The following is a 56,414-nucleotide window of genomic DNA, read 5'->3' on the forward strand; positions in this document are numbered from 1 at the left end:
GCCGACGTCTGGGGCCCCGCCCTGGCCGCGCTGGCCGCCCTCACCATGACCGTCGGCAACGTCGGCGCCCTGCGCCAGCAGGCCACGCGCGCGTACAGCGCCGTACGCCTGCTCGCCTGGTCCTCCGTGGGGCAGGCCGGCTACCTCCTCGTACCGATCGCCGCCGCCGCGTACACCGACGACGCCGGGCACGCCGTCGGCTCCACCGTCGCGTACGCCCTCATGTACGCCGCCGTGAACCTCGGCGCCTTCGCGGTGGCCGCCCTGGTGGGCCGTACGAGCCCGCAGAACCGCCTCACGGACTACCGGGGCCTGCACGCCCGCCACCCGCTCTCCGCGCTCCTCCTGGCCTTCTTCCTGCTGTGCCTGGCCGGACTGCCGCCGGGCGTCGTCGGGCTCTTCGCGAAGGTCACCGTCTTCTCGGCGGCCGTCGACGCGGGCCTGGGCTGGCTCGCGGTCGTCATGGCCGTCAACGTCGTGATCGCCCTGTACTACTACCTCCGGTGGACGGCCCTGCTGTTCCGCGCCCCCGAGGGCGAGACCGAGGCCGCAACCGGGGACGCGCCCGTCAGGCACAAGCACCCCGTGCCCGCCCCCCTCACCGTCGCGATCACCCTCACCGCCGCCCTCGGCATCGTCCTGTCCGGAGCGCCCCAGCTGATCCTGCGCTTCACCGACACCGCCCTCTTCTGAGCGCCCCACGCTCCCCGCGCGCCCGCGTACGCGCCCACCGACGCGCGTACGCCCCGCCGTCACCCCGACGGCCCACACCCCTGCCCGTACGCACAAGGGAACTCGTGACTCCCACCTGGCGTTGACCAGTACGGGAGGGTCCACTGGACGTGACACCACGACTCCAGTGGGCACCGGAGAGACGGAACACCAGCAAGCAAAGGGTTCCCCTGCTGCACGATTTGGAGGGCGTACCGTGCACCGCCGGCACAACGGGCTCAGGACGGCAGTACTCCTCGGGGGACTGTCCGCGCTCATCATCGTCATCGGCAGCTTCTTCGGCCGCGCGGGACTCGTCGTCGCGGTCGTGATCGCCCTCGGGACGAACGCGTACGCGTACTGGAACAGCGACAAGCTGGCGCTACGCGCGATGCGCGCCCGGCCGGTCAGCGAGTTCGAGGCACCCGCCCTGTACCGGATGGTCCGGGACCTCTCCACCCAGGCCCGCCAGCCCATGCCCCGGCTGTACATCTCCCCGACCGAGGCGCCCAACGCCTTCGCCACCGGCCGCAACCCGCGCAACGCCGCCGTGTGCTGCACCGAGGGCATCCTGCGCCTCCTCGACGAGCGGGAGCTGCGCGGGGTCATCGGCCACGAGCTCAGCCACGTCTACAACCGCGACATCCTCATCTCCTCGGTGGCCGGCGCCCTCGCCTCCGTGATCATGTTCCTGGTCAACTTCGCCTGGCTGATCCCGATCGGCCGCTCCGACGACGACGACGGCCCCGGCCTCCTGGGCCTGCTGCTGATCATGATCCTCGGCCCACTCGCGGCCAGCCTCATCCAACTCGCCATCAGCCGCTCCCGGGAGTACGAGGCCGACGCCTCCGGGGCCCAGCTCACCGGCGATCCGCTTGCCCTCGCCGGCGCCCTGCGCAAACTGGAGATGGGCACCAAACAGCTTCCACTGCCCCCCGAGCCCCGGATCGAGACCGCGAGCCACATGATGATCGCGAACCCGTTCCGACCGGGCCAGGGCCTCTCCAAGATGTTCTCGACCCACCCGCCGATGGCGGAACGCATCGCCCGGCTCGAGAAAATGGCAGGTCGCCACCAGTGAAGACCATCCTGAACGTCATCTGGCTCGTCCTGAGCGGGTTCTGGCTGTTCCTCGCCTACCTCCTCGCGGGCCTGCTGCTCTGCATCACGATCATCGGCATACCCTTCGGCATCGCCGCCTTCCGTATCGGCGTCTACGCGCTCTGGCCCTTCGGCTACACCACGGTCGAACGGCGGGACGCGGGCGCGCCCTCCTGTGTCGGCAACGTGCTCTGGCTGGTCCTCGCCGGCTGGTGGCTGGCCCTCGGGCACATCGCCACCGGGATCGCCCTGTGCATCACGATCATCGGCATTCCGTTCGGCATCGCGAACTTCAAGATGATCCCGATCTCGCTGTTCCCGCTGGGCCGCGAGATCGTGCCCACGGACCAGCCGTTCGCCGGACGCTGACGCACCACGGGGCGGCCGGGGAAGCATGTGGAGCGGCTCACCGGCCGCCGAGCCGCCGGCGCGCCCCGTACGCGAGCGCGCCCGCCGCCAGCACGGCCGCTCCCGTCACCACGGACGTCACCGGCAGGGCGAACGCCAGGGTCACACAGCCGAGAAACCCCAGCGCGGGAAGCGCCCGCGCGGTCGGGGAGCCGTCCAGGGTCCAGGCCGAGGCGTTGGCCACCGCGTAGTAGGCGAGCACACCGAAGGAGGAGAAACCGATCGCGCCCCGCACGTCCACCGTGGCGGCCAGCACCGCCACCACCGCGCCGACGGCCAGTTCGGCCCGGTGGGGCACCTGGAAGCGCGGGTGAACGGCCGCCAGCGCGCCCGGCAGATGGCGGTCGCGTGCCATCGCCAGGGTGGTGCGTGAGACGCCCAGGATGAGCGCGAGCAGGGAACCCAGCGCGGCCACGGCCGCCCCGGCCCGCACCACCGGCACCATGCCCGGCACGCCCGCCGCCCGCACCGCGTCGGCCAGCGGTGCCTCCGCCCGCCCGAGGGCTCCGGCGCCCAGCACGGACAGCACGGCCACGGCCACGCACGCGTAGACGACCAGGGTGATGCCCAGCGCGAGGGGGATCGCGCGGGGGATGGTGCGCGCCGGATCCCGTACCTCTTCGCCGAGGGTCGCGATGCGCGCGTACCCGGCGAACGCGAAGAACAGCAGACCGGCGGCCTGGAGCACACCGCCCAGGCCCCCCGAGGTGCCGACGTCCAGACGCCCGGCGTCCGACGCGCCGGAGCCCAGACACACCACGACCACGGCGGCGAGGACCGCGAGGACCACCGACACGATCGCCCGCGTCAGCCAGGCCGACTTCTGGACGCCGCCGTAGTTGACGGCGGTCAGGGCGACCACGGCCGCGACCGCCACCGCGTGCGCCTGCCCCGGCCAGACGTACGCCCCGACCGTCAGCGCCATCGCCGCACAGGAGGCCGTCTTCCCGACCACGAACGACCAGCCGGCCAGGTAGCCCCAGAACTCCCCGAGGCGTTCACGCCCGTACACATAGGTGCCGCCGGAGGCCGGGTACAGGGCGGCGAGGCGGGCCGACGACATGGCGTTGCAGTAGGCGACCAGGGCGGCGAGGGCGAGTCCGAGCAGCAGTCCGGAGCCCGCGGCGTGCGCGGCGGGGGCGAGGGCGGCGAAGACGCCGGCGCCGATCATCGAGCCGAGGCCGATGACGACGGCGTCGCCGACGCCCAGGGTCCGCCGCAGTGCGGCGGGGGATCCGGACGGTGTCATGGGCCGCACCCTACTGACCGGCGGAACCACCGGATGGCGTGGGGACGTCGTCCCCGACAACACGAGACGAACCCGAGTGAAACGCGACACGGTCACCGGAGCGAGCGAGATCACAGTGCCCGGACGGCACGGGCACGGCGCGGAGGGGCAGGTTCAGGACATGAGCATCATCAGCTGGATCATCCTGGGACTGCTGGCCGGAGTCATCGCCAAGGTCCTGCTGCCGGGACGGGACCCGGGCGGGTTCATCGGAACGACCTTCATCGGCATCGCGGGCGCGTTCATCGGCGGCTGGATATCGGCCCGCTGGCTGGACCGCCCGATCACCAAGGACTTCTACGACGGGGCCACCTGGATGGCGGCGATCGGCGGATCGCTCGTGCTGCTGATCGTCTACCGGCTGCTGTTCGGCAACTCGCGCGACTGAGCGGACACCTGCCGGCGGGGCCGGTGGGCGAGAAGGGCGGGCACCGCGGGGTGCCCGCCCTTCGTCGTCACCGGGAGCGGCCGACCGGCGGCCGGCTACCGGTAGTTCACGAACTGCAGGGCGAAGTCGAAGTCCTGACCCTTCAGCAGGGCGATGACGGCCTGGAGGTCGTCACGGCTCTTGGAGCTGACGCGCAGTTCGTCACCCTGCACCTGGGCCTTGATGCCCTTGGGGCCCTCGTCGCGGATCAGCTTCGCGACCTTCTTCGCGTTGTCCTGGGAGATGCCCTCCTTGATCTCCGCGAAGAGCTTGTACTCCTTGCCGGAGAGCTGGGGCTCGCCCGCGTCCAGCGCCTTCAGCGAGATCCCGCGCTTGATCAGCTTCGACTGGAAGACGTCGAGGACGGCGTTCACCCGGTCCTCGGAGTTCGCCTCCATGAGGATCTTCTCGCCGGACCAGGAGATGGAGGCGCCCACGCCCTTGAAGTCGTAGCGCTGCGAGATCTCCTTGGCGGCCTGGTTGAGGGCGTTGTCGACCTCCTGCCGCTCGACCTTCGAGACGATGTCGAAACTGGAGTCGGCCATGTCCTGTGGCTCCTTGTATCGGGGTGCGTGTGAGCTGCGGATCGGCGTACGTGGGGCGGCCGCCGAGCCCGGTGTGATCCCGGGCCGCATCCGGACAAGCCTAGCCACCCGCGGTCGTCCGGGTGGAGATCAATCGGGTGGCGAAGCACCCCTCGGTATCGGGTATTGTTTACGTCGTTGCCAGGGAGCACCGCCGAAAAGCGGTTCGAACGGCAGCAAAACCCGGCGGTGTGCCCGAGCGGCCAAAGGGAGCAGACTGTAAATCTGCCGGCTCAGCCTTCCCAGGTTCGAATCCTGGCGCCGCCACGCTGAGAACGAAGGGCCCGTCACTTGCCAATACGGCAGGTGACGGGCCCTTCGTCGTTGTCGCGGTGCGGGGGAGCGGCTGCTGTCCGTTCGAGGGACGGTGTGGGGCAAACGGGTCATGCGTGGGCCAACTGCCCTGCCCCGAGGGGAGATCTTCCTCAGGCATCCCTCGGACCCGGAGGTCCTGCATGGCTCGGCTCCTCATGGCGGGCGTCGTCTCGGCGGCGCTGTTCACGCTGGGAGCGCCGGTGACCGCCGCGGTCGCCGCCCCTCCCACCTGTTTCGGTATCCCGGCGACCCTCACCGGCGCGGGCACGCTCACCGGTACGCCGGGCAGCGACGTCATCGTCGGCTCCGCGGGCGCGGACGTCGTCGACGGGCGCGGGGGCAACGACGTCGTCTGCGGCCTCGGCGGTGACGACCGGCTGATCGGCGGGCTCGGCAACGACCGGGTCGACGGCGGTGAGGGCGACGACATCATCCGCGGGGACGTGTCGGTCGAGAGCGGGGACGCCCGGGGCGGTGGCAACGACGTCCTGTACGGCGGCGACGGCGACGACGACCTGGTCGGTGACGCGCAGAGCGGCAGCGGGAACGCCGAGGGCGGCGGCAACGACACCCTCCACGGCGGCGACGGCTCCGACTTCCTGGTCGGCGACTCCGAGACCGACACCGACGGCGACGCCCGGGGCGGCGGCGACGACCGGCTCTACGGCGACGACGGCGACGACGTCCACATGACCGGCGACAGCGTCGCCCTCGGCGGGGACGCCGAAGGAGGGGGCGACGACACCCTCTACGGCGGCGACGGCGACGACGGACTGCTCGGGGACTCGGCCGCCCCCTTCCAGGGCTCCGCGACCGGCGCCGGTGACGACGTGCTCCGCTCCGGACCGGGTGTCGCCGCCGAGAGCGTCGTCGGGGACAGCGAGGGCATCGACGCGGTCCACGGGAACGGCGGCGACGACCTCATCGATCTCGGCGCCGACGGCGGCCTCTTCGCCATCGGGGACCACAACATCGGTGACCCCCAGGGAGGTCGGGCGACCGGGGCCGGCAACGACCGGATCATCGGCGGCACGGCGGACGACCTGCTCTTCGGCGACAGCTCCGTCGGTGACGCCTCCCGCACCGTCGCGGGCAACGACGTGATCGACGGCCGCGGCGGGGACGACCAACTCTTCGGCGACAACGTGAACTTCGACGGGGACGCGACTGTCGGCACGGCGGGCGGCCGGGACGTGCTGCGTGGCGGCGCCGATGACGACGCCCTCTACGCGGGCCCCGCCGACGACTTCCTGGACGGCGGCGCGCAGACCGACTCCTGCGACGGTCAGGCCGGCGACGCCGACCACGCGGTGCGCTGCGAGACCGTTACCGACGTTCCCTGACCCCCGGGATCCCCGAGAACACCGAGAACACCGAGAACACCGAGAAAGGAGCCCGTGACCTGCGGTGACAGCAGGTCGCGGGCTCTGTGGCGTGGGTGCGGAGATGCGGCCTGTGGGGCTGGAGTGCACGGTGGTGCGGGGGATGTCTCATGTGGAGATGCTGACACCGGCCGCGACCTCGCCGTGGACGGGCAGTTCGGGCCCGTCACCCAGCGGGCGACGCTGCGCTTCCAGCGCTGCGCCGGCATCGGCGTGGACGGGGTCGTCGCGGCCCAGACCTGGTCGTTCCTCGTCTTCTGGGGCAACTCGACAGCGTTCGTCTGCTGACAGCGCAGGTCAGGCGCCCGGTGACTTCGCCGCGCGCTTCACCTCCGCCTCCACATCGCTGCGCGGTCTCTCCTCGTCCTTGGCGTACGCCGTCACCGCGGCCTGGACGTCACGGGCGAGGTCGCGCCAGGCCCGCCAGGCGGTCTCGTACGTGTCGGTCTGCGTCTCCGACCAGGGGGTCGCCGTCGGCGGGCCGTAGGCGTCCCGCAGTTCCTCGACCCGTGCGTGGGTCTCGTCGGCCAGGCGCTGCATCGCCACGAGTTCCTCGAAGGTATGTGCCATATGTCCGGATGCTAGGGACGTGTCGGCCGATCCGCGCGGTGAGCGGGGCGTGTGCCGCGACCGGGTACCCGGGTGGCCCACTGCGGCACACTTGCCCCATGTCCAGCGGATCCAGCCGTCGCAGAGTCTGTCCCGAGTGCCGTCGCGAGATCGCCGTCGTCGCCGGACGGTTCGCCCGGCACGACCCGCCGGGCGCCCGCGGGAACGGGGAGCTCGTCTCCTGCCCCGGCTCCCGCAGCAGGGCGCAACTGGGTGCCGTACAGCCGTCGTTGGACGGGTACGCCCTGCCCGAGTTCCCGGGGCAGCTCCCGCTCTTCTGACCGGCCTCAGTTCCCGGCCACCGACTTCACCGCCACCGACACCGGTGCCGAGCCGCCGATCAGCTCCAGGGTGAGGCCGGCCGTGGCCGGGGTGTCCACGAGCTCCGCCAGGACGGCCGCCACGTCGTCGCGCGGGACGGCGCCGCGGCCCGTGCGGGCCTCCAGCCGGACCAGCCCGGTGCCGGGATCGTCGGTGAGCAGCCCGGGGCGCAGGATCGTCCAGTCGAGCGAGTCCAGACCCCGTACGTACGCGTCCGCCTCGCCCTTGGCGCGCTGATACACGTCGAAGACCTCCTGGCCCGGGTGGTCCGGGTCCGCGCCCATTGACGACACGACCACGAAACGCCGTACGCCCGCCCGGACCGCCGCGTCCGCGAACAGCACCGCCGCGCCCTTGTCCACCGTGTCCTTGCGGGCCACCCCGCTGCCCGGCCCGGCGCCCGCCGCGAACACCGCCGCGTCCGCGCCCCGCAGCAGCTCGGCGACCTCCTCGACCGACGCCGACTCCAGGTCCCGTACGACCGGTTCGGCGCCCGCCGCCCGCAGATCCTCCGCCTGCTCCGCCTTGCGGACGATCCCCGCGACCTCGTCACCACGCCCGGCGAGCAACCGCTCCAGCCGCAGCGCGATCCGACCATGACCACCAGCGATGACAATGCGCATGTTTCCGACCGTACGCCGGGGCGTCCCCGTCCGCCGCGCCGTACCCGCGCGAACGCCCCGGCGGGCCTACGACGACTCCCCGCGCCCCTGCCGCGGCAGCCCCCGCTCCACCGGTGCCGCCGGTGCCGCCGGGGCCGCGGGCGCCGCCGAGTCGCCGTACTCCCGGACCGCGCTCGTCCGGGCCACCACCCGGCCGCGGTGGATCACGACACGGCTGTAGCCGAGGGAGAGCACGCCCGCCAGCCCGTCGCCGCGGACGGCCAGCAGATCGGCGGGGAATCCGGCCTCGACCCGGATCTCGGGCAGCCCCAGGGCCGCCCGCGCGGAGCCGCTCACGGCGTCGTAGGCCTCCTCGGGGCGCAGACCGTGCCGGGAGACGAGGAGGTAGGCCGCCTCCAGCGGGTCCCCGCGCCCGACCGGGTTGGACAGGTCGCGCAGGGCCCCGCTGCCGGCCGCCACCCGCACCCCGGCCGCGCGCAACAGCCGTACGGGCGCCGTGCCGTGGTGCTCCGAGGCGCCGCAGCCGCCCTGCGGCAGGCACACCACCGTCACCCCGGCGGCGGCCAGCCGGTCGGCGGTGCGGGCGGCCGCGCCGGGGGAGAGTCGTCCGAGGCCGCCGCACGGGGCGAGGGCGACCCCGGGGCGCAGCCCGCCGGCCATCGCGGCGAGCCGGGCGAGGCGGACCGGGTCGCCCGCGTCGGTGTGCAGATCGACCGGGCAGCCGTGCTCGGAGGCGACCTCCAGGACGGCTTCCACGTACCCGGTCGGATCGGGGTCGAGGTCGGGACAGCCGCCCACCACCGAGGCGCCCATCTTCAGCGCGTCCCGCAGCATCGCGAGGCCGTCCGCCCCGGCCACCCCGGTCAGCAGCCGGGGCATCGCCACCGTCGTCAGCTCGGCGAGCCCGCTCAGCGCACGCCCGGCCCGCAGGACGGCGGTCAGCGCGCCGAGGCCCTGGACGTCGCCCACCCGCACCTGGGCGCGCAGCGCGGTCGCGCCGTGCCCGAGCTGGAGCAGGGCGGCCTCGACGGCGCGCCGCTGCACGTCCTCGGGGCCGTACGGGACGGGCCCGTCCAGGTCGGCCGTCAGGGCCGTGTCGACGTGGGCGTGCGGCTCGGCGGGGGCCGGGAGCAGGAGGTGGCCGGAGAGGTCGACCCGCGCGGTGCCGGTGCCCGGGCCGGAGCGGGCCGGGCCCGGTGTGAGGCTGCCGGCCGTGCCGACCGCCTCGATCCGCCCGCGGACCAGTCGTACGTCCACCGTCCGGCCGTCCGTCAGCCGCGCCCCGCACAGCAGCAGCGCGCCTCCGTCCGGGGGGCCGGACGGGGAGGACGAGGGCGGGGGTGGCTCGGGCCGGCTGTCGGGCATCGCGCTCCAGAGGGCTCGGGGTCCGGCGGCTCGGGTCCCGGGGCTCGCGGTTGGTGGTTCGGGGTTCGGGGTTCGCGATTCGTGGTTCGTGGTTCGGGTTTCGTGCTTCACGGCGGGGGCGAGGGTGACCCGGGACCGCGCGGGGGACGCAAGGTCACGGAGAGTGAGTAGAGCCTAGGGCGGCGCTCCGGTGCGGTCGGGGAGGAGCGCAATAGTCGTACCGATGGGGTTGCGGTGGTCGCGGTGGCGCGCGGACGGTTCCGGGGAGGCGCGCGGGGCTGCCGGGACCGGTGGCGGGACCGGTGGCCGGACCGGTGGTGGGCCGTCCGGTGGGCGCGTCCGCGGGTCCCTCCGGAGGGCCGCGAAACGGATTTGGGTGAACGGCTGCGGACCGTGTAATGTCTTCATCGCTCGCCCCAATAGCTCAGTCGGCAGAGCGTCTCCATGGTAAGGAGAAGGTCTACGGTTCGATTCCGTATTGGGGCTCTGGTGTGAGAGGTTCCCGTCGCGAGGCGGGAACGGATCACATCAAAGCGGTGTAGCTCAGTCGGTAGAGCAAGCGGCTCATAATCGCTGTGTCACCGGTTCAAGTCCGGTCACCGCTACACGCAGTAGCCGATTGCGGGGTCGGTCCTTCGATCGGCTACTCTTTCTTGCGTTAAACCAATCCCATCCGTTCGTCAAGGAGCACTCACGTGGCTGCCACCGACGTCCGCCCGAAGATCACGCTGGCCTGCGTGGAGTGCAAGGAGCGGAACTACATCACCAAGAAGAACCGGCGTAACAACCCGGACCGACTGGAGATGAAGAAGCACTGCCCGCGTTGCAACGCGCACACCGCGCACCGCGAAACGCGATAAATCAGGCTCGTATGCGAGGCCGTCCCCGAGTGATCGGGGGCGGCCTCGCGTCGTTGAACGACCCGTACCCGTCAGTATCGGTCAGCACAGCAAGCAGGAGGTGCCGAGCCATGGCGCTCGACCAGTCCTTCGTCGGGCGGACCTACCCCGCCACCGACCCCTACGAGGTCGGCCGCGAGAAGATCCGTGAGTTCGCCGAGGCCGTGGGGGACACCAACCCGGTGTACACCGACCCGGAGGCCGCCAAGGCGCTCGGGTACGCCGATGTGATCGCCCCGCCCACCTTCGTGTTCTCCATCACCTTCAAGGCCGCGGGAGAGGTCGTCCGGGACCCCCGGCTCGGCCTGGACTACAGCCGCGTGGTGCACGGCGACCAGAAGTTCGCCTACAAGCGCCCCGTGCGGGCCGGCGACCGGCTCACGGTCACCTCCACCATCGAGGCGATCAAGTCCATGGCGGGCAACGAGATCGTGGACATCCGCGGCGAGGTGCACGACGAGGCGGGCGAGCACGTCGTGACCGCCTGGACCAAGCTGGTCGCGCGCGCGGCCGAGGAGGCGTGAGGGTGATGACGGCGAAGATCGCCTACGCGGACGTCGAGGTCGGCACCGAACTGCCGGCGCAGACCTTCACGGTGGACCGGGCCACGCTCGTGCAGTACGCGGGGGCCTCCGGGGACTTCAACCCCATCCACTGGAACGAGAAGTTCGCCAAGGAGGTGGGACTGCCGGACGTCATCGCGCACGGCATGTTCACCATGGCCGAGGCGATCCGGGTCGTGACGGACTGGGTCGGGGACCCGGGAGCGGTCGTCGACTACGGGGTGCGGTTCACCAAGCCGGTCGTCGTGCCCAACGACGAGCGGGGCGCGGTGATCGAGGTCGCCGGCAAGGTGGCGGCCAAGCTGGACGACCACACCGTGCGCGTCGATCTGCTGGTCACCAGCGCAGGGCAGAAGGTGCTGGGGATGTCCCGGGCGGTCGTACGGCTCGGATAGGGCCCGGAGGGGCGTCCACGGGGGTCTCGTAGGCTTGGGCGCGTGCTGGAAACTTACGACGCCCCGCTTGCCCCGCTGACCACCTTCCGGCTCGGAGGGCCCGCCGCCCGGCTGGTGACCGCGGCCACCGACGCCGAGGTGATCGACGTCGTGCGGGCCGCCGACGCCGCGGGTACGCCACTGCTGGTGATCGGCGGCGGGTCCAACCTCGTCATCGGGGACAAGGGCTTCGAGGGCACCGCCCTGCGCATCGCCACGCGCGGGTTCGAGCTCGTCGGCACCACGCTGGAGCTGGCCGCGGGCGAGGTGTGGACCGACGCCGTCGCCCGGACCGTCGAGGCCGGCCTGGCCGGGATCGAATGCCTCGCCGGGATCCCCGGCTCGGCGGGCGCCACCCCGATCCAGAACGTGGGGGCGTACGGCCAGGAGGTCTCCACCACCCTCACCGAGGTCGTCGCCTACGACCGCCGGGCCGGCGAGACGGTCACCCTCACCAACGAGGAGTGCGTCTTCGCCTACCGGCACAGCCGCTTCAAGAGCGACCCCGAGCGGTACGTCGTCCTGCGGGTCCGTTTCGTCCTGGAGGACGCGGACGGGCTGTCGGCGCCGATCAAGTACGCCGAGACCGCGCGGGCGCTGGGCGTCGGGGCCGGGGACCGGGTGCCGCTGGGGCGGGCCCGGGAGACCGTGCTGAAGCTGCGGGCCGGGAAGGGCATGGTGCTCGACGCCGAGGACCACGACACCTGGTCCGCCGGATCGTTCTTCACCAACCCGATCCTCACCGACGCCGACTTCGCCGTCTTCCACGCGCGCGTGAAGGAGCGGCTGGGCGAGGACGCGGAGCCGCCCGCCTACCCGGCGGGCCCCGGGCACACCAAGACCTCCGCCGCCTGGCTGATCGACAAGGCCGGCTTCACCAAGGGGTACGGCGAAGGGCCCGCCCGTATCTCCACCAAGCACACCCTCGCCCTCACCAACCGCGGCACCGCCACCACGGAGGACCTGCTGACGCTGGCCCGCGAGGTCGTGGCCGGGGTACGGGGGGCGTTCGGGATCACGCTCGTCAACGAACCGGTGATGGTCGGCGCGGAGCTGTAGGGCCCCGGTTCCCCGGCAGATGAGTCGGGGGCGGCCGCGGGCCTCGGGCCTCCCCCGATCCGTAGCCCGGGCCACCGCGGGCGCCCCCACCTCGATGGTGACCGCTTTCCTTACCACCCAGGGGGCTCAAGTGCGGTTGTTTCCCGGTCGGTTCGGCTGAAATACGGCCGAAAGCGCCGCGCGGGCGCACCGGCGCCGCCAGTATGTGGGGCGACGGGGATCCGGGGAGGCACGCGTGACGGTCGGCGGGACGCAGGGAAACACCGGAGCGGAAGAGGACGCGGGGGAGCGGCCCGGGCCGGGCAGCGCGGGGCCCGTGACCGACCGCCGGGCACTCCTCGACCAGGCGACCGCACTCAGCCGCCAGTGGGCCACCCTGGACCAGGCGACGAGAGAGCGCCGATCCGGGCAACGAGCCACGGGGGAGCCGGACACCGGGGCACCAGGCACCGGGGGGCGTGCTGTCGGGGAGCCTGGGACGGGGGCGCTAGGCACCGGGGGGCGGGGTGGCGGGGAGCGAGGCGCCGTAGCTGAAGAGGGCTTCGGCTCCTTATCCGGTCCGGGTGCCACCTCCACCCGCGGTGCCGCGCCCGGTCCTGGTGCCGAGTTGGACCCCGGTGCCGCGCCTGCCCCCGGGGTCACCGAGTGTGTTCTGCGGGAGCTTGTTCGGGCTGAGCGGGAGGTGGGGGAGGGGGAGCGGTGGGAGGTGCGTAGGGCCCGGGGGGTGTTGCTGGCCGTGCGGTGTCTTGCCGGGGGTGCGGTGGATCCCGAGGGGGAGCGGGGCGAGGCGATCGGGCTGCTGCGGGAGGCGCGGGCGGCGGTGCCCGTGACCGAGCGGGAGGTGCGGGCCCGGGAGAGCGTGGTCCGGTTGCTGATCCGGCTGCTGATGCCGAGGCTTCCGGAGCTGGAGGGCCGGGGCGAGCGGGACTTCACCGAGATGATGAAGGTCGGCGCCGCCTATCTGACGCCCGGCGGCCCGGGGGCCCTGGAGGACTTCGCCGAGGTGGCGGACCTGCTGGAGGAACTGGCCGAGACGGCCGATCCGGCCGACCGCCCGGACCTGGAACGCTGGATCGCCTCCCTGCGGACGCTCTCCGGCATGACGAACGACCGGGCCTCCCTCCTCGACGTGGCCGCCCGGGCCAACGCCCTGGGCACCATGCCGCCCCACCTCGGCCTCGCCATGAACGCGGTCACGGAACTGCTCAGGGCGATGCCCGACACGGCCCCGGAGACGGGGCAGGGTCCCGCCGGAGCCTTCCCGCCCGCGCCCGAGGAGCTCGCCCGCCTCATGCAGGAGTGGCTGCCCGCGATGGAGATGATGTCGCCGGGGCTGCTGAAGCCGGAGGAGTTCGAGCGCGCGGTCGAGGCGCTGCCGCTGGGCACCTGGCAGGAGCAGATGACCGCCGGTCTGGTCCGGATGGCACAGGGGATGCGCGAGGGCCGGGCGGAGCGGCTGGTCGAGGCGGGCGAACCGCTCCTGGAGGCCTCCCGCAGCCAGGACGCCCCCGCCGGACTGTCCCCGATCCTGCTGGCCGGACTGCTGTCGAGCGCCTCCATGCAGGGCGGCAACCTCCTCGACGCGGCGACCGCGCACCGGCTGCTCACCGACGCCTACGGCCGCCAGGGCACCGAAGGGGACGCGCTGCCGGGGCCCGCCGGCAAGGAACTCTCCACCACCGGCCGTGCCCTGCTGCTGCACCAGCGCATCGCCGCCGCGGCCGACGACGACCTCGACGAGCTGGACGACATCGCCGAGGTGCTGCTGGACCTGCGCCAGGACCTCGCCGACGACGACAGCGCGTCCTCCCTCGTCCTGTTCAACCTCGGCACCCTGCAACTGCGCCGGGCCATGGCGATCGGCACCGCGGGCGGCACGGTGGGCCCGCCGCTCAGACGGGCGCTGATGTATCTGCGCGAGGCGCAGGAGCACCCCGCGATGCCGATGGCGCTGCGCGGGATCATGCCCTCGATGGGCGCGATCACCAGCGCGCTGGAGCAGTACGTCGACCCCTCCTCCCGAGCCGTCCTGGAGGAGGTCGCACGGGCCCGCGCCGCGCTCGGCGGCCCCCAGGTCGTCGCCGACCAGGACATCCGGGCCCGGCTCGGCATCGCCCTCGCCCTCAACGTCCAGCACGAGCGCCATGGCGACCGGACCGCCCTCGACACCGCGCTCGGCGAACTGGAGACCGCGCGCGCCGAGATCGACGAGAACACCGGCTGCGGCACCGCGCAGGAGGTGTACAAGGAGCTGGCCGGGCTGTACCGGCGGCGCGCCGCGCCCGGGGACACGGCGCGGGCGCTGGAGGCGACCGAACGGCAGCTGGAGAAGGTCGCCGAGGACGTGCTGCTCCAGATCGGCGCCGAGCACGGGCTCGCCGCCGCCCGCGCGGCCGCCGACCGGGGGGTCGCGGCGGCGGGCTGGGCGGCGGAGACGGGCGACGCGGCCACCGCGCTGCGCGTCCTGGAGGCGGGCCGCGCGCTCGTGCTGCGGGCGGTCGCGGCCTCCACCGGCGTACCGGAGCAGCTGGAGGCGTACGGCGAGCACGCCCTGGCCGCCCAGTGGCGCGAGGCCGCCCGCGCGGGCGACGGCGCCGACAGCCTCCGGCGTACACCCTTCGGCGCACCCGGCGCACCCGGCGCACCCGGCGCACCCGGCGCACCCGGCGCACCCGGCGCACCCGGCGCACCCGGCGCACCCGGCGCCGCCGGTACTCCCAGCGCACCCGGTACTCCCAGCACTCCTGGCACCATCGGCACCGCGGACACCCTCATCCCCAGTACCCTGCGCCGCCGCGCGCTGGGCGCTCTGCGGGCCCGTGCCGCGGGGGGCGAGTCACCGGCGGGACCCGGCTGGCAGGAGGTGGCCGACGCCGCTCAGCGCGGCGGGGTGGACGCCGTCGTCCATCTGCTGGTGGGGCAGGGCGAGCGGCCGGGGTGGGCGCTGGTCGTACGGCCCGGTGCGGCGCCGCTGCCGCTGGAGCTGAGCGGGCTGGGACGGGCGCGGCGGGGACCGCTGGAGCGGTATCTGGACGCCGCGCGCGACCGGTCGGTGTTCACCGCGCCCGGGGTGCCGTACGGCGAGCCCGGCCGGGCGGAGGCGCTCGCCGCGTGGGAGGCGGCGCTGGAGGGGCTGTGCGACTGGGCGGGACCCGCCGTGATGGGGCCGGTCCTGGACGTCGTACGGCCCGGACGGCCCGCGCGGCCGGACGACCCGGTGCGGCTGGTGCTGCTGCCCGCCGGGAACCTCGGGTCCGTGCCCTGGCACGCGGCCCGGATCACGGCGGGGGAGAGCGGGGAACACGGTCGGCGGCCGGTGTACGCGCTCGATCTCGCGGTCCTCAGCCATGCCGCGTCCGGGGCCGAGTTCCTGCGGTCCGTCGGGAGGGCCCGGCTTCCCGTGGCCGACGCGCCCGTGCTCGTCGCGGATCCGCGCGCCTCACTGCCGTACGCCGAGCACGAGGTCGACGCCCTGCGGGAGTCCTTCTATCCGCACGCCCGCTGCTACGGCTACTTCGTGCGCAACGGGTGGGACCGCGACGGCACCCCCGAGGAGCTGCTGCCGCTGCTGCCCGGCGGGACGGCCGAGCGGCCCGCCACCCTGGTGGAGCTGAGCGTGCACGGCCGGGTCGGGGACCGGCCCACCGTGTCGCGGCTGCTGCTGCACCCGTCCCGGCCGAGCGCGGGCGACGGGGACGATCCGGGGGCGCTCACCGTACGGCAGCTGCTCGGGGCGCCCTCGGCGGACGGGCGGGCCGAGGCCGGGCCGCTGGTGGTGCTCAGCGCCTGCGAGACCGACCTCAGCGCCCGCGACCACGACGAGGCACTCACCCTCACCACCGCGTTCACCGCCCGGGGAGCCGCCGATGTGATCGGCTCCAAGTGGGGCCTGGACGACGCGAGTTCGGCCGTACTGATGTACGTCGTCCATCACCACCTCGCCCAGGGGGCGGACCCGGCGCAGGCGCTGCGGCTCACCCAGCAGTGGGCACTCGATCCCGCCCGCACCCCCGTTCCGGGGCTCCCCGGGCCGCTGGCCGCCCGGATCAGGGGCCGGGCCGCGCTGCCCGTGGCCGCCTGGGCCCCCTTCATCCACCAAGGCAATCCCGCACCGGCCACGACCGGGCCGACCCGGAGGGAACACGTTGGACACCGATGAGCTGCTGGCCCTGCTCGTCCGCCATCGCGAGGAACTCAGGCAGTGGCTGGACGACGAGCAGTACCAGCACTTCCTGGCCATGCTGGAACGGCTCCGCGAGGCCGGCGCGGACGCCGAGCGCGCCGCCATGGCCGTGATGGCGGTCATCCGCTCGCTGTGGCCGGTCCCCGACGAGGCCGGTGAACTCGCCCGGCTGCTGCACGTCTACGGCCGCGGCGCCTCCGCGACGGCCACCGTGCCGGAGGAGGACACGCTCCTCGCGGCACTGGAGGCGCTCTACGCGGCACCGGCGGCTCGGCCCGCGCCCGCGGAGCCCGAGGGGCCGTCCGTCGCCGACATCGTCGCCGCCGCCCGGCGCAGGCTGCTCGCCGCGCCCTCGCGGGAGGCCGCCCCGGCGCAGAGTCCGCCCGCCGATGTCATCGTGCTGGCCGATCCGCAGGCGGGGCGACGCAGTCCCGAGTTCCAGTTCGATCCGGAGACCGGGCGGCCTTGGGACGTCGTCGTCCGCATCAACCGCATCCTGCTCGCCGACCGCGATCCCTGGGGCGCCGCCGACTGGTGGCTGGGCGGCAACTCCTGGCTGGGCGGCCCGCCCGCCGCGCTGCTCGGGCAGGTGCCGGACGACCGGCTGGCCGACGCCGCGCTGGCCCTCGTCGAGGAGGGCGGCCGATGACCCGGCAGATCCCGCCCTCGGTCACGATGGCGCCCCTCACCACCGTGCTCCCCGCGGGCACCCGGCTGTGGCGCTGTCACCGCACCGACTACCCGGCGACCGGCTTCAAGGAGGCCGCGGCGCACACCCTGTTCGGCGGCAGCCGCTTCGACTGCACGGCCGAGGACCCCTACCCCTACCTCTACGCCACCCGGGAGCCGGCCACCGCGCTGGCCGAGGTGCTGCTGCGGTCCATGGACTTCGACCCGGTCCTCGGCGCGCGGCTGGTGCCCTGGGCGCAGGCCGCCCGGTACACGCTCGCCGAGCTCGTCACCACGGCCGAGCTGACCCTGGTGTCGCTGCGGGTGGAGGAGGACCTGGCGGCCGTCTGCCAGGACAGCTGGCTGCTGGACTCCGAGCCGGACGACTACCCGCGCACCCGCTTCTGGGCGCAGGAGCTGCGGCGGCAGGCGGAGAAGGCGCAGGGTCTGGTGTGGCAGTCCCGGCGGCACCGGCCGCGGGAGGCGCTGGTGCTGTTCGGGGACCGCTGCGGGGACGGCCCGTTCGCGGCCGAGCCGCTGGTCAGCCATGACCTGGGCACCTTCGACGGCGCCGACACGGCGAACCGGCTGCTCACCCCGCTGCGGGCCGCGATCGTGCCGCCGGCCCGCTGAGCGGCCCCTACGCGTCGGGCTCGACCAGCAGCACCGTGAAGGCGCAGTTGCGGCCGAGCCCGATGACGTCCCCGTCGCGCACGGGGGCACGGGTGCCCGGGGTGAGCCTCTCGTCGTTGACGTAGGTGCCGTTCAGCGTGCCGTGGGCGCACTCCGTCAGCCACATCGTGCCGTCGGGCGTCAGCTGGAGCTCCGCGTGGCGGCGGGAGACGCCCTTCCCTCGGTCGCCGGAGAGGGCGCCCGCCACGGCCGTCGCCCACACCGGATGCCGGCCGAGCCGCAGCGGGGGCCCTTCGCCGTGCCGCAGATCGATCGACGAGCCGGGGCCGAGCAGCCGCAGATACCGGGCCGACTCCTGGCACTCGGGGCAGGCGGACTCCCCGGCCGGCACGGCGGCGGCACAGGACCAGCAGGGGTGGGAGCGGGGCGGCCCTGGGGTGCGCGCCGCCGACGGTCCCCACGGGTCCGTCTCCGGGTCTGTCCCCTCGTCCGGCTCCCAGCCCGCCCCCGGGTCGGTCTCCCAGTAGGCCCCCGCGTTCGCCCGCGGGCCGGTCCTCGCGTTCGTCCCCGGGCGAGTCCCCCGATGGGTCTCGGGGTCCGTCCCCCGGTCCGTCCCCCAGCCCGTCCCCGCGTTCGTCTGCCGGTCCGTCCCCGGGTCCGTTCCCGGGTCCGTCTCCGGGTCCGTCCCCTCGTCCGGCTCCCAGCCCGCCGCCGCGTCGGTCTCCCAGTAGGCCCCCGCGTTCGCCCGCGGGCCGGTCCTCGCGTTCGTCCCCGGGTGGGTCTCCCGGTGGGTCTCCGGGGCCGTCTCCCGGTCCGTCCCACCGTTTGTCTCCCGATCGGTCTCCGGGGCCGTCCCCCAGCCCGTCCCCGGGGCCGTCCCCTCGTTTGGCTCCCGGGTCTCCGTCTCGTCTGGCTCCCGGGTCTTCGACCCGGTTGGTTCGGGGGAGTTCGGGAGTGGGACGTCGTCGTCGCCCTCGTCGCCGTAGTCCGGTAGGAGGTCGTCCTGGGCGAGGCTCTTGTCCACGTGCCGGCGCGGTCCCTCCGTCACCAGACCGGCGCCTTCCGCATCGAGACGTGCCCGTCGGCCGACGCGTCCACCGTCAGGTCGACCTCGCCGTCCGGGCGGCGGACGACCCGCGAGACGGTGACCAGCGAGCCGGGCTCCAGGGTGCCGAGGCGGAACACCTCGCGGGCGAGCGGGTTGATGAGATGGGTCTCCAGCTTCATGCCGATGCCCCGGCCGCCTTGGCGCAGGTCCTCGGTGCACAGGTCCGCCAGGACCTTCTCGGCCTCGGGCAGCACCCGCAGCCGCAGACCGCCCTGGCGTTCCATGTGGTCGACGATGTTGCGGAGCTGCCCGGCGAAGATGTTCCGGGCGACGGCCGCCTTGATGTACTGGAAGACGACGATGTTGCCGCCGAGCCGGTTCAGCAGCTCGGGCCGCTTCAGCGTGTGCTCGAAGTGGTGGCGGACGTTGCCGAGGATCCGCTGCTCGAACTCCGCGCGCTCCTGCGGGGTCTCGGGGATCCGCTCCCGGCCGGCGGAGGAGTCCAGCGGACGGCCGTCCTCGCCGGAGGGGCCGTGCACGCCCAGGTTGGACGTGAAGATCAGGACGCACTCGCTGAAGTACGTCGTCACGCCCTGGCCGTCCGTCAGCCGCCCGTCCTCCAGCACCTGGAGGAACTTGTCCAGAACGCCCTTGTCGGCCTTGTCGATCTCGTCGAACAGCACCACCCGGAACGGGTCCTCGCGCACCGCGCGGGTCAGCTCGCCGCCCGCCTCGTAGCCCACGTACCCGGGCGGCGCGCCGACCAGGCGGTCCGCAGAGTGGGGGGCGGAGAACTCGCTCATGTCGAAGCGCAGACAGGAGTCCTCCGAGCCGAACAGCGTGGTGGCGACCGCCTTCGCCAGCTCTGTCTTGCCGGTGCCGGTCGGCCCGGCGAAGAACAGCACCCCCCGGGGCCGGTGCACGGCCGGCGAGGAGGCCTGGGCGCCGGACAGGCCGAGCGCGGCCCGCTTGAGCACGTCCAGGGTCTGGGTCACCGCCTTCTCCTGGCCCTGCACCCGGCTACCGATGTACGTCTCGCCGTCCCGGATGCTGTCGGCGACCGCGCCGCCGGTCCACGGGTTGCGGCTGACGCCCAGTTCGTAGATCCGTACGGCCTGTTCCATCCGGTCGAAGCCGATCTTCGAGGCGCGGGCCAGCCGCATGCTCTCCCGCATCGCGCGCAGGGTCAGCCCGCTGGCCGCCCGCGCGAACCGCTCGACGTCCTCCTCGGTCGGATCCTCGCGCCGGTCCCGGTCCACCAGCGGGCCCACGTCCATCCGGGTGGCGGTGCCGGGTACGCCCGCCTGCCCGGCGAGCAGGGCGGCCATCCGGCGCCGCTGGCCGAGGTCGGGCGTCGGCACACCGATGCTGCGCACCCGTACGCCGCTGGTCACCAGCCAGGCCGGCAGGTCCCGTTCGCCGTCCGCCAGCCAGATCACCGGGTTGAACAGGGCACGGCCCGACTTCGCGCGGACGAACGGGCGCGCCTCCTCGGCGATCTTCAGACAGCGCAGGAAGAACGTGCGCTCCTCGTCGCTGAGCTGGTTGACCTGGGTAGGGATCCGGGAGGCGTAGTCGACGATCAGGGCGGCGTGCAGCGGCTGCTGGTAGTCCTCGTAGCGGGGGTCCTTCTGCGGCGGGCCGGGACGCTCGCCGACCCAGCCGTGCGCGAACGACTCCAGGACCCGGGCCACCTCGTCGGTGCCGGCGTCGTCCGGACGGCCCGGGACCCGGCGGGTGGCGCGCTCCAGCAGCGTGGTCGTCTCCGCCGCGACCGTGCTGTGCACGACCCGGAAGCCCGCCACCGGGTCGTACCGCAGCAGGCTCTTGTAGCCGGCCCGCTGGAGCGGTTCCCAGAGCATGTCCTCCAGGGACACCGCCCGGTAGACCCGCCGGCCGTCGGTCAGGTCGTCGGCGACCACGTAGTCGTCGCGGATGTTGCCGTGCAGGACGTACTGGGAGTGGACGCTGAGGGTGTGGACGAGTTCGGCGGCGAACGGCGGGTGGACCGTCCGGGCCACACGCGACTGCTCCGGGGGAGGGGTGCCGGTGGGGCTGGCGGGGCTGGTGGGGCTGGTCAAGGGGTCTCCACGGGTGCGGGAAGGGCGGGTGTCGTGGGGCGGGGTCAGCGGTGGTCGTCGTGGCGGCGCTGCCGGGGCTGCTGCCGCTGGGGCCGGCGGGCCGGGCGGGACCGGGCCGTGGCCGCGCCCCGGGCCGCCCGCGCGGCGGTCCCCTCGCGGAACGCGTCCGTGAGGCCCGGCGCGGGTTCGCCGGTGAGGACCTTGCTCTCGGTCCAGGTGAACTCCGCCCGGACGCCCTCCTCCTCGCTGAGCAGACCGAGCTCGTCGACGTAGGCGGCGCTCTCGGCACAGCGCCCGGCGTCCATGGCCTGCCAGCGGGCGACCGTGTGCGGGTCGGCCGCCTCGCGGGCGGTGAGCGCTCGGCGCATGGTGAAAACCCGGGCCTGCCCGGTCGCGGTGAGCCGGACCCGCAGCCAGTAGTGGCCGCCCCAGGCGGCCGGCGCGAAGTCCCAGTGCTCGGCGTCGGCCCGGGCGTGCACCGAACCGTCCCCCCACTGCTCGCTCGCCCGGCGCAGCGCCGCCACCAGATACGCCCGGTGCAGGGCGGCGGACCGGGCCGCGAGGGCCTGCTGGACGGTCCGCTCGTCCTCCTTCGAGGCCGGGACCCCGCTGCGCAGCACCCGCTCCAGGACGTCGATCGCGGCGGGTGACTCCGGCAGCGGGTCGACGCCCTCGGGCGCGGCGGCCCGCAGCACCTGCAGACGCAGCGCCGCGTCCTGGCGGGCGGTCTCGGCGCGCCCGGCCCGCTCGGACTCCTTGCGGGCGATGAGCGCGGCCTCGTCGAGGTAGCGCCGTACCGCCGTGGGCCGGCGTGCGACCGCCCGGCGGGCCTCCAGCAGACAGTCGTCGATCAGTTCCCGGCCCTCCGAGGTGAACGCCAGCGGCAGCCGGGCGAGCAGCTCGGCGCCCTCGCGCAGGACGTCCTCCTCGGTCAGCGCGGTCCTGTCGTCGGCACGGGGCCCGGGCGCCGGTCCGCCGGGCAGGTCAGCGCCCTCCGCGTACGCCTTGAGGGCGCTGTGGCGTTTGGCGCGCAGCCGGTCGTACCAGTCGGCGTGCTCCGGGTCCTCCCGGTGCTGGAAGGGCAGCCGGGCGGTGGCGCGGGCGGCCCGCTGGGCCTCGACCCGGCGCAGCGCCCGCTCGGTCGCGGCCAGCCGCTTCCACAGCATGTCGAGCGGGACGCCGACGGGCTGCACGGGCGCGGGCAGCGGCGGATCGCCGGGTCCGGCGGGGGCCAGGCCCAGCACGGTGATCCGGGCGTTGATCCCGGCCGCCGCCTCGGCCGCGCGCCGCCAGCACTCGCTGCCGTCCTCCAGCGACATCTGGCGCCTCGCCATGGCCTCCTGGTCCACGGCGACCTTGTTGTTGAACGCGGCCAGCGCCATGGTGCCGCGGAGCGCCAGCCGGGTGACGAGCAGCGCCCCGCTGAGGTCGGCGAGGCCGATCAGCGCGGGCACGATCATGTCGTGGAGCTGCTGGGCCGCCTCGTCCACGGCGTGGTCGACGGCGTGCCCGACGACATCGACATGGCCGGTCGCGGTGTGCGCGAGGTCGGAGACGCCGGTGTCCGGCAGATGCAGGCCGAGGTCGGGCTGGGCCATCGTCGGGTCGACCCCGGACGCCGAGACGTCCGGCATCACGGTGTACAGATCGGTACCGGCGTACGCACTGCTCACGCCATGCCTCCAGCACGGGAACCAGGGGTGGGGGACGGGGATGGGGTCGGGGGCTGGGTTGAGGGCTGGGTTGGGGGAGGGGCCTGGGTGCGGGAAGCGGCCGGGGACTGGGTTGAGGGAGGGGCCTGGGCGCCGGAAAGCGGCGGGGTCGAGGAAGGGGCCTCGGCGCGGGAAGCGGCCGGGCGCGGCGGCGCACCCGGGGTCGGGGACGGCGTCGACGGGGCCGGGGTCGCACCCGGGGGCGGCGGGGTCGGGGAGGTGGGTTCCGGGGGCCTGCGGGCGCCTGGCACGGTGCCGCGTGGACCGGCGGGGGGTGTGAGCGGGCCGCCGCTGCGGGCGTCCGCCTGGTAGTGGCGCCAGGCCCGGGCCCGCAGGACGGCCGAGACCAGCAGTGCCAGCACGGTCCCGGCCGGCCAGATCCACACCGCGAGGAAGAACGTCCCGGCGACCGTGCCCACCAGCGCGGCGGCGCCCACGGCCGCCCACAGGTAGCGCCTCAGGCCCCGCCGTCCGATCCGGCGGGTCAGCGGCAGCGCCCGGCGGGTCATCAGGCCCATCACCGAGAACCGGGGGTGGTACCAGGGGCCGACGTACCAGGCGGTCCAGCACTCGATGACCAGGAGCGCCGCCAGCGAGGGCACGCTCAGCAGCCAGGCGATCAGCACGGTGGACTGCGGCGCCCAGCCGTACACGTCGGCCAGGCCCACCAGGAAGGCGTGCGGGAAGAACAGCAGCAGCGCCCCGCCCGCGGCCCGGCCCAGCACCACCGGCAGCTCCAGCCGGCGCCGCACCAGCCGGGTGTGCTCCGCGCGCCGCCCGATGGCCGCGAGCTGCCGGCGCTCCTCCTGGGCCCGCCGGGTGTCCAGCGCCTGTGCCTCGGCGAGCGGCCGCAGCCGCAGGGCCAGCAGCAGCGGTACGGGTTCCACGGCCTCCTGAGCCAGCCGGGTGAACCAGGGCACCCGCGCGGGCAGGGCGCGCAGGGCGGTCCGCAGGTCGGAACGGAGCGCCAGGGTCACCGTGCGGGGGTCGGCGGCCAGCAGGAGCAGTTCGGCGGCGAGGACCGGGCCGTCGGCGGTCGCGGCGCGCAGGTCGTCCCGGTGGTCGCGCAGTTCGGGTATCTCCGACAGCCGGGAGGTGGCCCGCGTCCACTGGCCGTGGTGGTCCCGCCAGCGGTCGGCGACATACGTCAGTTCCTCGCCGCCGCGGCGCAGGGCCAGCCGGCGCAGCAGGTGCTGGCCGTGTGCGTACAGCTCGGTCATGACGGACACGCAGCCGCGGTCGCCGGCGGCGGCGCGCCGGGCGAAGGCCGTCAGATCGCCCATGCCCAGCGGGATGCCCCGGAGGCCGGGTTCCTGATGGGGCGCCATCCAGCCGATCAGATCGATCAGGGTCGCCGCGTCCGGTCCGCGCCGCGAGCCCCGCAGCCGGCCCAGCAGATCGTCGAGCGCCTCGGCCCGGCCCGTGTCCTGGTGCGGACGGAAGTGGGCGAGCCAGTCGGCCAGCTGCTCCCGCCCCCTGCTCCGGGACAGCCGGCGGATCATGGCGGGCCAGTCCGCGTCGAACACCTCGCCCAGCTCGGCGGTCGTGCCGAACGAGCGGCCCGCGTGCTCGAACAGGGGGGTCTCGGGGGCGGCGTCCTGCCTGCCGCCGGACCGGGACCGGGGCCCCTCGCGGGACACCCGGGGGGATTCGCGCCGGAGCCAGCGCCGTACCTCGTCCGCACCCCAGCGCCTTTCGTTGTCCCAGGTCAGCAGCCCTTCGCAGAGCAGCCGGACCCGGGGTGCGCGGATCCCGTCGAGGTCGATGTCACCGCGGTGGACGGCGTCCGCCACCGAGGCCGTCTCGTGGTGCGGGATGGGATGCCGGCCGAGCGCGGCCTCGGCCACGACCATCCCGAGCGCCCACCAGTCGTCCGCCGGCCGCATCATCCGCGTCGAGAGCTGCGCCTGCGGCGACGCGTACCTGTGGGTGCCGGCCCAGCCGCGGCGTGCGCGCGGGAAGGGCCCGGCGGCGGAGATGCCGAAGTCGATCAGGACCATGCTGCCGGCCAGGTCGTTCAGGTCGCCGCCGACGACCAGGTTGGACGGCTTGAGGTCGCCGTGCACCACCCCCGCCGTGTGCAGCGCGGTCAGCGCCCCGTGCAGCCGCGCCACGATCCGCTCGATCTCCGCCGCAGGCAGCGGGCCCGGGTGGTCGCGCAGCCGGGTCGCGAGATCCGTGGTGCCGTGCGAGGGCAGCACATGGAACGGCGCCCCCCGGTCGGCGCCCGCCTCCAGGACGTACGACAGTCCCTCGTGCAGCGGCCCCCGCGAGAGCACCGCGGTCACCTCGGGGTCCGGTACGGCGTCCGGGTGGTACCACTTGACGATCCGTTCGCCCCCGCCGTCCCGGCAGAGCACCCGGAACACGGCCGCCCGCAGCTCGGCGGAGCGTCCCTCCTCGGCGGCCCGGTGCACGGTCTGCTCCCCGCGCCGCGGCAGCTGCTCGCGCGACCGGAACCGGTCGGCCAGACAGGGCGGCAGCCCGATCGGGTCGCCCCGGGGGTCGGGCGCGGGTATGCCGCCGCCCTCCGGGAGCTCGACGAGCGTGGGCGGGGCCAGGTCGTCGTCACCGACAGGAAACGTCATGGAATTCACCTGCGCGCGGAAAGGACCCGGCGGTGGCCGGAGGCGGCGTACGGGAGGGTGTGTGAAGAAGCTGCGGAACGTTGTGCGGAACCCGGTGTGGAAACGGTGCGTGAATGTGTGCGGAATGGTGTGCCGGAAAGGGAATCCTGATGGACACGAGATACGGATCCGACGCGCCGCGCACCGAATTACGGGACCCGGGGACCGGCGCCCCGGCGCAGGAGGACACCTGGGCCGGAAGAGTAGCGAGACCGGGGTGCCGCGCACCGGGAAACGGGGAAATCCACCGACGGTACCGGGCGGATGCAGCGATCCGGAACGGACTGCCGGAAGCCGGGGCGGTCACGAGGGCCGCGCGGATATGTTGACCGCCATGAACCCTGATGGTCTGCCCGACCGTGCCGATCTGGTGCGGGAGTTGCGGCAGTTGCGCCGCGGGGGACTGCCCGCACTCCAGGCGCTGGTGCCCGAGGCGCTGCGCGCGGCCACCCTGCACGCCGGGTACGCCCGGGGCCCGGAGGACCTGGCCGACGGCGCGGAACGCCTTCTGCGCGCGGCGGCCGAGCGGCTCGGCACCGACGATCTGATAGGCCGCGCCGCCCAGTGCACCTTCGGTCTGCTGCCCGGCCGCCGCGGTGACCCGGCCGCGGACCGGCGCCGGGCGGCGGCCCTGGTCTACGGGGTGACCGGCGAGCGGTTCCGGCACAGCCAGGAGCGACAGGTCGTCGAGCAGCTCGCCGGGGCCGTGCTCGCCGAGGCCCGCGAACCCGGCGGGCGCCCGCCGCGGCCGGCCACGCCGGCTGGTGCCGGGGCCGCCCCGGCCGCCGCCGCTCGCATCGTCGTACCGCGCACCGGGCTGCCCGGCCGGGCCGGGTCCAGGCCGGTCACCGTGCATCTCGCGCCCATCGAACTGCTGCGGGACATCGACGTCCTGGTCTCCTCCGAGAACGTCCATCTGGAGATGTCGAAGTCGTTCCGGCCCACCGTCTCCGGGGCGCTGCGCCGGTCGGCCGTCGTGGGCTGCGCGGCGGACGGGCCGGTCGCCGACGTCCTCGCGGACGAGCTGGCCGCCTGGGTACGGGCCCGGCCGGGGGTGCTGCCGCTGCGGCCGGGCACGGTGGTGCCGACCGGTTCGGGCGCCCTCGCCGAGCGGGGGGTGCGGCGCGTCTACCACGCGGCCGTCGCGGTGCCGGACGGGCTGGCCTACCGCGTCGACCCGCAGCACATCGCCACCGCCGTCGCCGGCTGTTTCGCCCGGGCCCGCCAGGAGCGGACGGAGGCCGGGCTCGCGCTGCGCTCGATCTGCTTCCCGCTGCTGGGCGCGGGCCGGGGCGGTCTGGAGCGCGGGACCAGCGCGGAATGGCTGCGCTGGGCCATCGAGGACGCCCTCACCACCGACCCCGGCTGGTCCGTGCACGTCGTGACGCGCTACCCGGACGCGGCCCGCCTGTTCGGCGTGGAGGCGACGGAGAAAACGGAAGGGGGCTGAGAAGAGGTCGGACGCCCCGGTTCGAGGGGCGCCGGCAGGGGCGCATGCGACGCATTCGGGGGTACGTGAGGCTTGTAAGGGGGCGCGCGCGGCGCACTTCGGCGCACACCCCACGCGGCGCGTTCTCACGGCCGCCAGCTCGGGTCCGTCAGCCGCAGCCCACGCCCGGCCAGGCCCCGCTCCAGCCGCCGCAGCTCGCCGCGCGCCGGAACGCCGTACACGCGCGTGCCCGTCCCCGTGCCGTCCGCCCGCAGGCTCACCCGGGGCCCCGGCGGGTAGGCCCGGGCCAGATGGGGGCCGTAGCGGCGGACACCGAGGGGGGTGCGCGGGACGAGCCGCTGGTTGGCGGAGCCACGCCAGACCAGGTCCGTCGGCTCGGCGATCCGGAACCGGCCCGTCACGACCGCGTCCGCGCCCGCCAGCGCCTCCCACACCTCCCCCGGCACCTCGCCCGGCTCGTGACCTGTGTAGACGAGCAGGTCGGCGGTGCCTCCCGCGCGCTCGCGCAGCCGTCCGGCGCCCCGCAGCAGCGCGGCCAGCGCCACGGGCTGGGTGAGCGGCTCCCCACCGCTCACGGTCAGCCCCTCGGCCCCCCGCTCCAGGGCCGCCTCCCACAGGCGCAGCAGCTCACCGACGGTGGCGCCCCGGCCGCCCGCCGGATCCCAGGTGTGCCGGGACATACAGCCCGGACAGGCCAGCGCACAGCCCTGGAACCACAGGGCCAGCCGGCGGCCCGGACCGAGCGTCTCCACCGGGAAATACCCGTCGGCGACCCGCACCGCGATCTTCTCCGTCATTGATCCCCCCGCTACGGCATATGCCTGAAGCCGTATGCCGAAAACTCCACTCCCGCGGCGCCGCCCGTATTCGAAGATCTTTTCTCCGACTCCGGGCGCACCCCCGCCCAAGCGGAACGGAGCATATTCCGAGAGGCGCCGGAACGGCCCCGGTTTTCGGAAGTTTTCCAGCAACCCTCCGGTAACAGACCCGGTGCCCCGGTCGTTCGCCGGTCGATCTCCGGCTGATTTCCGGATGCGGGTAAATCCGGTGTCGTAAATCGCTCCCGCACGCCTTCGTTTATCCCCTAGGCTGCGCGCGAATCCCCGTGGGTGAACCGGGGAATCCGACGAGGGGGATGGAATGAGCGAGGTGAAGTCCGTCCCGGCGGACTACGGCCGCGCCCGCCTCACCACACGCACCCGCTGGCGGGCCACCCGCCGCGGGCGCCGGGACGGCAGGGCCGGCATAGGCACCGAGCATTACGCCCGGCAGCTGGAGCGCGGGACACGGATGGCACTGGACGACCTGATGGCCCGGTTCCTGAAGGACCGCGCGGCGGTCGTCGGCCGGGTGCACGAGGAGTCCGAGCGGGTCGTGACGGAGTACGACGCCCCGCGCGAGGACGGCCGGCGGCGCGAGGACGTCCCCGCGGCCCTGGCCCGCTTCGGCGGCTGGGTGGCGCAGTGGCGCACCGAGGTGACGGCCTGCCAGCAGCGCGGCCGGGCCCTGGCCGCCTGCGCCGACCAGGAACTGGCCCACTACGAGGCCGCGTACGCGCGCGCCGCCCGGCTGGAGGGGCTGCCGCCCGCCGGGAACCCCGGCACCGCGGCCCTCGACGGGCCGTGGACGGGGCCGCCCGACTGGCTGCTCGACGCCGTCGTGGTGAGCAGGGCGCTGCGGATTCTGGAGCAGAGGACCGGGCCGGCCGCCGCCGGGGCCGGTCGAGGAGAGCGGGGGAACAGATGAGAACGACCACCGACGGGGTGATCCGCCCGGCACGGATCGCCGCCGTACTGGGCGCGGCCGCGCTGCTGACGACGGCGTGCGGCCCGCTGGACGGGCCGCAGCGGCTCAAGGCCGACTGCGCGGTCGTCGTGGACGGCTCCGGATCCGGCGCCGACAGCGACGACGGCTTCCGGGCGAAGGAGAAACTGAAGACGACCCTGCCCCGCTTCCTCGACGACCACGGGTGCAAGTACCTCTCCTACGCGCCCATCACCTCCGCCTCGGAGGCCTCCTCCTGCCAGGTGCCGCGCATCGACATCGACCCCGACTCCGACAAGCGCTCCGAACGCGAGCCGCTGTGGACGCAGACCCGCGTCCTGGCCGAGGCCGGCGCCGAGAAGATGCTGGAGTGCGCCCGCGACCGCCAGCCCGGCTCCGACGTCCTCGGCGGGCTCACCCGGGCCGCCAACGTGCCCCGCGACGGCGACGGCACCTTCCAGGTCCTCGTGATCAGCGACTTCGAGCAGGCCGACCCCGGCTTCAAGCTCTCCAAGTACCAGCTGGCGACCCAGGCCGAGCGGGACACCGCCGTCGCCGCCATGGTCGACGGCCGCAATCTGCCCGACCTGCCCGACACCACCGTGTACCGGGTCGGTTTCGCCATGCGCGGCGGCAAGACCAGCCCCGAACACGTCGAACAGCTCGGCGCGTTCTGGAAGCAGCTGCTGGAGAAGGAGGTGAAGGTCGATGTCGACGACGGATACGGCGCCTGACGAGCCCCGCCGGCGGAGAATCCCCTTCCCCTTCCGCCGCTCCGAGGGCAGCGCCCCCGGCCTCGGCCGCACCGCCCCCGGAGCACCCCGCGGCCGGGTCCCGCTGTCCGAGACCCGTGAGGGCCGGCGCCTGCTGGACCAGGCCGAGAACGCCGGCCGCCGCGCCGCCACCGGCGGCACCCTCGACCCGTACGTCCTCGGCTCCGGGCGCCGACTGCCCTACTTCGGCCGGCTCCAGGGCATGCGCGACCACACCCGGGGCCGGGTGCTCGCCGAGCACCACGAGCGTGAGGAACGCGAGCTGCGCGCCTCCGCCGAGCTCTACGCCGACACCGCCGCCCGGGTCGCCGAGGCCCGCCGGGCCCGCGACAGCCAGGAGGAGGAGACCCGCCGCCGGCACGCGGCCGCCGCCCGGCTGGACCGCACGGCGACCCGGATCGCCGCCCGCGAGGACCGCCGCGACCGGCTGCTGCCCTGGATCGTGGCCCGCTCCGAGGGCCGCCGCCCGCACGGACCGGACCCGGACTCCCACCCCGAGCCCGGCACGGACGGCCCCGGCCACCCCGACCCCGCGTACCCGGCCGCCCCCGGCGAGGACGCCGGCCTGTACGCACCCGACGAACGGGACGGCGACCCCCTACGCAACCCGGCCCCCCGGGCCGCAGCCGCGGCCGAGGTGCCCTGGGAGGGACTGACCGAGACCTCGGCCATGGCCCGCTGGCCCCGGCGGTTCCTGACCCTGCTGCTGATCCTCGTCGAACTCCCCGTGTACCTCGGGGTGTTCCTGGCGATCCACGACGGCACACCGGAGGGCCGGGCCAGCGCGTTCCTGCTGACCGCGGCCGTCGGCGTCGCCATGACCCTCGGCCCCTTCCAGGCCGGCCGCCAGTGGCGCCGCCGGGGCGCGACCGCCGCCCTGTGGCTGGTCCTGCCGGTCGCGGCCGCGCTGGTCACCCTGTGGGGCTGGGCCGCCTGGTACCTGGGCGACCTGCGGGCCCGCATCGTCTTCCGGGACACCGACAGCCCCGCCCTCGCGGAGACCGCCCGGCAGCTCGGCGTCGACCTGCCGCCCGCGCCCACCCTGCTCGACCAGCTCCACCTGGACGAGCACACTGTCAGCGTCACCTTCATCGCCCTGCTGCTGCTCTCCGGCGGCATCGCCTTCCTGCTCGCCGTCTCCGAGGAGCACCCCTTCATCGCCGCCTACCGGCTGCACGGCGACCGGCTGGCGAAGGCCGAGGAGGAGCTGGCGCGGGCGGAGGCGGCGGTCGCCGCCGCCCAGCGCGAACAGGGCACCCTGGAGGAGCGGCGCACCGAACGCGCCCAGGCCCTCGCCGCCGAGCTCACGGCCGTGGACAACGTCTACGAGGCCGCGGCCCACGCCTACCTCGACGGCGTCCAGGCGGCCTCCCGGGACCCCGCGGTCACCGAGGGCGCGATGCGGCTGTCGACCCGCTACCCGCTCCTGCCGGAACTCCCGGTCCGGCGCTGAGCCCCGGCCGGCCTCCTGTGCGCACCCGCGCTCAGGAGGCCAGCCAGTCGTCCACCCCCGTCAGCAGCTTCGCCTTCACGCCCGCCGGGGCCGCCGAGCCCCGGACCGACTGCCGGGCCAGCTCCGCCAGCTCCTCGTCGGTGAAACCGTGGTGGTGCCGGGCGATCTCGTACTGCGCGGCCAGCCGCGCGCCGAACAGCAGCGGGTCGTCGGCGCCCAGCGCCATCGGCACCCCCGCCTCGAACAGCGTCCGCAGCGGTACGTCCTCGGGCTTCTCGTACACCCCCAGCGCCACGTTCGACGCCGGGCACACCTCGCAGGTCACGCCCCGCTCCGCGAGCCGCTTGAGCAGCCTCGGGTCCTCCGCCGCCCGGACGCCGTGCCCCACCCGGGTGGCGTGCAGATCGTCCAGGCAGTCCCGTACCGACGACGGACCGGTCAGCTCGCCGCCGTGCGGCGCAGACAGCAGTCCGCCGTCGCGCGCGATGGTGAAGGCCCGGTCGAAGTCGCGCGCCATGCCCCGCCGCTCGTCGTTCGACAGCCCGAAACCGACCACCCCCCGGTCCGCGTAGCGCACCGCCAGCCGGGCCAGCGTCCGGGCGTCCAGCGGATGCTTCATCCGGTTCGCCGCGACCAGCACCCGCATCCCGAGCCCGGTGTCCCGCGAGGCCGACTCCACCGCGTCCAGGATGATCTCCAGCGCCGGGATCAGCCCGCCCAGCCGCGGCGCGTACGAGGTCGGGTCGACCTGGATCTCCAGCCACCCGGAGCCGTCCCTGACGTCCTCCTCGGCCGCCTCCCGCACCAGGCGCTGTATGTCCTCGGGCCGGCGCAGACAGGACCGGGCCGCGTCGTACAGCCGCTGGAAACGGAACCAGCCCCGCTCGTCCGTGGCCCGCAGCCTCGGAGGCTCCCCGCTGGTCAGCGCCTCGGTCAGCGCCTCGGGCAGACGCACCCCGTACTTGTCGGCCAGCTCCAGCACGGTCGAGGGCCGCATCGAACCGGTGAAGTGCAGGTGCAGATGGGCCTTGGGCAGCTCAGAGACATCACGTACACGCTCCATCCGCCGATCCTGCCGTACGGCCGTGTCGTCCCGGTAGCCGATTGCCCGAACGTGGTCTTGCTCGCACACAACAACGAAGCCCGGCCCCGGATCCGGGACCAGGCTCCGTCGAAGCGGGACAGCCGTCAGTCCCGGGCCTCCGCCAGCAGCTTCTGGATGCGGCTCACGCCCTCGACGAGGTCCTCGTCGCCCAGCGCGTACGACAGCCGCAGATAGCCCGGCGTGCCGAAGGCCTCACCCGGGACGACCGCGACCTCGGCCTCGTCCAGGATGATCTCCGCCAGCTCGGTGCTGCTCTGCGGGCGCCTGCCGCGGATCTCCTTGCCGAGCAGCGCCTTCACCGACGGGTACGCGTAGAACGCGCCCTCGGGCTCCGGGCAGAGCACGCCGTCGATCTCGTTCAGCATCCGCACGATCGTCTTACGACGCCGGTCGAACGCCTCCTTCATCTTCTCCACCGCCGACAGGTCACCGGAGACGGCGGCGATCGCGGCGACCTGGGCCACATTCGAGACGTTGGAGGTGGCGTGGGACTGGAGGTTCGTCGCGGCCTTGACGACGTCCTTCGGGCCGATGATCCAGCCGACGCGCCAGCCGGTCATCGCGTACGTCTTCGCGACCCCGTTCACGACGACGCACTTGTCCCGCAGCTCGGGCAGGATCGCCGGCAGGGAGGTGAACACCGCGTCGCCGTAGACCAGGTGCTCGTAGATCTCGTCCGTCAGCACCCACAGGCCGTGCTCGACGGCCCAGCGGCCGATCGCCTCGGCCTCGGCGGCGCTGTACACCGCGCCGGTCGGGTTGGACGGGGAGACGAACAGCACGACCTTGGTCTTCTCGGTGCGCGCCGCCTCCAGCTGCTCGACCGAGACCCGGTAGCCGGTCGTCTCGTCGGCGACGACCTCCACCGGGACACCGCCGGCGAGACGGATCGACTCGGGGTACGTCGTCCAGTACGGCGCCGGGACGATGACCTCGTCGCCCGGGTCGAGGATCGCGGCGAAGGCGTTGTAGATCGCCTGCTTGCCGCCGTTGGTGACCAGGATCTGCGCGGCCTCGACCTCGTAGCCGGAGTCGCGCAGGGTCTTCGCGGCGATCGCGGCCTTCAGCTCGGGCAGGCCGCCGGCCGGCGTGTAGCGGTGGTACTTGGGGTCCTTGCAGGCCTCTACGGCCGCCTCGACGATGTAGTCCGGCGTCGGGAAGTCGGGCTCACCGGCGCCGAAGCCGATCACCGGACGCCCGGCGGCCTTCAGGGCCTTGGCCTTGGCGTCCACGGCGAGGGTGGCGGACTCGGAGATCGCGCCGACTCGGGCGGAGACCCGGCGCTCGGTGGGAGGGGTTGCAGCGCTCATACGGCCCATGGTTTCAGACCGGAAACCCGCCCGGCACACGGGTTTCACCCACTGGGCAACTGGCTGAACATCAGACTGATTTCGTCCAAGACCACTTTCCGTTCGACCTCACGCTCAGGACCACGTACACTCATCCGTCGTTGGCCTTCAACAGCCGTGCCTCAACCGGTGCACACCGAGCACCCGGTCGGATGCGGTACGTTGGGGGACACACAAAGGGTCGTAGCTCAATTGGTAGAGCACTGGTCTCCAAAACCAGCGGTTGGGGGTTCAAGTCCCTCCGGCCCTGCTACACACACCTTCGCCAGGATGTGTGCGCATGTACGTACAGCAATGCACCGCCGTGCGGCTCAGACCGGGCGCGGCACGGCCACGACCCGGGAACAGGTGAGGACGAATGGCGGATGCCGTGGGCTCCATCGACACGCCTGATGCCCAGGACGAGTTGCCTGAGGCCAAGAAGAAGGGGCGGAAGGGCGGAAAGCGCGCCAAGAAGGGCCCGCTGAAGCGCCTCGCACTCTTCTACCGCCAGATCGTGGCGGAACTCCGCAAGGTCGTCTGGCCCACTCGCGGACAGCTGACGACTTACACGACCGTGGTGATCGTGTTCGTCGTCGTCATGATCGGCCTGGTGACCGTGATTGACTATGGACTCAGCCACGCCGCCAAGTACGTCTTTGGCTGAGCCGAGAGCGAAGGGCGCCGAGGTATCCGGCGCCCCTTTCGCATGTTCCACCCCTATGTATCCAGGAAGAAGCAGCCACCGTGTCTGACCAGAACCTGAACGACGCCATCGAGCCCGACGAGGTCGACGACGAGCTCGACATCGTCGAGGGCGCGGACGAGGTGGACGAGTTCGAGGCTGCCGACGCCGAGGCGGGCGAGCCCGCGGAGGAAGCAGCGCTCCACGTCGAGGACGAGGACGCCGAGGACGAGGTCGAGGACGACTCCGAGGAGTCGGAGGACGTCGAGGACGAGCTCGAGGCCGAGGAAGAAGAGCCGGCCGAGCCCGTCGACCCCGTCGTCGCCCTGCGCGAGGAACTGCGCACCCTCCCCGGCGAGTGGTACGTGATCCACACCTACGCCGGCTACGAGAACCGCGTGAAGACCAACCTGGAGCAGCGCGCCGTCTCGCTGAACGTCGAGGACTACATCTTCCAGGCCGAGGTGCCGCAGGAAGAGGTCGTCCAGATCAAGAACGGCGACCGCAAGACGATCCGCCAGAACAAGCTCCCGGGTTACGTCCTGGTCCGCATGGACCTGACGAACGAGTCCTGGGGCGTCGTCCGCAACACCCCCGGTGTCACCGGCTTCGTGGGCAACGCCTACGACCCGTACCCGCTGACCCTGGACGAGATCGTCAAGATGCTCGCCCCGGAGGCCGAGGAGAAGGCCGCCCGCGAGGCCGCCGAGGCCGAGGGCAAGCCGGCTCCGCAGCGCAAGGTCGAGGTCCAGGTGCTGGACTTCGAGGTGGGCGACTCGGTCACCGTCACCGACGGTCCGTTCGCCACGCTGCAGGCCACGATCAACGAGATCAACGCCGACTCGAAGAAGGTCAAGGGTCTGGTGGAGATCTTCGGGCGCGAGACCCCGGTCGAGCTGTCGTTCGACCAGATCCAGAAGAACTAGCTTCTTCCGGAAAGAGCTTCCGACCAGGTCAGGCGGGCTGTCACAGCCTGCCTGACCTGCTCGGTTTTTGGCCGCGCATCTATACCCGTTATCGTTGTGCGGTATGCCTGCGTTCGGTTGGTTCCCTGGCGCGGGCATGGACCCGAATGAAAGGACCTGGAGAGTAATGCCTCCCAAGAAGAAGAAGGTCACGGGGCTCATCAAGCTCCAGATCAACGCCGGTGCGGCGAACCCGGCCCCGCCGGTCGGCCCCGCGCTCGGTCAGCACGGCGTCAACATCATGGAGTTCTGCAAGGCCTACAACGCGGCGACCGAGTCGCAGCGTGGCTGGGTCATCCCGGTGGAGATCACGGTCTACGAGGACCGCTCCTTCACCTTCGTGACCAAGACCCCGCCGGCCGCGAAGATGATCCTCAAGGCCGCCGGTGTGGAGAAGGGCTCGGGCGAGCCGCACAAGACCAAGGTCGCCAAGATCACCGAGGCGCAGGTCCGTGAGATCGCCACGACCAAGCTTCCCGACCTGAACGCCAACGACCTGGACGCCGCTGCGAAGATCATCGCCGGCACCGCCCGTTCCATGGGCATCACGGTCGAGGGCTGACCTTCACCACCCCGTACTTCAGCAGTAGTGGCAGGGCCTGCTCGGCCCGTACCACGACTCCTCAGACACATCAGGAGCAGTAGTGAGCAAGCGCAGCAAGTCTCTCCGCGCTGCGGACGCCAAGGTCGACCGGGAGAAGCTCTACGCCCCGCTCGAGGCCGTCCGTCTCGCCAAGGAGACCTCCACCTCCAAGTTCGACGGCACCGTCGAGGTCGCCTTCCGTCTGGGTGTCGACCCGCGCAAGGCCGACCAGATGGTCCGTGGCACCGTGAACCTGCCGCACGGCACCGGCAAGACCGCCCGGGTCCTGGTCTTCGCGACCGGTGACCGTGCTGCGGCCGCGGAGGCCGCGGGCGCCGACATCGTCGGCTCCGACGAACTGATCGACGAGGTCGCGAAGGGCCGTCTGGACTTCGACGCCGTCGTCGCCACCCCGGACCTCATGGGCAAGGTCGGCCGCCTCGGCCGCGTGCTCGGTCCCCGTGGTCTGATGCCGAACCCGAAGACCGGCACCGTCACCCCCGACGTGGTCAAGGCCGTCACCGAGATCAAGGGCGGCAAGATCGAGTTCCGCGTCGACAAGCACTCGAACCTGCACTTCATCATCGGCAAGACGTCCTTCGAGGACACCAAGCTGGTGGAGAACTACGCCGCGGCGCTCGAGGAGATCACCCGTCTCAAGCCGTCCGCCGCGAAGGGTCGCTACATCAAGAAGGCCGCGATCAGCACCACGATCGGCCCCGGCATCCAGGTCGACCCGAACCGCACCCGCAACCTCCTCGTCGAGGAGGACCCGGCCGCGGTCTGAACCTGACGGTTCCTTTTCGGTCGGCGACGAGCCCCGCAACCTTTCGAGGTGCGGGGCTCGTCCCCTTTGGGGCACAGAGGTTTTTTCGTACGGCTGTCAGTGCTGTGCGTTACCGTGCAATCACGGAACTCTCATGGGGGTGGGGCGGATGAAGCGCACATGTGTGCGGACGGCGGGGCTGTCCATCGCGGCGATGAGCCTGCTGGCCGGGGTGACGGCCTGCCAGGCCTCGGGGGACTCCGGGAGCTCGTCCGGCTCCTCCTCGGGCTCCTCTGGCTCCTCCGGCGGCTCGGAGGGCGCACGGTTCGACCCCATCGCCGCGCTGCGCACCGCCGAGAAGTCCACCGACGGCGCCGACTCCGCCAAGGTCGAGTCGACCACGACCATGGGCTCCGTGATGTCCATGACGGCCGACGGGTCCCTCGCCTGGGGCGACGGCCTCACCGGCACGCTCACCATCACGTACACGGGCGGCACCATGGCCGACACCATGCGCCAGATGGGCAGCGACTCGATGGAGGCCCGCTACCTCCCCGACGCCTACTACGCCCGGATGGGCGACACCTTCGCCGAGCAGTCCGGCGGCAAGCACTGGATCAAGTACGCCTACGACGACCTGGAGACCCTCGGCGGGAGCGGTGGGGCGTATCTGAAGGACCAGATGCAGAACACCACCCCGAACCAGTCGGTGAAGCTCCTGCTGGCCTCCGGGGACGTCCGCAAGGTCGGCGAGGAGAAGGTGCGCGGACAGCGGACCACGCACTACTCGGGGACGGTCGACGTGGCCGACCTCGCCGAGAAGAACTCCAGCCTCAGCCGGAGCCAGCTCGACGACCTGAAGAAGACCCTGGAGCAGGCCGGCGTCACCACCGAGACCGTCGACATCTGGGTGGACGACCAGGACCTGCTGGTCAAGAAGGTGGAGAAGGGCGAGACCACGGCGGGCGCCTACAGCCAGACCGCGTACTACAGCGACTACGGCACCGAGGTGGCGGTCGAGGAGCCCCCGGCGAGCGACACCGCCGACTTCACCGAGCTGGTGAAGCAGCAGTCGGGCGGCTGAGCCGGCGGCCCCCTACGGGCGGATTTGCTTGACAGCGTCCGTCTCCCGTACGCTCCTACCGAAGCCAAAGACCGCTGGTCGTTGCCGTGCTCTCGCGAGAGGGTCCGGCGGCCGAAGGATCCGCTTGATATGCGGACGACCCGCGCAGGTGACTGTGGAAGTGCTCCCGGGCCGAAACCGTCCTTCGACGGATCTCGTTCGGTCGAGCTACGCCCCGTGCGCCTGCGCCGGGGCGTTTCGTCTGTCCCAGCCCCTTCCGAGCGGTCCTCATCACCCGGAAGGAGGCCGACGCTCTATGGCAAGGCCCGACAAGGCTGCCGCGGTGGCCGAGCTCACGGAGCAGTTCCGTAGCTCGAACGCCGCCGTGCTGACCGAGTACCGGGGTCTCACCGTGGCGCAGCTCAAGACGCTGCGCCGTTCGCTCGGTGAGAACGCCCAGTACGCCGTGGTGAAGAACACGCTGACCAAGATTGCGGCCAACGAGGCCGGGATCACGACGCTCGACGACCTGTTCAACGGTCCGACGGCGGTCGCCTTCGTCACCGGTGACCCGGTGGAGTCGGCGAAGGGTCTTCGTGACTTCGCCAAGGACAACCCGAACCTCGTCATCAAGGGCGGTGTCCTTGACGGCAAGGCGCTGTCCGCCGACGAGATCAAGAAGCTTGCGGACCTCGAGTCCCGCGAGGTTCTGCTCGCCAAGCTGGCGGGCGCCATGAAGGGCAAGCAGACGCAGGCTGCTCAGGTCTTCCAGGCGCTCCCGTCGAAGTTCGTCCGCACCGCGGAGGCGCTTCGTGCCAAGCAGGCCGAGCAGGGCGGTGCCGAGTAATTCGGCTCGCGTAATGACCGCCGCCTCCAGGCAGTCCGCCTGGGGCAGGGGGTCGTAGCGGGCCGAACGTACGCCCGCCAGACATGTACATCCGGCACCAGCCGAAATTAGTGGAAGGAAAGCCATCATGGCTCTCACCCAGGACGAACTGCTCGCCGAGTTCGAGAACATGACCCTGATCCAGCTCTCCGAGTTCGTGAAGGCGTTCGAGGAGAAGTTCGACGTCACCGCCGCCGCCGCGGTCGCCGTCGCGGGCCCGGCCGGCCCGGCCGCCCCCGCCGAGGCCGTCGAGGAGCAGGACGAGTTCGACGTCGTCCTCACCGGCGCCGGCGAGAAGAAGATCCAGGTCATCAAGGTCGTGCGTGAGCTGACCTCGCTGGGCCTGAAGGAGGCCAAGGACCTCGTGGACGGCGCCCCGAAGCCCGTTCTCGAGAAGGTCACCAAGGAGGCCGCGGAGAAGGCCGCCGAGTCCCTCAAGGGCGCCGGCGCCTCCGTCGAGGTCAAGTAACACCCTCCGGGCCCACCAGGTCCGGAACCCGGGCTCAGCGAGCCTGTAACGCGCAAGCGCCGAAGAGCGATCATCCATCCGGGTGGTCGCTCTTCGGCGTTCCCGGAGCGCGGCCACGGTTGCCTTGCACCCGTGACGGCGGGGGGTATGGTGATCTTCGTCGTGTCTCCGGCGGCCCCGGGTTTACGCAGGGGGGCCTTGACGAACCGCACGCAGCGCGCAATTCTCAGGACGCGTCGTCACAAGGATCCGAATCCGAGGCATGGATCGACGGCGAAGAGGGCAGTATCAACGCGGTGAAGGCAGGATGTGGCGCAGGCGTTGAGGACAGCAAGGGTCTCTGAAAAACGGGACTGGACATCAGTGTGCCGAGTGGCTACACTGACCCTTTGCGCTGCCTGTTAGCTGTCCCCTGTCCGTCACCAGGGGTCTGCCCTCCCTTGACATCGACGACACGATCATCCCTGACCTGGGATTTTCTGTCTCCGTGTGCACGAGAGGGGCCGGTACGCGCGTAGTGAGTCCGAGCCCTCGGAAGGACCCCCTCTTGGCCGCCTCGCGCAACGCCTCGACCGCGAATACGAACAACGCCGCCAGCACCGCCCCGCTGCGCATCTCTTTTGCAAAGATCAAGGAGCCTCTCGAGGTTCCGAACCTGCTCGCGCTGCAGACCGAGAGCTTCGACTGGCTGCTCGGCAACACCGCTTGGCAGAGTCGGGTCGAGGAGGCTCTGGACAACGGTCAGGACGTCCCCACCAAGTCCGGCCTCGAGGAGATCTTCGAGGAGATCTCCCCGATCGAGGACTTCTCCGGGTCGATGTCGCTGACCTTCCGCGACCACCGTTTCGAGCCGCCGAAGAACAGCATCGACGAGTGCAAGGACCGCGACTTCACGTACGCGGCCCCGCTCTTCGTGACGGCCGAGTTCACCAACAACGAGACCGGCGAGATCAAGTCCCAGACGGTCTTCATGGGCGACTTCCCGCTCATGACGCACAAGGGCACCTTCGTCATCAACGGCACCGAGCGTGTCGTGGTGTCGCAGCTGGTCCGTTCGCCGGGTGTCTACTTCGACTCCTCGATCGACAAGACGTCCGACAAGGACATCTTCTCCGCCAAGATCATCCCCTCCCGGGGTGCCTGGCTGGAGATGGAGATCGACAAGCGCGACATGGTCGGCGTCCGCATCGACCGCAAGCGCAAGCAGTCCGTGACCGTCCTCCTGAAGGCGCTCGGCTGGACCACCGAGCAGATCCTCGAGGAGTTCGGCGAGTACGAGTCCATGCGCGCCACCCTGGAGAAGGACCACACCCAGGGCCAGGACGACGCGCTGCTCGACATCTACCGCAAGCTCCGTCCGGGCGAGCCCCCCACGCGTGAGGCCGCGCAGACGCTGCTCGAGAACCTCTACTTCAACCCCAAGCGCTACGACCTCGCCAAGGTCGGCCGCTACAAGGTCAACAAGAAGCTGGCCGCGGACGCGCCGCTGGACGCCGGTGTCCTGACCGTCGAGGACGTCATCGCGACGATCAAGTACCTGGTCAAGCTGCACGCCGGCGAGACCGAGACGGTCGGCGACAGCGGTCAGACGATCGTCGTCGAGACCGACGACATCGACCACTTCGGCAACCGTCGTCTGCGCAGCGTCGGCGAGCTCATCCAGAACCAGGTCCGTACGGGTCTGGCGCGTATGGAGCGCGTCGTGCGCGAGCGCATGACGACCCAGGACGTCGAGGCGATCACGCCGCAGACCCTGATCAACATCCGGCCGGTCGTCGCCTCCATCAAGGAGTTCTTCGGCACCAGCCAGCTGTCGCAGTTCATGGACCAGAACAACCCGCTGTCGGGTCTCACCCACAAGCGCCGTCTGTCGGCTCTTGGCCCGGGTGGTCTCTCCCGTGAGCGGGCCGGCTTCGAGGTCCGTGACGTGCACCCCTCGCACTACGGCCGTATGTGCCCGATCGAGACGCCCGAAGGCCCGAACATCGGTCTGATCGGCTCGCTCGCCTCCTACGGTCGCGTCAACGCGTTCGGTTTCGTCGAGACCCCGTACCGCAAGGTCGCCGGCGGCCAGGTCACCGACGAGGTCGACTACCTGACGGCCGACGAAGAGGACCGCTACGTCATCGCGCAGGCGAACGCCACGCTCAACGACGACATGCGCTTCACCGAGAACCGCGTCCTGGTCCGCCGCCGCGGCGGCGAGGTCGACTACGTCCCCGGTGACGACGTGGACTACATGGACGTCTCGCCGCGCCAGATGGTGTCGGTCGCGACCGCCATGATCCCGTTCCTCGAGCACGACGACGCCAACCGTGCCCTCATGGGCGCGAACATGATGCGCCAGGCCGTGCCGCTCATCAAGAGCGAGTCCCCGCTCGTCGGCACCGGCATGGAGTACCGCTCCGCCGTCGACGCCGGCGACGTGGTCAAGGCCGAGAAGGCGGGTGTGGTCCAGGAGGTCTCCGCGGACTACATCACCACCGCCAACGACGACGGCACCTACATCACCTACCGGCTGGCCAAGTTCGCCCGCTCCAACCAGGGCACCTCGGTCAACCAGAAGGTCATCGTCAACGAGGGCGACCGGATCATCGAGGGCCAGGTCCTCGCCGACGGTCCGGCCACCGAGAACGGCGAGATGGCGCTGGGCAAGAACCTGCTCGTGGCGTTCATGCCGTGGGAGGGTCACAACTACGAGGACGCGATCATCCTGTCGCAGCGCCTCGTGCAGGACGACGTCCTCTCCTCGATCCACATCGAGGAGCACGAGGTCGACGCCCGTGACACCAAGCTCGGCCCCGAGGAGATCACCCGGGACATCCCGAACGTCTCCGAGGAGGTCCTCGCCGACCTCGACGAGCGCGGCATCATCCGTATCGGTGCCGAGGTCGTCGCCGGTGACATCCTCGTCGGCAAGGTCACCCCGAAGGGCGAGACCGAGCTGACGCCCGAGGAGCGCCTGTTGCGCGCGATCTTCGGTGAGAAGGCCCGTGAGGTCCGTGACACCTCGCTGAAGGTCCCGCACGGCGAGATCGGCAAGGTCATCGGCGTCCGTGTCTTCGACCGCGAGGAGGGCGACGAGCTTCCCCCCGGTGTGAACCAGCTGGTGCGCGTGTACGTGGCGCAGAAGCGCAAGATCACCGACGGTGACAAGCTCGCCGGCCGTCACGGCAACAAGGGTGTCATCTCCAAGATCCTGCCCATCGAGGACATGCCGTTCCTCGAGGACGGGACCCCGGTCGACATCATCCTCAACCCGCTCGGTGTGCCGTCCCGAATGAACCCGGGACAGGTCCTGGAGATCCACCTCGGCTGGCTCGCCAGCCGCGGCTGGGACGTCTCCGGTCTCGCCGACGAGTGGGCGCAGCGACTGCAGGCCATCGGTGCCGACTCGGTCGCCCCGGGCACCAACGTCGCGACCCCGGTCTTCGACGGCGCCCGTGAGGACGAGCTGGCGGGTCTGCTCCAGCACACCATCCCCAACCGCGACGGCGAGCGCATGGTGCTCCCGTCCGGCAAGGCGCGGCTGTTCGACGGCCGTAGCGGTGAGCCGTTCCCGGACCCGATCTCGGTCGGCTACATGTACATCCTGAAGCTGCACCACCTGGTCGACGACAAGCTGCACGCCCGCTCGACCGGTCCGTACTCGATGATCACCCAGCAGCCGCTGGGTGGTAAGGCGCAGTTCGGTGGCCAGCGCTTCGGTGAGATGGAGGTGTGGGCCCTCGAGGCCTACGGCGCCGCGTACGCGCTCCAGGAACTGCTGACCATCAAGTCCGACGACGTCACCGGCCGCGTGAAGGTCTACGAGGCCATCGTCAAGGGCGAGAACATCCCCGAGCCCGGCATCCCCGAGTCCTTCAAGGTGCTCATCAAGGAGATGCAGTCGCTCTGCCTGAACGTGGAGGTGCTGTCCAGCGACGGTATGTCCATCGAGATGCGTGACACCGACGAGGACGTCTTCCGCGCGGCGGAGGAGCTCGGCATCGACCTGTCCCGGCGCGAGCCGAGCAGCGTCGAAGAGGTCTGACGGGAGTCCGGAGGCCTTCATCCAGAAGGCCTCCGGCCCCGGGACCCCCGTTTCAGACCCCAAGACTTACAACCCTGAGAGGGATTGACGCATAGTGCTCGACGTCAACTTCTTCGACGAGCTCCGGATCGGTCTGGCCACCGCTGACGACATCCGTCAGTGGAGCCACGGCGAGGTCAAGAAGCCCGAGACCATCAACTACCGCACCCTCAAGCCCGAAAAGGACGGACTCTTCTGCGAGAAGATCTTCGGTCCGACCCGGGACTGGGAGTGCTACTGCGGCAAGTACAAGCGCGTCCGCTTCAAGGGCATCATCTGTGAGCGCTGCGGCGTCGAGGTGACCCGCGCCAAGGTGCGCCGTGAGCGGATGGGCCACATCGAGCTGGCCGCGCCCGTCACGCACATCTGGTACTTCAAGGGTGTCCCGAGCCGGCTGGGCTACCTGCTCGACCTGGCTCCCAAGGACCTCGAGAAGGTCATCTACTTCGCGGCGTACATGATCACGTACGTCGACGAGGAGCGCCGTACCCGCGACCTGCCCTCCCTGGAGGCGCATGTCTCCGTGGAGCGCCAGCAGGTCGAGAACCGCCGGGACGCCGACCTGGAGGCCCGCGCCAAGAAGCTCGAGACCGACCTGTCCGAGCTGGAGGCCGAGGGCGCCAAGGCCGATGTGCGCCGCAAGGTGCGCGAAGGCGCCGAGCGCGAGATGAAGCAGCTGCGCGACCGCTCGCAGCGCGAGATCGACCGTCTCGACGAGGTGTGGACCCGCTTCAAGAACCTCAAGGTCCAGGACCTCGAGGGCGACGAGCTGCTCTACCGCGAGCTGCGCGACCGTTTCGGCACGTACTTCGACGGTTCGATGGGTGCCGCGGCGCTGCAGAAGCGCCTGGAGTCCTTCGACCTCGACGAGGAGGCCGAGAAGCTCCGCGAGATCATCCGGACCGGCAAGGGCCAGAAGAAGACCCGTGCGCTCAAGCGTCTGAAGGTCGTCTCCGCGTTCCTGCAGACCAGCAACAGCCCCAAGGGCATGGTGCTGGACTGCGTGCCGGTCATCCCGCCGGACCTGCGTCCGATGGTGCAGCTGGACGGTGGCCGCTTCGCGACCTCCGACCTGAACGACCTGTACCGCCGTGTGATCAACCGCAACAACCGTCTGAAGAGGCTCCTCGACCTCGGCGCACCCGAGATCATCGTCAACAACGAGAAGCGCATGCTTCAGGAGGCTGTTGACGCCCTCTTCGACAACGGTCGTCGCGGCCGCCCGGTGACGGGCCCCGGCAACCGCCCGCTGAAGTCCCTCAGCGACATGCTGAAGGGCAAGCAGGGCCGTTTCCGTCAGAACCTGCTCGGCAAGCGTGTCGACTACTCGGCGCGTTCCGTGATCGTCGTCGGTCCGCAGCTCAAGCTGCACCAGTGCGGTCTGCCGAAGGCGATGGCGCTGGAGCTCTTCAAGCCGTTCGTGATGAAGCGCCTGGTCGACCTGAACCACGCGCAGAACATCAAGAGCGCCAAGCGGATGGTCGAGCGCGGCCGCACCGTGGTGTACGACGTCCTCGAAGAGGTCATCGCCGAGCACCCGGTGCTGCTGAACCGTGCGCCCACCCTGCACCGCCTCGGCATCCAGGCCTTCGAGCCGCAGCTGGTCGAGGGCAAGGCCATCCAGATCCACCCGCTCGTCTGCACCGCGTTCAACGCGGACTTCGACGGTGACCAGATGGCCGTGCACCTGCCGCTGTCCGCGGAGGCGCAGGCCGAGGCCCGCATCCTGATGCTGTCCTCGAACAACATCCTCAAGCCCGCCGACGGCCGTCCGGTGACGATGCCGACCCAGGACATGGTCCTCGGTCTGTTCTTCCTCACCACTGACGGCGAGCTGCGCGACACCAAGGGCGAGGGCCGGTCCTTCGGCTCCACGGCCGAGGCGATCATGGCGTTCGACGCCGGTGAGCTGGCGCTGCAGTCGGCGATCGACATCCGCTTCCCGGTGGGCACCATCCCGCCGCGCGGCTGGACCCCGCCGGCGCAGGAGGAGGGCGAGCCCGAGTGGCAGCAGGGGGACACGTTCCGCCTGCGCACCACCCTGGGCCGTGCGCTCTTCAACGAGCTGCTGCCCGAGGACTACCCGTTCGTCGACTACTCGGTGGGCAAGAAGCAGCTCTCCGAGATCGTCAACGACCTGGCCGAGCGCTACCCCAAGGTCATCGTGGCGGCGACGCTCGACAACCTGAAGGCGGCCGGCTTCTACTGGGCGACCCGTTCCGGTGTCACCGTGGCCATCTCCGACGTCGTCGTTCCCGAGGCGAAGAAGGAGATCGTCCGCGGGTACGAGGCGCTGGACGAGAAGGTCCAGAAGCAGTACGAGCGCGGTCTGATCACCAAGGAAGAGCGCACGCAGGAGCTCATCGCGATCTGGACCAAGGCGACCAACGAGGTCGCCGAGGCGATGAACGAGAACTTCCCCAAGACGAACCCCATCTTCATGATGGTTGACTCGGGTGCCCGAGGAAACATGATGCAGATGCGGCAGATCGCCGGTATGCGTGGTCTGGTGTCGAACGCGAAGAACGAGACCATCCCGCGTCCGATCAAGGCCTCGTTCCGTGAGGGCCTCTCCGTGCTGGAGTACTTCATCTCCACGCACGGTGCCCGTAAGGGTCTGGCGGACACCGCCCTGCGTACCGCCGACTCGGGTTACCTCACCCGTCGTCTGGTGGACGTCTCGCAGGACGTCATCATCCGCGAGGAGGACTGCGGCACCGAGCGCGGCCTCAAGCTGGCGATCGCCGAGCGCGAGGACGGTGTCCTGCGCAAGACGGTCAACGTCGAGACGTCCGTGTACGCCCGCTGCCTCGCCGAGGACATCGTGGTCGACGGCAGGGTGCTGGCCCCGGCCGGTACCGACCTCGGCGACGTGCTCATCGACGAGCTGGTCCGGCACGGTGTGGAGACGGTCAAGACCCGCTCGGTCCTGACCTGCGAGTCCGCCGTCGGCACCTGCGCCATGTGCTACGGCCGCTCGCTGGCCACCGGCAAGCTGGTCGACATCGGTGAGGCGGTCGGCATCATCGCCGCCCAGTCCATCGGTGAGCCCGGTACCCAGCTGACGATGCGTACCTTCCACACCGGTGGTGTGGCCGGTGACGACATCACCCAGGGTCTGCCGCGTGTCGTCGAGCTCTTCGAGGCCCGTACCCCGAAGGGTGTCGCCCCGATCTCCGAGGCCCAGGGCCGCGTGCGGATCGAGGAGACCGAGAAGACCAAGAAGATCGTCATCACGCCGGACGACGGCAGCGACGAGATGGCCTACCCCATCTCCAAGCGCGCCCGTCTGATGGTCAGCGAGGGCGAGCACGTCGAGGTGGGCCAGAAGCTCACCGTGGGTGCCACCAACCCGCACGACGTGCTGCGCATCCTGGGTCAGCGTGCCGTCCAGGTCCACCTGGTCGGCGAGGTCCAGAAGGTGTACAACTCGCAGGGTGTGTCGATCCACGACAAGCACATCGAGATCATCATCCGGCAGATGCTCCGCCGCGTGACGATCATCGAGTCCGGCGACGCCGAGCTGCTGCCCGGTGAGCTGGTCGAGCGCTCGAAGTTCGAGACCGAGAACCGTCGTGTGGTCCAGGAGGGCGGTCACCCGGCCTCCGGTCGTCCGCAGCTGATGGGTATCACCAAGGCCTCGCTGGCGACGGAGTCCTGGCTGTCGGCCGCCTCCTTCCAGGAGACGACCCGAGTTCTGACGGACGCGGCGATCAACGCCAAGTCCGACAGCCTCATCGGCCTCAAGGAGAACGTCATCATCGGTAAGCTCATCCCGGCCGGTACGGGTCTGTCCCGCTACCGCAACATCCGGGTCGAGCCGACCGAGGAGGCGAAGGCCGCGATGTACTCGGCCGTCGGCTACGACGACATCGACTACTCGCCGTTCGGCACCGGCTCCGGCCAGGCCGTCCCGCTGGAGGACTACGACTACGGTCCGTACAACCAGTAAGAACGAGTAGAAGGGCGGTCACCCCGTTTCGCGCGGGGTGACCGCCCTTCGGCGTTTCTAGCGTGCGGTGAGCTCCACGACCGTCACCGCCACCGTGGCGATCGCGGCCAGCGCGCCGATGCTGGCGAGCGGCCAGCGCGAGCGCTCCAGGGCGTCCAGCCGCTGCTCGTGGTCGGCGAGCTGCTTGTCGGTCTGGTCGCTGCGCTGGACGAGGAGCGCGAGGGAGCCGTCGACCCGGGCGAACCCGGCTTCGACCGCGCCCCGCAGGCGTTCGAGCTCCACGGCGACGGAGGTGGGGTCGGAGAACGGATGGGGTTCGTTCACGCATCCCTCCGCTCGGTGTCCGTGCGCAGCCAGCCCGGCAGCAGGTTCTGTACGGCGGGCAGGGCCATGACCCGGGTGACGCCCGCGGCGACGGCCAGCGCGCCCGCCACCCAGGGCAGGGTGTCGGGGATACCGGCGGCGCCGACCACCGCCGGCAGCAGGACGCACAGGCCGGCGGCGGTCTGCAGTACGGTGCGGAGGGTCCGCTTGGCGGCCTCTGACATGGGGCGGCCTCGCTCTCAGACGTGGGGGACTTTCAGCGCCGCCCAGGAAGCGGCGCCCGGCCAGCCGTCGGCGGCGGAGCCGGTGTAGCCGAGCTTGCGCTGCCACTTGGCGTACGAGGCCCGGTCGGCCTCGGTCCACTGCGGGCCGGGGCCGCTCGCGTAGGCGGAGCAGCCGACGGCGACCAGTCGCCTGCCCATCGCGGTGACGATCGCCGACCTCGGGCTCCTGCGGAACCAGTCGGCGCCGGGGAAGGGCTGGTGGGCGGGGGTGGGTGAGCCGGCCGGGACCGGGTGTCCGAGCCGGGCGGCGACCCGGGAGCGGAAGTCCGCCATCGAGAAGCCGCGCGGATCGACCTTGGTGTTCGTCCACTCCTTGTGCCCGATCACCGAGCGCTCGCTCCAGCCGTGCGCCCGGCACAGCGCGGCGGCCGCCCGGACCATGGCCTCCAGCTGGACCTCGGGCCAGGGATCCCGGCCGTCGCCGAGGTTGACGCACTCGAAGCCGTAGAAGTGGACGTTGCCGTCGGTGTCGTTGCGGTGGGGTGCGGGCAGGGTGGCCCGTTCGGCGGCGACGGCCTTGAGGACGTCTCCGTCGCCGCTGCCGGCGTGGTTGGCGCGGCCGTTGCCGACGAGGTGGACGGTGCCGTCCTTGGCTATCACGCCGTGGCAGAGCGGGCCGGGCAGGGCGGTGTAGCCGTTGAAGCAGATCGCGACGGAGCCGGTGGTGCCGGAGGTGACGGTGTGATGGATGATCACGCCGTTGACCGGGCCCCAGCTGCCCTTGTGGTTGCGGTTGTGGGTGCGCCAGCCGGCGTGTTCGACGACGGTGACGCCCTCGGCGTCCAGAGCGGCGACGAGGGCGTCGGCGGAGAGAGGGTTGGCCATGGGTGGTGCCTCCCTGGGGAGCTTGCTTCGATGTGGGGCATATCGGGCCCGGGGGACAGGAAAAAACCCCGGCCGGTGGGGTGGCGCGGGGCATTGGACGGGGCTTGCGGGAGCGTCAGTCGGCCGGCGGCCAGGCGGCGCACAGGGCGGCGTAGTCGCTCACCTTGGCCCGGAAGTCGGCGAGGGCCGCGGCGATCGCCCGCTGGACGGCCGTACCGTCCGGGACGACCGGGCCGGAGCCGTCCGGCAGGACCGTGACCCGGCCGGAGCCGCGCAGGACCGCGCCGCCGGTGCCGCTCTCGGAGAACTCGGCGGTGACGCTGACGGGCGAGTAGGTGCCGGTGATCGAGTCGGGCCCGATCACCGAACTCAGGCTGGTGTCCGAGACGTTGACGTGCAGGGTGTGACCGGCCTCCGTGACGGTGGCCCGCCCGGCGTAGTCGATCGCGATGCCCCAGGGCAGGGCGGGGTCGATCTCCAAGGGTTCCTCCCTAGGGGGTGTCCGCCTAGCTCTGCCGGCCGTGCATCAGGACCGGGTTGGCGTAGACGGTGCCGGTGGTGGCGATGGCCTGGATCTCGACCTTGACCGTGGTGGCGTAGAGCGCGCCGAAGTCGCTGCCGAGCAGGGCCGTGTAGTCGAAGTCGTTGGGCGCGGTGACCGTGTCGCCCCACTGCACGCCGTTGACCAGCACCCGCACCTGTCCCGCGCCGCCGGAGCTGACGCGGGTGTTGAGCAGGAGCCGCATCTTCGGCTGCCAGACGGGGTTGTAGGAGACGGCGATCGTCGTCCAGGAGGTGGCGGCGCTCTGCGGCCAGCGCGTCTGGGTGGTGTCCTGCGGCGGCAGCATCGCCAGCCAGGGCCGGGCCAGCCCGCCGGTGTTGACGTCGTCGGAGATGATCTCCCGGCTGCCGTTGTCGTAGATCCGCAGCGGCTGGAGCGAGCCGGCGCCGCCGTCCCCGTTGAACAGGGTCAGCGCCTTGCTGCCGGTCTGGCGGTGGATCTCCAGGCCGTACTCCTCGCCCTGCCAGGAGCCGACCCGGAACATCGGCTCGGTGGTGCCCGGCCGCTGCACCAGCAGGGTGCCGCCGTCGCTGATCTTCAGGGTGCCGTCGCTGATCTCCACCTCGCCGCCGGTGATGGTGTTGAGCGCGGGCCGGGTGTTGACGGCGGTCGACAGCTGCTGGATCCGGCGTTCCATCTGGGTGAGCCGGTCGATGATGTCTTCGGGGAGCTGGGGCATCAGACCTCCTCCAGGTAGAGCTCAGCGGTGTCGGGACGGCCGCGCTGCCCCGGGCTGACCTTGACGCCGACGATCCGGTAGCGGGCGTCCAGGCCCTCGGTCCACCACTCGTCGTCGATCCGCAGCCGGACCGTACGGCCCAGCAGCGCGGGCGGCACCAGATCGTCGAGCCGGACGCTGATCTCGGGGATCACCACCGCCCCCACGCCCTCGGTGAGTTCGGCGTTGGCCAGCGACCGCAGCACCGGCACGCTCGCCACGTCGTTGTGGTCCGAGGTCAGGTCGATGCGCGGATAGCCGGCCGCGATCAGCTGCTCGCCGACGGGCACGGTGGCGTCCGCGTACAGCGGCCGGGACTCCACGGCCTGGCTGGTGTTGTCGGTGGCGCCGCGGGCCCGGGCGGTGGTGCCGCCGCGGGTGGCGTCGCGCGGGAAGACGTACGACAGGACTGTGCCGGGGCGGTCGATCACCAGGTCGGTGGTGCCGATGGCGATCCTCGGGCTGCCCAGCCGCAGCCGCCGGACCCGCTCGCCGCTGACCGGGTCGCGGTAGACGGCGATGTGGTGCTCGAAGCCGTTCTCCAGCGCGGCGAGCGCGTCCAGGGCCTCCAGATAGACCGTCTCGTCGCCGTTGCGGTACGCCACCGAGCGGGTCTGCGCGGAGGTCTCGGAGCCGTGGCCGACGCCGATGTCCCCGCCGGACGCGGACTGGAGGTGGTCCCACAGCGCGCGGGCGATCGCGAGCTGGTCCGTGTCCTGGAAGTCCAGGTCCTCGCGGATACGGCGGCGGCCGGCGTACGAGTCGAAGGTCGCGGCCTGGATGCCGAGGGTGAGCACGCCCCGGTCGTCGCTCTGGAGCGTGGACGTCCAGATGATGCCGCCCCACCACAGGTCGTCGCCGCGCTGGAGGTAGACCGAGGTCCGGCCCTCCTCGATCCGGCGGACCCGCGCGGCCATCGCCCGGTCGGGCACCGGGATCGTGCCCGACAGCGAGCCGGCCCTGCCGATGTAGTCGTCGACGGTGACGTCCCGCAGCGGCAGGATGTCGATGGTGCGGTCGGTGCGCAGGTCGCAGAAGATCGCCCGGTACGGGGTGGAGAGGGCCGTCATGAGGCGGCCTCGTAGGTCGCGGTGCCGACGACGGTGTGACCACTGGCCCAGGTCCAGGGGGTGAGGGAGTCCAGGCCGCCGCTCGTGGAGAAGGCCGTCGCGGTGGGCCTGCCCGAGGCGAGGATCAGCTCGAAGGCCGTGGTGGTGGAGAGGTAGAGCCGGGCCGTGGCACGGTTGGCGGCGTCGCCGGCGGCGAGCTCGGCGAAGCCGATCAGCGGGCGGGCCGCCGCGGCGGCGACCGGCAGGCTGAACCGCCAGTTGTCGCTGGTGGTGGCGCCGCTGCCGAAGCTGGTGGTGCTGCCGAAGGCGATCGAGAAGTTCAGGTGCACGGTCGTACCGAACTTCACGTACCGGCAGCTCACCGTGGCGTTGCCGAAGGCGGGGGTCGCCGCACCCGTGGTGGTCGTCCAGGCCGGGGTCCAGTTCTGCCAGGTCGGCAGCACCGGGTAGTCGGTCCAGGCCGTGCCGCTCCACCGCTGCAACTGCCCGCCCACGTCCCGGTACTGGCCCGGGTAGGAGCCGTTCGTGGTGTCCGTGCTCACCGGGAGGATCCCGCCGACCGAGACCGTGGCGGTACGGCGCCCGCCGAGCGCCGTGCTCCAGTCGATGGCCGCGGTGCCCGCGCTCGCGCCCTTGGGCACGGCCACCTCGTACAGCGGCAGCGACACCGCGGGCACCGCAGGGACGGCCGGGGTGGCGGCGGGGGTGCCCCGGACGACCTCCAGGGCGGCCTCGGTGCGGCCGGAGCCGTCGTACAGATCGTCGTAGATCCGCAGGACGACCAGGTCGATCCGGCCGTACTGGGCGTCGCCGTCGGCGAAGACCAGGTCGAGGTACTCGGTCAGCGCGACCGGGTAGGCGCCCTGGGAGCTGCTCCCCTGGATCACCGCCCGGCCGGGGCCGACGGTGGCGGTCATGGTGCCGGTGGTGCCGGTGAGGGTGAAGCCGGAGAGGCGGGAGACTCCGTCGGAGGAGCCCGGCAGGACGCCGGAGCGGGTGGTGACCGGCGAGGTCGGGGTGAGGGCGCCGAGCGAGACGAGTCGGGTGTCCTCGCGGGTCTGGCCGTCGGGGGAGAGCCAGCCGGTACGAAGGGGCATGGTCGGTTCCTTTCGGGGAGGCCGGTTCAGGCGAGCGGGTCCACCCGGAGCCAGAGGGTGTCGAACCAGCTGGTGACGCTCGCGCTGGACGAGCGGTGCATCGCGGTGACCGTGTAGACCGATCCGGCGGTGAGGGAGGTCAGGCGCAGCTGCGTCGACTGCGACTTGCTGATGGCGCCCGAGCCGGACGCGGCGCGCTCGTCGTCCGCCGCCCAGACCACGGTCGAGCCCAGCGTGACCTGCGGGGACATATGCGCCTGGACGGTCTCGCTGCCCGAGGTGGAGATCCGCGCGCCGAGGCTGATGATCACCCCGCCGGAGGGCGGCGCGGTGAAGGTGAGCGTGAGCGCCGAGAGGGCCGTGTCGAGCAGCGTGGCCGTGTAGGTCGTCGAGGTGGTGTACCCGGCGTCCAGCGAGGACGCGAAGGCGGGCCCCGGTACGGCGGGGAGCCAGGCGCTGCCGTTCCAGCGCTGGAGCTGGCCGAGGGAGGAGTCGCGGTACTGCCCGGCGTAGCCGCCGGTGGTCAGCACCCCGGCGGGGACGATCCCGCCGACGTTCCTCGGGTACGGCACCCAGGCCGTGGAACTCCAGCGCTGGAGGATGTCGCCGGTGTCCCGGTACTGGCCGGTGTGGCCGCCGGGCGCGGTGTCGTCGGTGCGGGTGGGCAGGATGCCGCCGATCGCGACGGTGGTCGGGCGCAGGTCGGTGCGCGCGGAGTCCCAGGCGATCCCGCCCTTGCCGGCGCTGACGCCCGCGTCCACGGCGACCGAGTACAGGGCCAGGGCGACATCGGGCGTGGCCGGCGGCACCGGGGTGGCGGCCGGGGTGCCCCGGACGATCTCGACGACGGCCTCGGTGCGGCCGGAGCCGTCGTACACGTTGTCGTAGACCCGCAGGACGACGAGGTCGATCCGGCCGTACTGGGCGTCGCCGTCCGCGAAGGTGAGCGGCAGGTACTCGGTGAGCGCGACCGGGTAGGCGCCCCGGGCGTCGGTGCTCTGGATCACGGCACGGCCGGGGCTGACGCTCGCGGTCATGGCGCCGGTGGTGCCGGTGACGGTGAAGCCGGAGACACGGTAGAGGCCGCCGGTGGAGCCCGGCAGGACGCCGGAGCGGGTGGCGACCGGGGAGGCGGGGGTGAGGGCGCCGAGCGAGATGAGGCGGGTGTCCTCGCGGGTCTGTCCGTCGGGGGAGAGCCATCCGGAACGGATCGGCATGGTGGACTCCTTCGTCGAGGCGTCGAGGCGTCGAGGGTGGGCTCAGGCGGCGGACTCGTAGTCGCCCCAGATCGACAGGACGTCGGTGGCCTGCCAGGTGTAGGGGACGGACTTGGTCCAGCTCGCGGCGGTCGTGCCGGAGGTGACGGTGAACCGGTTCACGACGCCGCCGCCCGCCGCCGACACCTGGGCGGCCCCCTGGAAGAACTTGAAGCCGTTGCTGCTGTAGCCCACGACGTTCAGCAGGATGTCGGTCATCCAGCCCGACGCCGGGAGGAACGGCAGTGAGAAGGACCAGGCGCCGGCGGTGTCCAGCGCGGAGAGATTGGTCGTCGAGCCGATCGCCAGCCGCAGCCGGACGTGGACCAGGTTGCCGAGCTTGACGTACCTGCCGTTGAGGCTGCCGTTGCCGACCACCGGCGCGGTGCCGGTGGACGAGTACCAGACCGGCGTGTAGTTCGTCCAGGAGGGGATCCGCTGGTACGACACCCAGGACGAGCCGTCCCAGCGCTGGAGGTTGCCGTCGGAGCCGTCCCGGTACTGGCCGGTGTAGCTCGCCGTGGTCACCGCCCCGGCCGGGGCGACACCGCCGAGGGCGAGCGGGTACGGCACCCAGGCGGAGCCGTCCCAGCGCTGGAGGGCGCCGCCGGAGTCGCGGTACTGGCCCGGATAGGCGCCGTTGCCGGTCTCGCCGACCACGGGCAGGATGCCGCCGGCCGCGACCGTGGGCGTGCGCAGGTCGGTGACGTCGGAGGAGCTCCAGTTGACGCCGCCGTTGCCCGCGCTGATCCCGGCGCGGACCCGGACCTGGTAGACCGGCAGACAGACGCCCGGCAGCGCGGGCACCGCCGGGGTGGCGGCGGGGGTGCCCCGGACGATCTCCACGGCGGCCTTGGTGAAGCCGGAGTCGTCGTACATGTCGTCGTAGATCCGCAGTACGACGACGTCGATCCGGGCGTACTGGGCGTCGCCGTCGGTGAAGGTGAGGGTCAGCGGCTCGGGCAGGGTGACCGGGTAGGCGCCCTGACCGCTGCCGCCCTGGACGACGGCCCGGCCCTCGTGGACGGTGGCGGTCATGGTGCCGGCGCCGCCCTCCATCCAGAAGCCCGACAGCCGGTACTGCCCGTCGTAGGAGCCCGGGAGGATGCCGGAGCGGACGTCCAGCGGGTTGGCCGGGGTGGTGGCGCCCAGCTGGGTGAGCCGGGTGTCCTCACGGGTCTGGCCGGTCTCGGCCAGCCATGAACTGCGCAGATTCATCTGCTGGTCTCCTGTACTGGTCGTGGGGTGCGGTCGCGGGAAGGGGGCGTCGGGGTCACCACTCCGCGGTGCGCCAGCGGACCGTGAGCTGGGCGCCGGCGCCGTGGGTGTCGGGGCGGAACGCCAGCTGGGCGCGGCCGGGCGAGAAGGCGAAGAGCTCCTCGGGGCTGCTGTCGGCGGCCGCGGTGTGCCGGCGGGACGCGGTGCCGTTGAGGGTGACCGTGCCGGCGGCGGTGTCGACGACCAGCTCGTCACCGGCGGCGAGGCCGATCTCGTAACGCAGCCGCAGCGCGGAGGTGCGGTCGGTGACGGTCGGGTTGGTGCAGGGGCCGGTGAACACCAGGACCGGGTGGGTGGGCGCGGAGCCGTCGTTGTCGGCGTTGACGTCGCCGGTGGAGGCGGCCTGGCCCCAGTACAGCGGCCAGGTCAGCGGCCAGGTCAGACCGCTCTCCGGCTGCGGGGCGCCGGTCAGCGCGGTCCGCTCGTCGACCGAGTAGCGGCGCGGGTCGGTGGCGTACCACTGCACGGACGCCCGGGAGACGCCCTGGGTGGTGTACGTCCGGTCGGCGGCCAGCACCCGCTGGCTGACCCGGGCCCGTACGGCCAGCGTCTCGCCGTGCAGCCGGACGGCGAGCCAGCGTTCCTCGTCGTCGAGCAGCAGTGCCTGGCGCAGGGCGCGGGTCACGGCGAGCGCGCTGTCGTCCTGCGGCGGTACGGTCCACACCGTGCCGCCGATCCGGCGCGGCTTGGCGTAGCGGGCGCCCGGCCAGGCGCCGTGCGCGGTGGGGTGGTCGGCGTCGGAGGCGTCGTACTCCGGAAGGTCCTCCCAGCCGCTGAGCCCGCCCCGGTCGATCTCGTACGGCGTCCCGGGGCCCAGCAGCAGTCCGGCCCACTGCATCTGCCCGTCGCGGGTGATGAGTGAGCCGGGTGGCACGTCGTCGGTGTATGCGGTGGTCGTGATCTCGGCCATGGGGGGCCGTCACCTCGCTCTTGTCGGGTGCGGGTGGGGTGATGCGGGTGGTCTGGGTGCTCTGGGCTTTGGGCTCTGGGTCGTCTGGGTCGTCTGGGTGGTGCGGGTCTGCGGGTGCGCGGGCGGTCTGGGCGGGTCCGGGCGTGCGGGCGGTCCAGGTGTCCGGGCGGGCAGGACGGTCCGGGCCCTGGGCCGCGACGCGGCGTGGATCCGGGGGCTCCCGGCCGGATGGCAGGGTGGTCCGCGTTTGGGGTGGGCGGGGGCTCCGTGCGTTCGGGCGGGCCGGGTGTGCGGGCGGTCTGGGGCGCTCCGGGTATGCGGGCGGGCCGGGGCCGGGGCCGGGGCCGGGGCCGGGGTGGGGGTCAGGGGCAGGTGGTGTGGGCCGTGGCCAGGAACAGGAGGTCCTCCGCCGTGCCGCGGGCTCCGGTGCCGGCGCTCTCGTGGAACTCCTCGACGCGGTGCGGGAGTCGGGAGGAGGGGGCGCGGTGGCGGCCCAGGTCCGTGAGCGGCAGCACCCGGCCGGCCGCGCGGGCGGCTCCGGGGACGGCGACCCCGCCCTGGGCGAGCATCGGGATCTTCGCCAGATGCACGCCGAACTTCTTGCCGAGGATGCTGAAGCTGAGGCTGTTGAGGCCGTCGATGATCCGGTTGGCGAAGGCGATGAGCCCCTGGACGGGCCCCTTCACCACCCCGGCGACGGTCTGCGCGCCGGTGGTGACGAACCGTCCGAGCGCGTCGAGGGCGCCGGCGGTGGCGTCCTTGACGCGGGTGAACATCGCGGGGATGTCCTTGCCGATCCAGTCCAGCACCGGCCGTACGCCGTCCTTGACGCCCTTCCAGACGGCCGCGGCCCGGCCGCTGAGCGCCTTGGTGTCCCCGCTCGCCAGTGAGCGGGCGACGGCGAAGGCGGTGCCGACGAGGGTGGTGAGGCCGGTGAGGACCGTGGTCACGAGGGCGAGGTAGCCGGTGACGTACGTGTTCACCGCGCTGCCGACGGCCTTCAGCACCGGGGCCAGCACCGCCAGACAGCCCTCGACGTACGTCAGGACGAGCGTCGCGAGCTGTTCCATCAGGCGCTGTCCGGTCTCGGAGTTCAGCGCCAGGTTCAGCAGCCAGCCGGCGACCGGGAGGAGGAGGCCGGTGACGAAGCCGATGGGGTTGGCGCGGGTGAGGGCGTTGACGACGAGCAGGACGCCGGAGCCGATGGTCATGAGGGTGCCGAAGGTGCCCATGAGGTCGCCGAGCACACCGGAGGCCGCGATCAGCGCGCCCACGACGGAGAAGACACCGCCGAGGGCGGTGCCGAGCCGGACGAGGGTGCGGGAGGCCGTCCGGCCGCCGGAGGCCGCCGCCCTGATCCCGGCCGCGGCGGTGCCCGCGGTCCGGCCCGTCGTGGTGACGGCGCGGGCGGCGGCCTCGCTGCTCTCCTTGGCGCGGCTCACGGCGGTGGCGCCCTGCGCGGCGGCCGTGCCGAGGCGGTCGGCGCCGGTGGCGGCGGCCTTGATCCGGTCCGTGAGGGTGCGCAGCGCGGTGCCGCCCTGCTCGACGCGGGACCGCAACACGGTGAGCGCCGGGGCGACCCCGGCCAGCGGGTCCGTCACCGCCGGGGTGCTCATCCGCGGGCCTTCGCCAGGAACATCAGCGCGTCGGCGGTGCGCTGCGGGGTGCTGGTCTCGGCGGCGTGGTAGTGCTCGATGTGCAGCGCCGCGCCGCCGGAGCCCGTTCCGGCTCCGG

51 protein-coding genes and 4 tRNA genes (2 of these 55 only partly in view) are annotated in these 56,414 nt (G+C 72.2%); 31 read left to right on the forward strand and 24 right to left on the reverse strand.

Features of this window, described 5'->3' with window-relative positions:
• From ACYQ8Q_RS27340 to ACYQ8Q_RS27350, 3 genes are all read left to right on the forward strand, one after another.
• Positions 1-693: the end of an NADH-quinone oxidoreductase subunit N gene (locus ACYQ8Q_RS27340; RefSeq protein WP_460068517.1), read on the forward strand. It extends 873 nt beyond the left edge of the window; the window shows 693 of its 1,566 coding nt (coding positions 874-1,566); the start codon falls outside the window, past its left edge; the stop codon is at positions 691-693.
• 235 nt (positions 694-928) lie between these two features.
• Positions 929-1,792 (forward strand): zinc metalloprotease HtpX, encoded by an 864-nt coding sequence (gene htpX / locus ACYQ8Q_RS27345; RefSeq protein ID WP_460068518.1) that lies wholly within the window; start codon positions 929-931, stop codon positions 1,790-1,792.
• Positions 1,789-2,181 carry a YccF domain-containing protein gene (locus ACYQ8Q_RS27350; RefSeq protein ID WP_460068520.1) on the forward strand — a complete coding sequence of 131 codons (393 nt, stop codon included), beginning with the start codon at positions 1,789-1,791 and terminating at the stop codon, positions 2,179-2,181. The genes htpX and ACYQ8Q_RS27350 overlap by 4 nt, the downstream gene beginning before the upstream one ends.
• A 37-nt stretch (positions 2,182-2,218) precedes the next feature.
• On the opposite strand, the gene ACYQ8Q_RS27355 is transcribed toward ACYQ8Q_RS27350, so the two are convergent.
• On the reverse strand, positions 2,219-3,469 hold the full coding sequence (locus ACYQ8Q_RS27355) for an APC family permease (protein WP_460068521.1): 1,251 nt from the start codon (positions 3,467-3,469) through the stop codon (positions 2,219-2,221).
• A 160-nt stretch (positions 3,470-3,629) separates the two neighbouring features.
• On the opposite strand from ACYQ8Q_RS27355, the gene ACYQ8Q_RS27360 reads away from it, so the two are divergent.
• Positions 3,630-3,896: a GlsB/YeaQ/YmgE family stress response membrane protein gene (locus tag ACYQ8Q_RS27360; protein WP_460068522.1), complete on the forward strand. Its 267-nt coding sequence runs from the start codon at positions 3,630-3,632 to the stop codon at positions 3,894-3,896.
• Between the two features lie 95 nt (positions 3,897-3,991).
• Here ACYQ8Q_RS27360 and ACYQ8Q_RS27365 read toward each other — a convergent pair whose 3' ends face one another.
• Positions 3,992-4,480 (reverse strand): YajQ family cyclic di-GMP-binding protein, encoded by a 489-nt coding sequence (locus ACYQ8Q_RS27365; RefSeq protein WP_055638291.1) that lies wholly within the window; start codon positions 4,478-4,480, stop codon positions 3,992-3,994.
• 224 nt (positions 4,481-4,704) lie between these two features.
• Here ACYQ8Q_RS27365 and ACYQ8Q_RS27370 point away from each other — a divergent pair.
• The 3 genes from ACYQ8Q_RS27370 (at position 4,705) to ACYQ8Q_RS27380 (ending at position 6,504) form a co-directional block, all read left to right on the forward strand.
• Positions 4,705-4,786 (forward strand) — tRNA-Tyr (locus tag ACYQ8Q_RS27370).
• A 188-nt stretch (positions 4,787-4,974) separates the two neighbouring features.
• The gene (locus ACYQ8Q_RS27375; RefSeq protein WP_460068523.1) at positions 4,975-6,177 is read left to right on the forward strand and encodes a calcium-binding protein; all 1,203 of its coding nucleotides are present in this window, start codon (positions 4,975-4,977) and stop codon (positions 6,175-6,177) included.
• Between the two features lie 183 nt (positions 6,178-6,360).
• Entirely contained in the window at positions 6,361-6,504 is a 144-nt protein-coding gene (locus ACYQ8Q_RS27380; RefSeq protein ID WP_460068524.1) for a peptidoglycan-binding domain-containing protein, read from the forward strand.
• Between the two features lie 9 nt (positions 6,505-6,513).
• Here the strand turns inward: ACYQ8Q_RS27380 and ACYQ8Q_RS27385 are convergent, their stop codons facing one another.
• Positions 6,514-6,786 (reverse strand): hypothetical protein, encoded by a 273-nt coding sequence (locus tag ACYQ8Q_RS27385; RefSeq protein WP_460068525.1) that lies wholly within the window; start codon positions 6,784-6,786, stop codon positions 6,514-6,516.
• A gap of 98 nt (positions 6,787-6,884) precedes the next feature.
• Here ACYQ8Q_RS27385 and ACYQ8Q_RS27390 point away from each other — a divergent pair, with 98 nt between their 5' ends.
• Positions 6,885-7,106 carry a hypothetical protein gene (locus tag ACYQ8Q_RS27390; RefSeq protein WP_460068526.1) on the forward strand — a complete coding sequence of 74 codons (222 nt, stop codon included), beginning with the start codon at positions 6,885-6,887 and terminating at the stop codon, positions 7,104-7,106.
• A 6-nt stretch (positions 7,107-7,112) separates the two neighbouring features.
• Here the strand turns inward: ACYQ8Q_RS27390 and ACYQ8Q_RS27395 are convergent, their stop codons facing one another.
• Both ACYQ8Q_RS27395 and ACYQ8Q_RS27400 read right to left on the reverse strand, forming a co-directional pair.
• The gene (locus ACYQ8Q_RS27395; RefSeq protein WP_460068527.1) at positions 7,113-7,769 is read right to left on the reverse strand and encodes an SDR family oxidoreductase; all 657 of its coding nucleotides are present in this window, start codon (positions 7,767-7,769) and stop codon (positions 7,113-7,115) included.
• Positions 7,770-7,835: 66 nt separating this feature from the next.
• The gene (locus ACYQ8Q_RS27400) at positions 7,836-9,134 is read right to left on the reverse strand and encodes an amidohydrolase family protein (RefSeq protein WP_460068528.1); all 1,299 of its coding nucleotides are present in this window, start codon (positions 9,132-9,134) and stop codon (positions 7,836-7,838) included.
• Between the two features lie 413 nt (positions 9,135-9,547).
• On the opposite strand from ACYQ8Q_RS27400, the gene ACYQ8Q_RS27405 reads away from it, so the two are divergent.
• The 9 genes from ACYQ8Q_RS27405 (at position 9,548) to ACYQ8Q_RS27445 (ending at position 17,574) form a co-directional block, all read left to right on the forward strand.
• Positions 9,548-9,620, forward strand: a tRNA-Thr gene (locus tag ACYQ8Q_RS27405).
• A gap of 46 nt (positions 9,621-9,666) precedes the next feature.
• Positions 9,667-9,739 (forward strand) — tRNA-Met (locus ACYQ8Q_RS27410).
• A gap of 90 nt (positions 9,740-9,829) precedes the next feature.
• Positions 9,830-9,994, forward strand: a complete 165-nt coding sequence (rpmG, locus tag ACYQ8Q_RS27415) for a 50S ribosomal protein L33 (protein ID WP_003948671.1) — start codon at positions 9,830-9,832, stop codon at positions 9,992-9,994.
• A 110-nt stretch (positions 9,995-10,104) separates the two neighbouring features.
• Positions 10,105-10,557, forward strand: coding sequence for an FAS1-like dehydratase domain-containing protein (locus tag ACYQ8Q_RS27420; RefSeq protein ID WP_460068529.1), 453 nt, complete (start codon positions 10,105-10,107; stop codon positions 10,555-10,557).
• A 5-nt stretch (positions 10,558-10,562) separates the two neighbouring features.
• The gene (locus ACYQ8Q_RS27425; protein WP_460068530.1) at positions 10,563-10,991 is read left to right on the forward strand and encodes a MaoC family dehydratase; all 429 of its coding nucleotides are present in this window, start codon (positions 10,563-10,565) and stop codon (positions 10,989-10,991) included.
• 42 nt (positions 10,992-11,033) lie between these two features.
• Positions 11,034-12,089 (forward strand): UDP-N-acetylmuramate dehydrogenase, encoded by a 1,056-nt coding sequence (locus tag ACYQ8Q_RS27430; RefSeq protein WP_460068531.1) that lies wholly within the window; start codon positions 11,034-11,036, stop codon positions 12,087-12,089.
• 706 nt (positions 12,090-12,795) lie between these two features.
• The gene (locus ACYQ8Q_RS27435) at positions 12,796-16,248 is read left to right on the forward strand and encodes a CHAT domain-containing protein (protein WP_460068532.1); all 3,453 of its coding nucleotides are present in this window, start codon (positions 12,796-12,798) and stop codon (positions 16,246-16,248) included.
• The gene (locus tag ACYQ8Q_RS27440; protein ID WP_460068533.1) at positions 16,235-16,921 is read left to right on the forward strand and encodes a hypothetical protein; all 687 of its coding nucleotides are present in this window, start codon (positions 16,235-16,237) and stop codon (positions 16,919-16,921) included. Before ACYQ8Q_RS27435 ends, ACYQ8Q_RS27440 begins: the two co-directional genes overlap by 14 nt.
• Positions 16,918-17,574: an RES family NAD+ phosphorylase gene (locus ACYQ8Q_RS27445; RefSeq protein WP_460068534.1), complete on the forward strand. Its 657-nt coding sequence runs from the start codon at positions 16,918-16,920 to the stop codon at positions 17,572-17,574. Before ACYQ8Q_RS27440 ends, ACYQ8Q_RS27445 begins: the two co-directional genes overlap by 4 nt.
• Before the next feature lie 7 nt (positions 17,575-17,581).
• Here the strand turns inward: ACYQ8Q_RS27445 and ACYQ8Q_RS27450 are convergent, their stop codons facing one another.
• Genes ACYQ8Q_RS27450 through ACYQ8Q_RS27465 form a run of 4 tightly spaced genes read right to left on the reverse strand, consistent with a single transcriptional unit; the run spans position 17,582 to position 25,003 of the window.
• Positions 17,582-18,622 carry an FHA domain-containing protein gene (locus ACYQ8Q_RS27450; protein ID WP_460068535.1) on the reverse strand — a complete coding sequence of 347 codons (1,041 nt, stop codon included), beginning with the start codon at positions 18,620-18,622 and terminating at the stop codon, positions 17,582-17,584.
• Positions 18,619-20,703 (reverse strand): AAA family ATPase, encoded by a 2,085-nt coding sequence (locus ACYQ8Q_RS27455; protein WP_460068536.1) that lies wholly within the window; start codon positions 20,701-20,703, stop codon positions 18,619-18,621. Before ACYQ8Q_RS27455 ends, ACYQ8Q_RS27450 begins: the two co-directional genes overlap by 4 nt.
• 44 nt (positions 20,704-20,747) lie before the next feature.
• Positions 20,748-22,376: a hypothetical protein gene (locus ACYQ8Q_RS27460; RefSeq protein ID WP_460068537.1), complete on the reverse strand. Its 1,629-nt coding sequence runs from the start codon at positions 22,374-22,376 to the stop codon at positions 20,748-20,750.
• A complete protein-coding gene (locus ACYQ8Q_RS27465; RefSeq protein WP_460068538.1) occupies positions 22,373-25,003 on the reverse strand; it encodes a protein kinase domain-containing protein in 2,631 nt (876 codons plus the stop codon). Before ACYQ8Q_RS27465 ends, ACYQ8Q_RS27460 begins: the two co-directional genes overlap by 4 nt.
• A gap of 373 nt (positions 25,004-25,376) precedes the next feature.
• Here ACYQ8Q_RS27465 and ACYQ8Q_RS27470 point away from each other — a divergent pair, with 373 nt between their 5' ends.
• On the forward strand, positions 25,377-26,492 hold the full coding sequence (locus ACYQ8Q_RS27470) for a macro domain-containing protein (protein ID WP_460068539.1): 1,116 nt from the start codon (positions 25,377-25,379) through the stop codon (positions 26,490-26,492).
• Between the two features lie 125 nt (positions 26,493-26,617).
• Here ACYQ8Q_RS27470 and ACYQ8Q_RS27475 read toward each other — a convergent pair whose 3' ends face one another.
• Positions 26,618-27,289 carry a 4Fe-4S single cluster domain-containing protein gene (locus tag ACYQ8Q_RS27475; RefSeq protein WP_460068540.1) on the reverse strand — a complete coding sequence of 224 codons (672 nt, stop codon included), beginning with the start codon at positions 27,287-27,289 and terminating at the stop codon, positions 26,618-26,620.
• A gap of 343 nt (positions 27,290-27,632) precedes the next feature.
• Between ACYQ8Q_RS27475 and ACYQ8Q_RS27480 the strand changes: the two genes are divergently transcribed.
• From ACYQ8Q_RS27480 to ACYQ8Q_RS27490, 3 genes are read left to right on the forward strand one after another with little or no spacing between them, the layout of a single operon-like run.
• Positions 27,633-28,238, forward strand: coding sequence for a hypothetical protein (locus ACYQ8Q_RS27480; RefSeq protein ID WP_460068541.1), 606 nt, complete (start codon positions 27,633-27,635; stop codon positions 28,236-28,238).
• Positions 28,235-28,990 carry a hypothetical protein gene (locus ACYQ8Q_RS27485; protein ID WP_460068542.1) on the forward strand — a complete coding sequence of 252 codons (756 nt, stop codon included), beginning with the start codon at positions 28,235-28,237 and terminating at the stop codon, positions 28,988-28,990. Before ACYQ8Q_RS27480 ends, ACYQ8Q_RS27485 begins: the two co-directional genes overlap by 4 nt.
• Complete coding sequence (locus ACYQ8Q_RS27490) at positions 28,965-30,482, forward strand: hypothetical protein (protein WP_460068543.1); 1,518 nt, start codon at positions 28,965-28,967, stop codon at positions 30,480-30,482. Before ACYQ8Q_RS27485 ends, ACYQ8Q_RS27490 begins: the two co-directional genes overlap by 26 nt.
• Positions 30,483-30,513: 31 nt before the next feature.
• Here the strand turns inward: ACYQ8Q_RS27490 and ACYQ8Q_RS27495 are convergent, their stop codons facing one another.
• Positions 30,514-31,545, reverse strand: a complete 1,032-nt coding sequence (locus tag ACYQ8Q_RS27495; protein WP_460068544.1) for an adenosine deaminase — start codon at positions 31,543-31,545, stop codon at positions 30,514-30,516.
• 125 nt (positions 31,546-31,670) lie between these two features.
• Positions 31,671-32,897, reverse strand: a complete 1,227-nt coding sequence (locus ACYQ8Q_RS27500; RefSeq protein ID WP_460068545.1) for a pyridoxal phosphate-dependent aminotransferase — start codon at positions 32,895-32,897, stop codon at positions 31,671-31,673.
• Between the two features lie 216 nt (positions 32,898-33,113).
• Here ACYQ8Q_RS27500 and ACYQ8Q_RS27505 point away from each other — a divergent pair.
• From ACYQ8Q_RS27505 to ACYQ8Q_RS27550, 10 genes are all read left to right on the forward strand, one after another.
• Positions 33,114-33,186: transfer RNA gene (locus tag ACYQ8Q_RS27505), tRNA-Trp, on the forward strand.
• 108 nt (positions 33,187-33,294) lie between these two features.
• Positions 33,295-33,582: a preprotein translocase subunit SecE gene (gene secE / locus ACYQ8Q_RS27510; RefSeq protein WP_055631382.1), complete on the forward strand. Its 288-nt coding sequence runs from the start codon at positions 33,295-33,297 to the stop codon at positions 33,580-33,582.
• Positions 33,583-33,662: 80 nt separating this feature from the next.
• A complete protein-coding gene (gene nusG / locus ACYQ8Q_RS27515) occupies positions 33,663-34,526 on the forward strand; it encodes a transcription termination/antitermination protein NusG (protein WP_460068546.1) in 864 nt (287 codons plus the stop codon).
• A gap of 166 nt (positions 34,527-34,692) precedes the next feature.
• Positions 34,693-35,127: a 50S ribosomal protein L11 gene (gene rplK / locus ACYQ8Q_RS27520; protein WP_055631380.1), complete on the forward strand. Its 435-nt coding sequence runs from the start codon at positions 34,693-34,695 to the stop codon at positions 35,125-35,127.
• Between the two features lie 82 nt (positions 35,128-35,209).
• A complete protein-coding gene (gene rplA / locus ACYQ8Q_RS27525; RefSeq protein WP_460068547.1) occupies positions 35,210-35,935 on the forward strand; it encodes a 50S ribosomal protein L1 in 726 nt (241 codons plus the stop codon).
• Between the two features lie 148 nt (positions 35,936-36,083).
• Positions 36,084-36,998: a LolA-like protein gene (locus ACYQ8Q_RS27530; RefSeq protein WP_460068548.1), complete on the forward strand. Its 915-nt coding sequence runs from the start codon at positions 36,084-36,086 to the stop codon at positions 36,996-36,998.
• A 295-nt stretch (positions 36,999-37,293) separates the two neighbouring features.
• Positions 37,294-37,824 (forward strand): 50S ribosomal protein L10, encoded by a 531-nt coding sequence (gene rplJ, locus ACYQ8Q_RS27535; RefSeq protein ID WP_340376818.1) that lies wholly within the window; start codon positions 37,294-37,296, stop codon positions 37,822-37,824.
• A 124-nt stretch (positions 37,825-37,948) separates the two neighbouring features.
• On the forward strand, positions 37,949-38,332 hold the full coding sequence (gene rplL / locus ACYQ8Q_RS27540; protein ID WP_358990942.1) for a 50S ribosomal protein L7/L12: 384 nt from the start codon (positions 37,949-37,951) through the stop codon (positions 38,330-38,332).
• 547 nt (positions 38,333-38,879) lie between these two features.
• Positions 38,880-42,365, forward strand: a complete 3,486-nt coding sequence (gene rpoB / locus ACYQ8Q_RS27545) for a DNA-directed RNA polymerase subunit beta (RefSeq protein WP_460068549.1) — start codon at positions 38,880-38,882, stop codon at positions 42,363-42,365.
• A gap of 94 nt (positions 42,366-42,459) precedes the next feature.
• Complete coding sequence (locus ACYQ8Q_RS27550) at positions 42,460-46,356, forward strand: DNA-directed RNA polymerase subunit beta' (RefSeq protein ID WP_460068550.1); 3,897 nt, start codon at positions 42,460-42,462, stop codon at positions 46,354-46,356.
• Between the two features lie 57 nt (positions 46,357-46,413).
• On the opposite strand, the gene ACYQ8Q_RS27555 is transcribed toward ACYQ8Q_RS27550, so the two are convergent.
• The 12 genes from ACYQ8Q_RS27555 to ACYQ8Q_RS27610 all read right to left on the reverse strand — a co-directional run.
• Positions 46,414-46,680, reverse strand: a complete 267-nt coding sequence (locus ACYQ8Q_RS27555) for a hypothetical protein (RefSeq protein WP_460068551.1) — start codon at positions 46,678-46,680, stop codon at positions 46,414-46,416.
• Positions 46,677-46,904, reverse strand: coding sequence for a hypothetical protein (locus ACYQ8Q_RS27560; RefSeq protein WP_460068552.1), 228 nt, complete (start codon positions 46,902-46,904; stop codon positions 46,677-46,679). The genes ACYQ8Q_RS27555 and ACYQ8Q_RS27560 overlap by 4 nt, the downstream gene beginning before the upstream one ends.
• Before the next feature lie 15 nt (positions 46,905-46,919).
• Positions 46,920-47,789: a peptidoglycan-binding protein gene (locus ACYQ8Q_RS27565; RefSeq protein WP_460068553.1), complete on the reverse strand. Its 870-nt coding sequence runs from the start codon at positions 47,787-47,789 to the stop codon at positions 46,920-46,922.
• Between the two features lie 115 nt (positions 47,790-47,904).
• Complete coding sequence (locus ACYQ8Q_RS27570) at positions 47,905-48,270, reverse strand: ATP-binding protein (RefSeq protein ID WP_460068554.1); 366 nt, start codon at positions 48,268-48,270, stop codon at positions 47,905-47,907.
• Between the two features lie 25 nt (positions 48,271-48,295).
• Positions 48,296-49,030, reverse strand: coding sequence for a hypothetical protein (locus ACYQ8Q_RS27575; RefSeq protein WP_460068555.1), 735 nt, complete (start codon positions 49,028-49,030; stop codon positions 48,296-48,298).
• Positions 49,030-50,139 (reverse strand): hypothetical protein, encoded by a 1,110-nt coding sequence (locus tag ACYQ8Q_RS27580; protein WP_460068556.1) that lies wholly within the window; start codon positions 50,137-50,139, stop codon positions 49,030-49,032. Before ACYQ8Q_RS27580 ends, ACYQ8Q_RS27575 begins: the two co-directional genes overlap by 1 nt.
• Positions 50,136-51,236 carry a hypothetical protein gene (locus ACYQ8Q_RS27585; protein WP_460068557.1) on the reverse strand — a complete coding sequence of 367 codons (1,101 nt, stop codon included), beginning with the start codon at positions 51,234-51,236 and terminating at the stop codon, positions 50,136-50,138. The genes ACYQ8Q_RS27580 and ACYQ8Q_RS27585 overlap by 4 nt, the downstream gene beginning before the upstream one ends.
• 26 nt (positions 51,237-51,262) lie before the next feature.
• The gene (locus tag ACYQ8Q_RS27590; RefSeq protein ID WP_460068558.1) at positions 51,263-52,453 is read right to left on the reverse strand and encodes a hypothetical protein; all 1,191 of its coding nucleotides are present in this window, start codon (positions 52,451-52,453) and stop codon (positions 51,263-51,265) included.
• A gap of 42 nt (positions 52,454-52,495) precedes the next feature.
• Positions 52,496-53,710 carry a hypothetical protein gene (locus ACYQ8Q_RS27595; protein WP_460068559.1) on the reverse strand — a complete coding sequence of 405 codons (1,215 nt, stop codon included), beginning with the start codon at positions 53,708-53,710 and terminating at the stop codon, positions 52,496-52,498.
• A 55-nt stretch (positions 53,711-53,765) separates the two neighbouring features.
• Complete coding sequence (locus tag ACYQ8Q_RS27600) at positions 53,766-54,680, reverse strand: phage distal tail protein (protein ID WP_460068560.1); 915 nt, start codon at positions 54,678-54,680, stop codon at positions 53,766-53,768.
• Positions 54,681-55,042: 362 nt separating this feature from the next.
• Positions 55,043-56,296: a tape-measure protein gene (locus ACYQ8Q_RS27605; RefSeq protein ID WP_460068561.1), complete on the reverse strand. Its 1,254-nt coding sequence runs from the start codon at positions 56,294-56,296 to the stop codon at positions 55,043-55,045.
• A protein-coding gene (locus tag ACYQ8Q_RS27610; protein ID WP_460068562.1) for a phage tail protein crosses the window boundary here: on the reverse strand, positions 56,293-56,414 show its final stretch. The gene runs 1,078 nt beyond the window's last position; 122 of the gene's 1,200 nt are visible here — the last part of the coding sequence; the start codon falls outside the window, past its right edge; the stop codon is at positions 56,293-56,295. The genes ACYQ8Q_RS27605 and ACYQ8Q_RS27610 overlap by 4 nt, the downstream gene beginning before the upstream one ends.

This window comes from Streptomyces sp. YKOK-I1 (assembly GCF_054660435.1).

Coding starts and splice junctions, on each gene's coding strand:
- ACYQ8Q_RS27355 (WP_460068521.1), bottom strand. CDS start 3,469: ATGACACCGTCCGGATCCCCCGCCGCACTGCGGCGGACCCTGGGCGTC.
- ACYQ8Q_RS27360 (WP_460068522.1), top strand. CDS start 3,630: ATGAGCATCATCAGCTGGATCATCCTGGGACTGCTGGCCGGAGTCATC.
- ACYQ8Q_RS27365 (WP_055638291.1), bottom strand. CDS start 4,480: ATGGCCGACTCCAGTTTCGACATCGTCTCGAAGGTCGAGCGGCAGGAG.
- ACYQ8Q_RS27375 (WP_460068523.1), top strand. CDS start 4,975: ATGGCTCGGCTCCTCATGGCGGGCGTCGTCTCGGCGGCGCTGTTCACG.
- ACYQ8Q_RS27385 (WP_460068525.1), bottom strand. CDS start 6,786: ATGGCACATACCTTCGAGGAACTCGTGGCGATGCAGCGCCTGGCCGAC.
- ACYQ8Q_RS27390 (WP_460068526.1), top strand. CDS start 6,885: ATGTCCAGCGGATCCAGCCGTCGCAGAGTCTGTCCCGAGTGCCGTCGC.
- ACYQ8Q_RS27395 (WP_460068527.1), bottom strand. CDS start 7,769: ATGCGCATTGTCATCGCTGGTGGTCATGGTCGGATCGCGCTGCGGCTG.
- ACYQ8Q_RS27400 (WP_460068528.1), bottom strand. CDS start 9,134: ATGCCCGACAGCCGGCCCGAGCCACCCCCGCCCTCGTCCTCCCCGTCC.
- ACYQ8Q_RS27420 (WP_460068529.1), top strand. CDS start 10,105: ATGGCGCTCGACCAGTCCTTCGTCGGGCGGACCTACCCCGCCACCGAC.
- ACYQ8Q_RS27425 (WP_460068530.1), top strand. CDS start 10,563: ATGACGGCGAAGATCGCCTACGCGGACGTCGAGGTCGGCACCGAACTG.
- ACYQ8Q_RS27445 (WP_460068534.1), top strand. CDS start 16,918: ATGACCCGGCAGATCCCGCCCTCGGTCACGATGGCGCCCCTCACCACC.
- ACYQ8Q_RS27465 (WP_460068538.1), bottom strand. CDS start 25,003: ATGACGTTTCCTGTCGGTGACGACGACCTGGCCCCGCCCACGCTCGTC.
- ACYQ8Q_RS27470 (WP_460068539.1), top strand. CDS start 25,377: ATGAACCCTGATGGTCTGCCCGACCGTGCCGATCTGGTGCGGGAGTTG.
- ACYQ8Q_RS27475 (WP_460068540.1), bottom strand. CDS start 27,289: ATGACGGAGAAGATCGCGGTGCGGGTCGCCGACGGGTATTTCCCGGTG.
- ACYQ8Q_RS27480 (WP_460068541.1), top strand. CDS start 27,633: ATGAGCGAGGTGAAGTCCGTCCCGGCGGACTACGGCCGCGCCCGCCTC.
- ACYQ8Q_RS27485 (WP_460068542.1), top strand. CDS start 28,235: ATGAGAACGACCACCGACGGGGTGATCCGCCCGGCACGGATCGCCGCC.
- ACYQ8Q_RS27490 (WP_460068543.1), top strand. CDS start 28,965: ATGTCGACGACGGATACGGCGCCTGACGAGCCCCGCCGGCGGAGAATC.
- ACYQ8Q_RS27495 (WP_460068544.1), bottom strand. CDS start 31,545: ATGGAGCGTGTACGTGATGTCTCTGAGCTGCCCAAGGCCCATCTGCAC.
- ACYQ8Q_RS27500 (WP_460068545.1), bottom strand. CDS start 32,897: ATGAGCGCTGCAACCCCTCCCACCGAGCGCCGGGTCTCCGCCCGAGTC.
- secE (WP_055631382.1), top strand. CDS start 33,295: ATGGCGGATGCCGTGGGCTCCATCGACACGCCTGATGCCCAGGACGAG.
- rplK (WP_055631380.1), top strand. CDS start 34,693: ATGCCTCCCAAGAAGAAGAAGGTCACGGGGCTCATCAAGCTCCAGATC.
- ACYQ8Q_RS27530 (WP_460068548.1), top strand. CDS start 36,084: ATGAAGCGCACATGTGTGCGGACGGCGGGGCTGTCCATCGCGGCGATG.
- rplJ (WP_340376818.1), top strand. CDS start 37,294: ATGGCAAGGCCCGACAAGGCTGCCGCGGTGGCCGAGCTCACGGAGCAG.
- ACYQ8Q_RS27560 (WP_460068552.1), bottom strand. CDS start 46,904: ATGTCAGAGGCCGCCAAGCGGACCCTCCGCACCGTACTGCAGACCGCC.
- ACYQ8Q_RS27565 (WP_460068553.1), bottom strand. CDS start 47,789: ATGGCCAACCCTCTCTCCGCCGACGCCCTCGTCGCCGCTCTGGACGCC.
- ACYQ8Q_RS27575 (WP_460068555.1), bottom strand. CDS start 49,030: ATGCCCCAGCTCCCCGAAGACATCATCGACCGGCTCACCCAGATGGAA.
- ACYQ8Q_RS27580 (WP_460068556.1), bottom strand. CDS start 50,139: ATGACGGCCCTCTCCACCCCGTACCGGGCGATCTTCTGCGACCTGCGC.
- ACYQ8Q_RS27585 (WP_460068557.1), bottom strand. CDS start 51,236: ATGCCCCTTCGTACCGGCTGGCTCTCCCCCGACGGCCAGACCCGCGAG.
- ACYQ8Q_RS27590 (WP_460068558.1), bottom strand. CDS start 52,453: ATGCCGATCCGTTCCGGATGGCTCTCCCCCGACGGACAGACCCGCGAG.
- ACYQ8Q_RS27595 (WP_460068559.1), bottom strand. CDS start 53,710: ATGAATCTGCGCAGTTCATGGCTGGCCGAGACCGGCCAGACCCGTGAG.
- ACYQ8Q_RS27600 (WP_460068560.1), bottom strand. CDS start 54,680: ATGGCCGAGATCACGACCACCGCATACACCGACGACGTGCCACCCGGC.
- ACYQ8Q_RS27605 (WP_460068561.1), bottom strand. CDS start 56,296: ATGAGCACCCCGGCGGTGACGGACCCGCTGGCCGGGGTCGCCCCGGCG.